Here is a 53580-nt window from a genome sequence, read left to right as displayed (position 1 = left end):
TCCTGCGCCCAGGCCAGGCCCGGACCCAGAAGCGCCCCGGCCGCCACCGCCATCACCCTCGTCCTCATCGCTCTCCGCTCCTCCCGTTCCGGAGTGGAGGTTCCCCTCCGGTTTCCACGAGGTTAGCGTCTCGGTCTGGCCCGTCCAGAGGTGAGGATCGAGTGCGGATCGACGGGGCGACAGGCCATCCGGGGAATCCCGCCGAAGGCTAGAAAATTCGTGGAATGACCCGGAACCCTGATCCTGCCTTCACGTTGAACCAGCACACCGGCGCTGATTCCGATGCCTGTCCCAAGCAAAGCGCCGTGTTTCCCCGACCGCGAGGTCCCTGTCGCGGTCTATCCCCGCCGGAGAGTGCTCCCCTCACTCTCCGGCGGATGTCATTTCGGGTTGGGCCCGGGACCTCGTTCGTGAAGCGTGGCATCGCCAAGATCCTGGTCAGGGCCGAGGCATGGTTCGAGGCCATCCTGGGCCGCCTGCGTCCGATGCGGAGGGAGCCGCCTGTCATCGAGGCCTACCTTGGATATTCCACCCCAGAGCACTGGGTGGCCCGGGGCCGCGTGCTCAGCCGTTTGATCCGTCCCTCTGTGCGCGAAGGGCAGCGGCGGGGACGCAACGCGCTTCAGATGCTGTCCCTGTTCCTGACCGACGAGGTGGCCGAGGTGACCGTCCGGGCACGCGCCCACGACCTATCCGCCGTGACGGACGAGGAGGGCTACTTCACGCTCCTCGTGCCCTGGCAGGACGCGCAGGGCTGGGCGGAGGTCGCCGTGGAGGCCGAGGGCGCCGAGGCGGTCCTGCCGGTCCAGGTCACCCCGTCCGGAGCGGCGTTCGCCGTCGTTTCGGACATCGACGACACGGTGATCCTGACCGGCGCCTGGAGCCTGTGGCGCAATCTCTGGACGACGCTGACCGGCAACCTGGGCAGCCGGACCGTGTTCCCGGACGCGGTCGAGCTGCTGGCCCGGCTGTCGCAGGGCGGGCGCAATCCCGTGTTCTTCGTGTCGTCCTCGCCCTGGAACATGCACGCGTTCCTGGAAGAGCTGCTGGCCCAGGCCGGGGTCGTCCGGGCGCCGCTCTTTCTCCGGGATCTGGGGATCAGCGAGATGCAACCGCTTGCCGCCACCCATGGCGAGCACAAGGGCAGCGTCATCGACCGTCTGATGGCGGCCAACCCCGGCCTGCGCTTCTGGCTGGTCGGGGACACCGGCCAGCACGACGCGGCCATCTATGCCGCCGCCGCCGCCCGGCATCCGGGGCGGGTGATTCGCGTCACCCTGCGCCGCGCCGGGCGCGTGGCCCTCGAGCCGCCCGTGGCAGCCCTCCGCGCCGCCGGCATTCCCGTGGACCTCCTCGACGACTACGGTCCGCTGCTGCGGGACCTTGCGCAGAGGGGTGATTTTCCCGCCGGATCGGGCTAGATTGGGGCTCCCGAGATCGGAGATTGTCTCATGACACGTCATATCGCCGACCACCCCGCCCCCGAGAACGCCGCCCTGCGGCTCAGGCACTTCCTGCGGCTCGCGCGCGAGGAGATGCCGCATCCGGCCGTCCGCACGCTCCATATGCGCCGGCCCGCGACTCCGGCCGAGGGGCGGCTGAAACCTCTCCTGAAGATGCTCCGCAACCGCGATCAATGACGGGTTGAACCCGGACGCCACCCGGGACTAGCTGGGGGGCCCGACATGCGGAGCCCCCATGCCTCCCGACCGTCCGTCCCGGCAGCCCCTGAAGGGCATTGCCCTCAAGCTGTCTGCCGTTGCCATCTTCACGGCCATGTCCTCGCTGATCAAGGCCGTCTCGGACCATGTCCCGGCGGGCGAGGTGGTGTTCTTCCGCTCCCTCTTCGCCTGCCCGGTGATCGTGGTCTGGCTGCTCTGGCAGGGCAACCTCGCGCAGGGGCTCCGGACCCACGACATGCTGGGCCATGTCTGGCGGGGCCTCGTGGGGACCACGGCCATGGGTCTGGGCTTCGCCGGTCTGGGCGTGCTGCCGCTGCCGGAGGTGACGGCCATCGGCTACGCCGCGCCGCTGCTGGTCGTGATCTTCGGGGCGATGTTCCTGGGCGAGCCGGTGCGGGCCTTCCGCGTGCTGGCCGTCGCCCTGGGGCTGGCGGGGGTCATGGTCGTGCTGTCCCCCCGCATGACGGTCGGCGCCGATGTCTCCCCCCGCGAGACGCTGGGCGCCGTCGTGACGCTGGGCGGGGCCGTCTTCGCGGCGCTGGCGCAGGTCTTCGTGCGGCGGCTCACCATGACCGAGGGGACGGCGGCCATCGTCTTCTGGTTCTCGGTCACGGCAACCCTGCTGTCGCTGCTCACGCTGCCCTTCGGCTGGGTCGTCCCCACCGCGCGCGAGACGGTGTTCCTGATCCTGGCAGGGCTTCTGGGCGGAGTGGCGCAGATCGGCCTGACCTCGGCCTACCGCTATGCCGAGGCAGGGCTGGTGGCGCCCTTCGACTATGCCTCCATGCTGCTCGCCATCGTCATCGGCTATGCCGTCTTCTCGGAGGTGCCGGCCCGCACCACCCTCTTGGGGGCGGCGATCATCATCCTGGCCGGCATCCTCATCATCTGGCGCGAGCGCCAGCTCGGCCTCGAGCGCGCGCGGGAGCGCGAGGTGGGGCGGGGCGACGGATGATCCCCTCCGCCCCGCCCGGCCCGTGCGATCAGGCCCGCACCAGCTTCTCGTAGGCGGTCGCGATGTCGCGGGTCATCTGGCCCACCTCGAAGCTGTAGTCGCCGATCTGTCCGACGGGCGTCACCTCGGCAGCCGTCCCCGTGAGCCAGCACTGCTCGAAGCCCTCGAGCTCCGACGGCATGATGTGGCGCTGATGGACCTTGATCTGCTTGTCCTCCAGCATTCCGATCACGGTCTGGCGCGTCAGGCCGTTGAGGAAGCAGTCCGCCAGCGGCGTGTGAACCTCTCCGTCCTTGACGAAGAAGATGTTGGCGCCCGTCGCCTCGGCCACGTAGCCCCGGTAGTCCATCATCATCGCGTCCGAGCAGCCCTTGGCTTCGGCCTGGTGCTTGGACATCGTGCAGATCATGTAAAGGCCGGCCGCCTTGGCCTCTGAGGGGATCGTCTCGGGCGAGGGACGCTTCCACTTGGAGATGTCGAGCTTGGCGCCCTTCATCTTGGCGTCGCCGTAGTAGGCGCCCCATTCCCAGCCCGCCACCGCCAGGCGGACGGGGTTGCGGCGGGCCGACACGCCCATGTCCTCGCCCGACCCGCGCCAGGCGATCGCGCGCACATAGGCATCGGTCCAGCCGTTGGCCTTCAGCATCGCGTCCTTGGCGGCGTCGATCTCCTCGGCCGAGAAGGGGATCTCCATGTCGAGAAGGTCCGCCGACTTCCGCAGGCGCAGGGAATGCTCGTGGCCCTTGAAGATCTTGCCGTTGTAGCAGCGCTCGCCCTCGAACACGGCCGAAGCGTAATGGAGGGCATGGGTCAGCACGTGCACGGTCGCGTCGCGCCACGGCACGAGCTTGCCATCCATCCAGATCCACCCGTCGCGGTCGTCGTAAGCCCCGGCCATGCCGAACTCCCTTGTCAATCCTGTCGCGATTTGGTCCAAATCGGACATAAAGTTGCGCGTTCCGGGGCAGGGGCTATCAGTGGGTCCTTGGAATGTCAACGTCGCTGACGTATTTTCGGTGGGCAAGCACAGGGGGACGCATGGCCGAGCGACCGGGACCGCAGGGGGGGCATGGGCTCCTCTACCTGACCGACGAGCAGTTGCGGAAAGGGATCGAGGCGATGTTCTTCGCCTATCGCGGCTTCACCGCCGCCCCGGACCGCATCCTCGAGGAGCAGGACTACGGCCGGGCGCATCACCGCGCGCTCCATTTCATCGCGCGCAGCCCGGGGACCACGGTGGGCAACCTTCTCGACATCCTGGGCGTCACCAAGCAGTCGCTGAACCGCGTCCTGCGCCGTCTCATGGAGGACGGGCTGGTCGAGGCCAGGGTCGGCCGCGAGGATCGCCGCGAGCGTCACCTGCATCTAACCGAGACCGGCAGGACCCTGGAGAAGGCGCTGGCCGACGCCCAGCGCGACCGGATGCGCGCGGCCTATCGCGCCGCGGGGCCGCAGGCGGTGGCGGGGTTCCGGCAGGTGCTCGAGGCGATGATGGACCCCGAAATGCGCCGTCATTTCGAAGCCGCCGACAAGTCCGGGGGCCGCTGAGTGGAGCCGCCCCATCTTCTGATCGTCGACGACGACGAACGTATCCGCGGGCTCCTGACCCGGTTCCTTCGCAAGAACGGCCTGCTTGTGACCGCCGCCCCGGACGCCGCGCGGGCGCGCCGGCTCCTGGCCGGGCTCGCCTTCGACCTGATCGTGCTCGATGTCATGATGCCGGGCGAAGACGGCCTGTCCTTCTGCCGCGAGATCCGGTCACGCCTGCGCGTGCCGGTCCTGCTGCTCACGGCACGGGGCGAAACGATGGATCGCATCCTGGGGCTCGAGGCCGGGGCGGACGACTACCTGGCCAAGCCCTTCGACCCCAAGGAGCTGCTGCTGCGGATCGGCGCCATCCTGCGTCGCGCCACGCCCGAGGCCGACCCTCCGCCCGCGCCGCTGCCCAAGGTGCTGCGGCTGGGCGCGATGACCTACGACGTCGAACGCGGGGAATTGTCGCGCGACGAGGGCGAGCCCCTGCGGCTCACCGCCACCGAGGCCGGGCTGATGCGGATCCTCGCGGCGGACCCTGGCGCAACGGTCACCCGCACCCGCCTGATCGAGGAAGCCGGACCGCGGGGCGTGCCAAGCCCTGCGCAGGAGCGGGCGGTGGATGTCCAGATCACCCGTCTGCGCCGCAAGATCGAGCCTGATCCCCGTCAGCCCCGCTATCTCCAGACGGTGCGGGGGGCCGGCTACCGGCTCGCCCCGGACTAGCCGAAGCACTCCGCGGGCAGGCGCTGGGGCAGGTCCGCTTCGCGCCATTCCCAGAGACGGGGGGCCGGAAAGGGAACGACGATCCCCTGTTCGCCCCCCGGACCCGTCACCGTGCCGCGCCCGGTCAGCAGGTTCAGGTCGCAGCCGCCCCAGCCGGTCTGGGGCCCGAGCGTGTCGCGCCAGCCATAGGTGATGCCCGCGACCCGGAGGTCGCCCTCGCGGTAGGCCAGCGTCAGGGTCAGTGTCCAGCGGTCCCGGCCCACCGAGTCGTTGCGCGAGGTGAGCAGAACCGACCCCGAGGGACTGAGCGAAAGGCCCGGCTCCTGCCCGGGCATCCCGCCGGTCCAGGCCACGTCTCCCGCCGTGCGGCGGCCCGCCCGGCCGTCGACCACGAGATCGACCGTGCCTCTGCCGTTCTCGATCAGGGCATAGGTTTCAGGGCTGCCGTCCCGGTCCAGGTCGGCGGTGACCTCCCGCATCGGCTCCTGGGCCGCGACCGGGAGGGCGAAAAGCAGCAGAACAGTCAGCGGAAGGAAACGCATGGGGACCTCCGGCGCTTGCGTCCGCGCCGGTCTGCCGCTCTTGTGGTGGCTATGTCCATTCCGGTTCTCCTGACCCACTCCGATTGCGCGCGCCACCAGCCCCCGCCCGGGCATCCCGAGCGGCCGGAGCGGTACGCCGCCGTTCTGGCGGGTCTGGCGGGCCTGACCCTTGCGCGGCATGAAGCCGCCGAAGCCACGGACGAGGAGCTCACGGTCCTCCACCCTCCAGGCTATCTGGAGGCGCTGGCCCGGCGTGAGCCGGCCCGGGGCCAGGTGCCGCTCGACCCCGACACCTACCTGTCGGCCGGCTCGGTCCGCGCCGCGCGGCTGGGGGCAGGGGCGGCGCTTCGGGCGGTGGACCTGGTCATGGAGGGCGCCCACCCTGCGGCCTTTGCGGCGGTGCGGCCACCGGGGCATCACGCTTTGGCCCGCACGCCCATGGGCTTCTGCCTGTTCGGGAACGTGGCGCTCGCGGCGCGGCGGGCCATCGACGTCCATGGCGCGGAACGCGTGGCCATCGTGGACTTCGACGTCCACCACGGGAACGGCACCCAGGCCTTGGTCGAGGAGGACCCGCGCATCCTGTTCGTGTCCACGCACCAGTCGCCCCTGTTCCCCGGGACCGGCGACGCTGCCGACGAAGGGCCGCATGGCACGGTCCTGAACCTGCCCCTGGCGGCCGGCATCGGCAGCGCCGGGTACCGTCAGGTCGTGGCCGACCACGTCCTGCCCCGCCTCAGGGCCCATGCGCCGGACCTCCTGCTGATCTCGGCAGGCTTCGACGCGCACAGGGACGATCCCCTGGGCGGCCTCCTGCTGGAGACAGCGGATTTCGGCTGGACGACCTCAAGGCTCTGCGAGGTGGCGCAGCAAAGTTGCGCGGGGCGCGTGGTATCCGTCCTCGAAGGAGGCTATGACCTCGGCGCCCTGCGCGACGGCGTGGCGGCGCATGTGGCGGCCCTGGGAGGACAAGCGTGAGCGAGAAACCCATCAACGAGATGACCTTCGAGGAGGCGCTTGCGGAACTCGAGGGCGTGGTCACGCGCCTGGAGCGTGGCGACGTCGCGCTCGATGACTCGATCAGGCTCTATGAGCGTGGCGCGGCCCTGCGCGCCCGCTGCCAGCAGAAGCTCGCCGAGGCTGAGGAGAAGGTGTCGAAGATCACGCTGGGCGACGGCGGCCAGCCGGCCGGGCTCCAGCCCTTCGACGCCGGCTGAATCCGGAATGTCCGACAGCGCCCTGCGGGTAGCCCGGCCGGGTGCCGGGCCCCTGTCCTTCGATGCGGCCCTCGCTCGGGCCCGCGCCGCCGCCGAGGCCGAGCTGCGCCGCGCCCTTTCGGGGGAACCCGGTCCCGTGGCCGCTGCGATGCTCTACGCCTGCGAGGGGGGCAAGGGCCTGCGGGGTTTCCTGGTCATGGAGGGCGCGCGCCTTCACGGGCTGACCGACGCGCAGGCCGCGCCCGCCGCCGCCGCCATCGAGGCGCTTCACGCCTATTCGCTGATCCATGACGACCTGCCCTGCATGGACGACGACGACCTGCGTCGCGGGCGGCCGACGGTTCACAGGGCCTGGGACGAAGCCACGGCGGTCCTTGCGGGGGACGCGCTCCAGTCGCTGGCCTTCGAGCTGGTGTGCGGGGCCGGATGCCCGCCCGAGGCTCGGCTCGCGCTCGCCCTCACGCTGGCCCGGGCGGCCGGAGTGGCGGGAATGGTGGGCGGGCAGGCGCTCGACATCGCCGCCGAAACGGCCGCCGCGCCGCTTGGCCTTACGGACATCACCGCCCTCCAGGCCCGCAAGACGGGCGCGCTGATCAGCTGGTCGGCCGCGGCAGGGCCCCGCATGGCGGGGGCGGACGCGTCGGCCCTCCTGGCCTATGGGGATGCGCTGGGCCTCGCCTTCCAGATCGCGGACGACATCCTCGACGTGGAGGGTAGCGCGGAAGAGGTGGGCAAGGCCATCGGCAAGGATGCCGGACGGGGCAAGGCGACCTTCGTTTCCCTCCTGGGCCTCGACGGGGCCAAGGACCGCGCCAGATCGCTTGTCGAGGAGGCCTGCGCGGCGCTCGACCCCTATGGCGAGGCGGCCGCCCCCCTGCGCGAGGCCGCCCGCTTCGTCACGACCCGCCGGAAGTGAATGCCATGACCGAACCGAACCGTCCCCGCACGCCCCTGCTCGACCGGGTGCGCGATCCTCGCGACCTCAAGGGCCTGACCGATAGCCAGCTTCGGCAGGTCGCCGACGAGCTTCGGGCCGAAACCATCTCGGCCGTGTCGGTCACCGGCGGACACCTCGGCGCGGGCCTGGGCGTGGTGGAGCTGACCGTGGCGCTTCATGCGGTCTTCGACACGCCGCGCGACCGGGTCGTCTGGGATGTCGGCCATCAGGCCTACCCGCACAAGATCCTCACGGGGCGCCGGGACCGCATCCGCACCCTGCGGCAGAAGGATGGCCTGTCCGGCTTCACCAAGCGGAGCGAGTCCCCCTACGACCCCTTCGGCGCGGCGCATTCCTCCACGTCGATCTCGGCGGCGCTGGGCCTGGCCGTGGCGCGCGACCTCGGGGCCGAGCCTCCGGATCATTGCGGCCTCGGCGACTGCATCGCCGTGATCGGCGACGGGTCCATCAGCGCCGGCATGGCCTATGAGGCCATGAACAACGCGGGCCACCTCGGCACGCGGATGTTCGTGATCCTCAACGACAACGAGATGTCGATCGCTCCGCCTGTCGGGGCGATGTCGGCCTACCTCACCCGGCTTTACGCCGGCGCGCCGTTCCAGGATCTCCGCGCCGCCGTCAAGGCCGCCGCCGGCTTCCTGCCCGAACCGCTCCGCGAAGGGGCCAAGCGGGCCAAGGACGCCCTCAAGCATCTGGCCGTGGGTCATGGCACGCTGTTCGACGAGCTCGGCTTCTCCTATGTGGGCCCGGTGGACGGGCACGACATGGAGCAGCTCCTCTCGGTGCTGCGCACCGTCAAGGCGCGGGCGACAGGGCCGGTCCTGATCCACGCCATCACCCGCAAGGGCAAGGGCTATGCTCCGGCCGAGGCTGCCGCCGACCGCGGCCACGCCACCAACAAGTTCGACGTGGTGACCGGCACGCAAGCCAAGGCGCCGTCCAACGCGCCCAGCTACACGAGCGTCTTCGCCGATGCGCTGGTCCGGTGCGCCGCCCGCGACCGCGCCATCGTCGCCGTCACCGCCGCCATGCCGGACGGCACCGGCCTTTCGAAGTTCATGGACCGCTTTTCGGGCCGCTGCTTCGACGTCGGCATCGCCGAACAGCACGCCGTCACCTTTGCCGCCGGGATGGCCGCCGGGGGGCTGAAGCCCTTCTGCGCGATCTACTCGACCTTCCTGCAGCGCGGTTACGATCAGGTCGTCCACGACGTGGCGATCCAGCGCCTGCCCGTCCGCTTTGCCATCGACCGCGCGGGGCTGGTGGGCGCCGACGGCGCCACGCATGCGGGCAGCTTCGACGTGGCCTTCCTGGCCAATCTTCCCGGCTTCGTGGTCATGGCCGCCGCCGACGAGGCCGAACTCGCACGGATGGTCGTCACCGCCGCCGCGCACGACCAGGGCCCGATCGCCTTCCGGTTCCCACGGGGCGAGGGCGTGGGCGTGGAGATCGACTGGGACGCCCCGCCGCTGGAGATCGGCAGGGGCCGGATCATCCGCGACGGCTCGGGCGTCGCCCTCCTGTCCCTTGGCACCCGCCTGCAGGAGGCCCTGAAGGCCGCCGAGGCGCTGGAGGCCCGGGGCATCCGCCCGACGGTTGCCGACGCCCGCTTCGCCAAGCCGCTCGATCGCGACATGATCCTGGACCTCGCCCGCCGGCATGAGGTGCTCATCACCATCGAGGAAGGGGCGGTGGGCGGCTTCGGCTCCCATGTCGCCCAGCTCCTGGCGGAGGAGGGCGTCTTTGACGGGGGCCTGAAGTTCCGCTCCATGTGCCTGCCCGACACCTTCATCGACCAGGCAAGCCCGCGCGACATGTACGCCGAGGCCCGCCTCAACGCCGAGGACATCGAGGCCAGGGTCCTTGAGGTGCTGGGCGTGGCGGTGGTCGGCAAGCGGGCCTGATGGGGAACGCCCGGGCGCGGGACCCGGGCGTCATCGTTGCCGTCATTCGGCCGTGACGGCCTTCCGGTCATGGTGGTCATGCTCCACCTCGCCCCGCGTCTTCCAGAGCGAGAACGCCACGCCGGCCGCAAGGATGGCGAAGGTGATCCCCAGCGACCAGCCCGCGGGGAACTTCTCCCAGCCCATCAGGTCGGCGACGAAGATCTTCGATCCGATGAACACCAGGAGCAGCGACAGCGCGTATTTCAGGTAGTGGAAGCGGTGCAGGATCGCCGCCAGCGCGAAGTAGAGCGCCCGCAGGCCCAGGATCGCGAAGATGTTGGACGTGTAGACGATGAACGGGTCCGTCGTGATCGCGAACACGGCGGGAACCGAGTCCACCGCAAAGACCAGGTCCGCGATCTCGATCAGCACCAGAGCCAGGAAGAGCGGCGTGGCAAAGCGCACCATCCGGCCCGAGGCGTCGGGCTTCTTCACGAAGAAGTCGTGCCCATGCAGCTCGTCCGTGACGTTCATCCGGCGCTTGAGGAAGCGCAGCACCGGATTGGAGGAGATGTCGTGCTCCTTCTCGCCACCGAACATCATCTTGACGCCGGTGAAGATCAGGAAGGTCGCAAAGATGTAGAGCACCCAGTGGTACTGGGCGACCAGCGTCGCACCGAGCCCGATCATGATCCCGCGCAGCAGGATCACGCCCAGGATGCCCCAGAACAGCACGCGGTGCTGGTACAGGCGCGGGATCGCGAAGAAGCTGAAGATCAGGGCGATGACGAACACGTTGTCCATCGCCAGCGTCTTTTCGACCACGAAGGCGGTCAGGTAGTACTGCGCCTCCTGTCCGCCGATCTGCCACCAGACGAATCCTGCGAAGGCCAGCCCCAGGGCGATGTAGAGGGAAGACAGCTTGAGGCTCTCGGCCACGCCGATCTCGTGGTCGTCCTTGTGCAGGACCCCCAGGTCGAAGGCCAGGAGCGCGATGACGATCCCGATGAAGAGCAGCCACATCCAGAGCGGCGTGCCCAGGAAAGATAACAGAAGAAGTTCCATGACGACCTCACGTCCACGTTTCAGGGAACGCGCATCGGAGGTCGGGCGAAAAGGGCCAGGACACCGAGCACGCTCGATGCGGTCCGACATCACGACGCGAGGTCGTCAGAGGGGCCCGGTCCGCTACAGCCGCATATGGACAGCGGCTGTGGGCGTTCAACCCCGCGCCGGAAGAAAAAGTCACAAGGACGTGACCCTAGTCCCCCGCGGCCAGCAGCGCCCGCAGCCCGGTCCGGTAGTCGGGATAAAGAAGCCGGACTCCGAGTTCGTCCTTGATGCGGTCGTTCCGCACCCGCTTGCTTTCCGCATAGAAGCTGCGCGCCATCGGAGTCATCTCGGCGGTCGCAAAATCCTGTGCGGGCGGGATCGGCAGGCCCAGGAGCTCGGCCGCGTGGGCGATCACGTCCTCGGGCGGGGCCGGATCGTCGTCGCAGACGTTGTAGATCGCGCCGGGTTCGGGACGGGCGATCGACGCCGCCAGAACCTGCGCGATGTCATCCACATGGATCCGCGAGAACATCTGGTTGGGCTTGATGATCCGCCGCGCCGTGCCGTTCCGCACCTTTTCGAAGGGTCCGCGCCCCGGGCCATAGATCCCCGCGAGCCGGAAGATGTGGAGCGGCAGCCCCGGGATGGCCCGCCAGGCCGCCTCCGCCTCGACGCGCAGCCGACCGCGCCGGGTCGCCGGCGTCAGGGCGCTGGATTCGTCCACCCAGTCGCCCTGCCGGTCGCCATAGACTCCGGTCGTCGAAAGATAGCCGACCCAGGCGAGCCGGGTGGCCCGAGCCGCGATCTCCGGGCCCAGGGCGCGCAGGACCGGATCCCCGGCTTCGTCGGGGGCGACCGAGCTGAGCAGGTGGGTGGCCTGGTCGAGCAGTGGTCCCATGTCCGCGCCCGGCCAGATCACGCCATCGACGCCGTCCGCCTCGAGGTCCCGCAGCCGCTCCGGGCTCCGGACCGTGCCGATGACCCGCCACCCCTGTGGACGCAGGAGATGACCGAGCGCGCGGGCCGAGAAGCCGTGACCGAAAGAGAGCAGCGTAGGCATGCCCGGCAGGATGGGACCGGCGACCACGGACTGCAAGGCCGGTCGGCCCTGGTCAGGGGGCGTTCAGCGCCTGCTGGGTCAATGGATCAGGCTGGCCATCGTAGAAACTCTCAAGGAGGGCGCGGAACTCGGGAGGCGCGTCCGGCAGGCTGGCAAAGAGCGTCGCGCAGGACCGCAGCTTCAGCGCGTCGATGCCACCCAGGATCGACTCGGGCGAGCGGTCCGGGTGCAGAAGCATCGCGCGCGCCGCCTCGACCAGGCGGGACCCGAGCACGGGATGCGCGAGGTAGGCCCGGGCCTCCTCCAGGTCCGTGATGCCGTAGGCCTTAGCGGTGGGCGATCGGCCCAGCGCGGCGAGTTGCGGAAAGATCCACCACATCCAGTGGCTTTCCTTTCGGCCGTGGCGAAGCTCGGCCATGGCGCTGGCGTAGGTGTTGTCCTGCGGGGGCAGGAAGCGGTCGAGATCGGGCATTGATGGGCTCGGGTCCGTGAGATCCAGAGAAGAACGCGCGTGACGGGGAATCGGCCCGGCCCGAGCGCGCGTGACGCTTCGTCATGGTCTGGTGCGGCCCTCTGCAGGCACGGAGTAGGCCGGCGTCGCGGCCTTCTGGGTCCAGGCCAGGGCTTGCGCGGGCGCGCGCCTTGCGCCCAAATGGGCCATGCAAGACCCCGTCCTGACCTCCTGGGCCGATTGCGCCCCCCGCCTTGTCGCCGTGGCCGCGGGCCGCGCCCCTGCCGACCTCGTCATCCAGGGCGGCCTCCTCGTCAACGTCCAGAGCCGTGAGATCCTTCCCGGCTGGCAGGTCGCCATCGCGGCAGGCCGCTTCGCCTATGTCGGCCCCGACGCGAGCCACTGCATCGGCGAAGGGACCCAGGTCGTGGACGCCAAGGGCCGCTACCTGATCCCCGGCCTTTGCGACGGCCACATGCACATCGAATCCGGGATGCTGACCCCCGCCGAGTTCGCCGCCGCCGTGATCCCGCACGGCACGACGACCATGTTCACCGACCCGCACGAGATCGCCAACGTCCTGGGCCTGTCAGGCGTCCGCATGATGCACGACGAGGCGCTGCTGCAGCCCATCAGCATCTTCACCCAGATGCCCAGTTGCGCGCCGAGCGCCCCGGGGCTGGAGACCACCGGCTTCGAGATCACCGCCGAGGACGTCGAGGAGGCCATGTCCTGGCCCGGCATCGTCGGTTTGGGCGAGATGATGAACTACCCCGGCGTCGTGGCCGGCGACCCGCAGATGCTGGCCGAGATGGCCGCGACCATGCGCGCCGGCAAGACGGTGGGCGGCCACTACGCGAGCCCCGACCGGGGTGTTCCGTTCCACGCCTATGTCGCAGGCGGGGCGGCGGACGACCATGAGGGGACCCGGGAGTCCGACGCGATCGACCGCGTCCGCCAAGGGATGCGCTCCATGCTGCGGCTGGGCTCCGCGTGGTACGACGTGGAAAGCCAGATTACCGCGATCACCGAAAAGGGCCTTGATCCCCGCAACTTCGTCCTGTGCACGGATGACTGCCATTCGGGCACGCTGGTCAACGACGGCCACATGGACCGCGTCGTGCGCCACGCCATCGCCTGCGGCTGCGACCCGCTGGTCGCGCTCCAGATGGCCACGATCAATACCGCCACGCATTTCGGCCTCGAACGCGAGCTGGGCTCCATCGCCCCGGGCCGCCGCGCCGACGTGATCCTGACCTCGGACCTGCGCGCCCTGCCGATCGAGGCGGTCTATGCGCGCGGACGCCTCGTGGCCGAGGACGGTCGCCTGCGTGTCACATGCCCGCACTACGACTGGCCCGAGGCGGCGCGGCAAACGGTGCGCCTGGGCAAGTGGCTGGAGGCCCGGGACTTTGCCGTCCCCGCGCCCGACGACCGGGAGAAGGTGCGCGTGAAGGTCATCGGCGTCATCGAGAACCAGGCCCCGACCAAGGCCCTGGCCGCCGACCTGCCCGTGCGGGACGGCCTTGTCGAACCCGAGGGCGCCGTCGCGCACATCGCGCTGGTCGAGCGGCACCGCGCAACGGGTGGGGTGACCAACGCCTTCGTGTCGGGCTTCGGCTACGGGCCGGGGATGGCGGTCGCTTCGACCGTGGCCCATGACAGCCACCACATGATCGTGGTCGGCACCGACCGCGCCATGATGGCGGCCGCCGCCAACCGGCTGGCCGAGGTCGGAGGGGGCGTCACCGTCTGGAAGGACGGGCAGGAGACCGCCCTCGTGCCGCTGCCCATCGCGGGGCTGATGTCCGACGCCCCGGCCATCGACGTCGCCGCCCGTGCCCAGCGCCTGGTCGAGGCCATGGCCGAATGTGGCTGCCGCCTCAACAATGCCTACATGCAGCATTCACTGCTGGCGCTGGTAGTCATCCCCGAGCTGCGCCTCTCCGACAAGGGCCTCGTGGATGTGCGCCGGTTCGAGGTCACCAGTCTGTTCGAGGGGAACGCATGAACGCCCAGAATCCTGAACTCGGCCCCTTTGAGACCCCGCAGCTGCCCGCCCCCGAAGCCTTCGACGATGCGGCCGCGGCCGTGGCGCGGCTGATCGAGATCTACGAGGCATCGACCGACTTCCTGAGCGACCGTTTTGCCGCCTCGCTTCGGCATGGACGCCCCGAACGGCGCATCCGTGCGTTCTATCCCGAGCTGCGGCTCTCCACGTCCAGCTTCGCGCTGGCGGATTCGCGGCTTTCGTTCGGCCATGTGGCCGGGCCTGGAACCTATTCGACCACCATCACCCGGCCGCGCCTGTTCGCGAGCTACCTGGAGCAGCAGATCGGCCTGCTGATCCGGAACCATGCCGTCCGCGTGGTGGTGGGGCCTTCGCGCACGCCGATCCCCGTCCACTTCGCCGTGACCAACGACGCGCGTCTGTCGGTCCCGCAGGAAGGCGTGATGGAGTTCCCCCTCCGCGACGTGTTCGACGTGCCGGACCTCGCCACGATGAACGACGACATCGTGAACGGCGACGGGTTCCTCTACCCCGATGGCTCCATTCCGCTTGCCCCCTTCACGGCGCAGCGGGTGGACTACAGCCTCGCCCGCCTGTCGCACTACACCGCGACCGATCCGGACCATTTCCAGAACCACGTCCTTTTCACGAACTACCAGTTCTACGTCGAGGAGTTCGAGGCCTACGCCCGGCAGCAGATCGCCAGCCCGGACTCGGGCTACACGGCCTTCGTGGGTCCCGGAAACGCCGTGATCACCGAGGCCGAGGCGCATCTTCCCGTGCCCGGCAAGCTGCCCCAGATGCCGACCTACCACCTCAAGCGCGCGGACGGGCAGGGAATCACGCTGGTCAACATCGGGGTCGGCCCCTCGAACGCCAAGACGGCCACGGACCACATCGCGGTGTTGCGCCCGCACGCCTGGCTCATGGTCGGCCATTGCGCGGGGCTTCGGAACAGCCAGCGGCTGGGCGACTTTGTCCTGGCCCACGCCTACCTGCGTGAGGATCACGTCCTGGACGACGACCTGCCCATCTGGGTGCCGATCCCCGCGCTGGCCGAGATCCAGATCGCGCTCGAGCGGGCGGTGGCCGAGGTGACCGAGCTGGACGGATACGAGCTCAAGCGCATCATGCGCACCGGCACCGTCGCCACGATCGACAACCGCAACTGGGAGCTTCGCGACCAGTCCGGCCCCGTGGCCCGCCTGTCGCAGAGCCGCGCCGTCGCGCTCGACATGGAATCGGCCACCATCGCCGCCAACGGCTTCCGCTTCCGCGTGCCTTACGGAACGCTTCTTTGCGTCTCGGACAAGCCGCTGCACGGAGAGCTGAAGCTGCCCGGCATGGCCTCGGACTTCTACCGGACCCAGGTCGCGCGGCATCTCATGATCGGCATCCGCGCCATGGAGCGCCTGCGCGAAGAGCCGCTCGAACGCATCCATAGCCGCAAATTGCGTAGCTTCATGGAGACGGCTTTCCTCTGAATTGCACGGTTTCCTGAGCAAACGGCGGTTTCTGCTGGACAAGCGAAGCGAATGGTTGTGCAGCATGGGCCCGATATGCCCCAACGGGGCGCGCCAACCAGGAGACCACCCATGGCCAACCAGATGACGAAGGCCCAGCTCGTTGCCGCGATCGCGGACGAAACCAACACCGACAAGAAGGCGGCGAGCGCCATGCTGGACGCGCTGACCGGCATCATCACCAAGACGGTCTCCGAAGGCGGCGCCGTGACCCTGCCGGGCGTCGGCAAGATCTACTGCCGCGAACGGCCCGAGCGCATGGTCCGCAACCCCTCCACGGGCGAGCAGATCAAGAAAGAGGCCGACAAGGTGGTCAAGGTCACCGTGGCCAAGGCGCTCAAGGACAGCATCAACGCCTGATTCCAAGTCCCGCGCCCCCTTGGGGGCGCGGGGAACGATCGCCCCTTCCGTTCGTTTCGCTGCGAGGCCAACGAACAGGAGGGGGCCATGCCTGACATCGATTATTCATCGAGCAGCGTCATCTCGTCCGACCGGGTGAACGGCACCGCCGTCTTCGGTGCGGGCGGCGAGCATATCGGGACCATCGACCATCTCGTGATCGACAAGATCTCGGGCAAGATCGTCTACGCCGTGATGTCCTTCGGCGGATTCCTGGGCATGGGACAGGATCACCATCCCATCCCCTGGGCCGCGCTGAAGTACGACACATCCCTCGGCGGCTACATCACCGGTATCACCGAGGACCAGTTGCGCGAAGCCCCGGCGCAGAGTGACGACTGGTATCGTGACCGCCAGTGGGAGGAGCGGATCTACACCCATTACGGGCTGCCCTATTACTGGGTCTGATCCTGGGATGGAGGGCCGCGCCGGTCCGGGGCGCGGCCCCGGCCATCAGGCGGCCAGCGCCGTGCCGTCCATCTGCATGGCCGTGGCCCGCGCGGGATGGGCCGCGCAGCGGGCGACCCAGTCGCGGATCCGGTCGCAGCCGGGATCCAGGTCCTTGAACCAAAGATACGGCGAGGAGACGAGCAGGTCCGCGGCCGTGTAGCGTCCCCCCACGAGCCAGTCACTGGTGGACAGGGCCGAGGAAAGCCGGTCGCGGATCTCGGCCGGACCCCGGAAGGTGGCGGACAGGAAGGGATGCGACAGGCCGGCCGCATCGTGGATCAGGGCGGGCTCCATGACGCCGGCATACCAGGCCAGCCAGGACAGGTAACGCCCCCGCTGGGGGTCGCCGACCGGAACCCCCAGGCCGGACTCGGGGAACAGGTCGGTGAGATGCAGCAGGATCGCCGCGCTTTCCCAGATCATCTCTCCGTCCTGCACAAGAAGCGGCACCTTGCCCTCGGGATGCGGGTTCGACGGATCGCGCCGGCCCGTGCCGTCGAAGCGCATGACCGTCACGTCGCGCACCTCCACGGCATCCAGGGCGCCTATGGCCACGAGCAGCGTCAGCACGCGGGTCGAGCGGGTCATCGGGGCATGGTAGAAGGTCAACATCGAACGGCTCCTTTCGGGGATTGCCAACCGGGATGTCCTTGGTATCGTCCAAGGCTGCTGACAGAAGCTGTCAGGAGGAGCCATGTCCCGCAGCGATCGCCTGTTCCGGCTCCTTCATACCCTGCGCAGCTTGCCGGCCCCGGTCACCGCCGCGCGACTGGCCGAGGCGACGGAGGTGTCGGTCAGGTCGGTCTATCGCGACATCGCGGCCCTTCGCGCGGCGGGGGCCCGGATCGATGGCGAGGCCGGCTATGGCTATGCCCTCGAGGAGGATCCCGCGCTGCCTCCCCAGAGCTTCACGCGCCTGGAGATCGAGGCCCTTCTCCTTGGTCTGGGGGAGGTGCGGCAATCGGGTGACGCGGAGCTGGCGCAGGCTGCCGAATCGGTGGCCGCCAAGGTCATCGCCCGGCTTCCCGAGCGGCAGGCCCGGGAGGCCGCCCATGCCGTGCTCCGCGTTTACCGGCATGGGCCGCGCAAGGTGCCCCAGCGCGCGCTGTCGGTCCTGCGCGATGCGGCCTGGGAGGAGCGGGCCGTGGACATCGCCTATCGCGACGAGGCGGGCCGCGTGACCCGCCGCCGGGTCTGGCCTCTCGCCGTGGCCTTCCTCGACGAGGTGCTCCTGATGGTGGCCTGGTGTTGCCTGCGCCAGGATTTCCGGCGGTTCCGCCTCGACCGGATCGAGGTGGCCGATCCGACCGACGAAAGCTTCCGTCCCCGCCGGGTGGGCCTCCTGCGCGATTACGTGGCGACGCTGCGCTAGCCGATCCGGCCCCGAACGCCGCCGGTCTGGGCGCGATCAAGGAGCAGGTGGTCGGCCAGCACGAGCGCCATCATCGCCTCGCCCACCGGAACCGCACGGATGCCGACGCAGGGATCGTGGCGGCCCTTGGTGACGACCTCGGCCGCCGTGCCGTCGAGGCGGATGGAGCGGCGCGGCGACAGGATCGAGGAGGTCGGCTTGACGGCGAAGCGCAGGGTGATGGCCTGGCCCGTCGAGATGCCGCCCAGGATGCCGCCGGCGTGGTTCGAGCCGAAGCGGAGGGCGCCATCCTCCCAGAAGATCTCGTCCGCGTTGTCGCGTCCGGTGAGGGCGGCCGAGGCCATCCCCTCTCCGATCTCGACGCCCTTCACGGCGTTGATGGACATCATCGCCGCAGCGAGATCCGAATCCAGCTTGCCGTAGATCGGCGCGCCCAGGCCCGGGGGCACGCCCTCGGCCACCACCTCGATCATCGCGCCGACCGAGTTGTGGTCGTCCTTGCGCAACCAGGCGAGGTACTCTTCCCATTCCTGCGCGGCGACGGGATCGGGGCACCAGAAGTCGTTGCGCCCGATCTCGGCCCGGTCGAACCGGGACCGGTCGATGACCTTCTCGCCCATCTGCACCATGTAGCCGGTGATCCGGACCGCCGGGGCCAGCGTTTCCAGCACCTGCCGCGCCACCCCGGCCGCCGCGACCCGCGCCGCCGTTTCGCGGGCGGAGCTGCGCCCGCCGCCGCGGTAGTCGCGCACCCCGTATTTCAGGTGATAGGTCAGGTCGGCGTGACCGGGCCGGAAGGTTTGGGCGATGTCGCCGTAGTCCTTGGATCGCTGATCGGTGTTCTCGATCAGGAGGCTGATCGAGGTGCCCGTCGTCATCCCTTCGAAGACGCCCGACAGGATGCGGACGGCGTCGGGCTCCTGCCGCTGGGTGGTGTTTCGGTTCTGGCCGGGCCGGCGCTTGTCGAGCCAGGGCTGGATCAAGGCCTCGCTCAGCGGAACGCCCGGCGGGCAGCCGTCCACGACCGCGCCCAGGGCGGGCCCATGGCTTTCGCCCCAGGTCGTGAAGCGGAACAGGTGGCCGAAGGTGTTGACGCTCATGGGACGGGCTCCGTGGTTCCCGTGCCCTTACCGCATGGTCCCGCCGCCCGGAACCCCCGGCTCAGACCGGCAGGGGCATGGCGGGCAGGTCGTACTCGATCTCCTCCCAAGGGCGCAGCCCCATCTCCCGCATCAGGGTCCAGGCGCCCCGGCTGGCGTCGAAGCCGTGCTCGACACGCTCCCGGGCCGCGACGGCAAGGGCCAGCGCCCGCTCGGGCGTGCGGACGAGCCCCTCCAGCGCGCTTGCCAGGGCCTGCGGGTCGCGGGGCCGCACCAAGAGGCCGTCGACGCCATGGGTCACGAGTTCGCGCACGCCCCCCACGGCGGTGCCCACCACCGGAAGGCCGCAGGCCATCGCCTCCATGAGAGCCACGCCCAGCGGCTCATGATGGCTGGGCAGCACGAAGGCATGGGCGTGCCGCAACTCCTCGAGGATGCGCGCCTCACCGACCAGTCCAAGCAGGACCACGCGCCCCACGAGCCGCAGGTCGCGCAGCCGCGCCTCGAGCTCGCGCCGGAAGCCCTGCCCAGCCTCCTCGTCCTCGCCCGCGATGCGGAGACTGGCGGGCACGTTCCGGTCGAGCAGGCGGCGGAGCGCGACCAGGAGGTCCTGGAACCCCCGCGCAGGTTCCAGCCGTCCGCAGGCGAACAGGCGCAACGGCTCTCCGGGGGCCGGGGGCATGTAAGGATGCTCGCGGGAAAGGCGCGCGACGTCCACGCCCATCGGCTGCACGACGACGCGCGCCGGCCGATCCTCGCGGAGGACGGTCTTGACCTCGGCCAGCAGCCGCCGCGTGACCACCGTGGCAAAGCGGGCCCCGCGCCATTTGAAGTTCTGCCCCGGCCCATCCTCGGACAAGGGACCGTGCAGGGTGAGGCTGTAGGAAGGGCCGCCCATCCGCTCGGACAGGGCGGCGATCAGCGCGACGCGGCCCGTCGAATGGACGTGCACATGCCGCAGGCCATGGCGCGCCGCGCTTTGCGTCAGGGCGAGCGCCGGGCCAAGCGACAGCAGCAGATCGCGCCTGAAGCCCTGTTCGGCGCCGCGCAGTTCGCCCCAGGGAAGAGCCGGCAGCGCCCTCAGGCCCGACAGCCCGCCTTGGCCAAGATACTCGGTCCGCGCGACGGCCCCCGGCGCCCAGCCGTGGACCTGCTGGGCGGGCGGAGGCGGCTTGGTGGAGTAGAGCACGACCTCGACCCCCTGCGCCTCGAGGGCCAGGATCTCGCGCCAGAAGGCGGAGTGCGTCGGGCCAGGAAAGCCCGGCACGAGGTAGCCGATCCTCGGTCGTATCGCCATGTCGCTGTGCCCCCGTCCCGATCCCTCGGGACAAGGCAAGCCTGCCGCAGGATCGGTCATTCCGTCAAAGACAAAGCGAATGGAGCCCAGGCTGCCTTGGGGTTCGCTCCAGGCTCCGGAGCCGTCGCCGCTGCCCCTTGCCCACGCCATCAGACGTCCCGAGCGGCGGGTCCGGAGGGGGCCTGCGGGGCCTGGCTGCGTCCGAGGGGCGAGCGTTCCTCCTTCGGAGGCCAGGACAGGGGACCTTCGCAGGGACGGGCCGCGCGGTCGGTCCGCCGCACCGGACGCCCCTGATCCGGAATGCCCCGAACGTGCGCTGCAACACGATCCTTGGTGACATTCCGCGCAGAAACGGGCGGGGATTCGGCTTGGCCCAGGCTCCCGACCACGTTACCACAGCGACGCAACCGGCCCGGAGGAGGGGTCATGGCACCGATCCTCAGCATCCGAGACCTGCGGAAAAGCTACGACAACGGATTCGAGGCGCTGAAAGGTGTCTCGCTCGACATCCAGGCGGGCGAGATCCTCGCGCTGCTTGGCCCGAACGGGGCGGGCAAGACGACCCTCATCTCGGCCGTCTGCGGGATCGCGCGCATCACCGGCGGAACCGCCAGCGTGGCGGGCCACGACATCCAGCAGGACTGGCGCGCGGCGCGAACGCTGATCGGCCTCGTCCCGCAAGAGATCAACCTCGAGCCCTTCGAGAAGGTGTTCAACACCGTGAGCTTCTCGCGCGGGCTGTTCGGCAAGCCCCGCGACGACGCGCGGGTGGAGCGGATCCTGCGCCTGCTGTCGCTCTGGGACAAGAAGGACAGCAAGATCAACGAACTCTCCGGGGGCATGAAGCGCCGCGTCCTGATCGCCAAGGCGCTGAGCCACGACCCCCGCGTCCTGTTCCTCGACGAGCCCACGGCGGGCGTCGACGTGGAGCTGCGCCGCGACATGTGGCGCGTCGTCGACGAGTTGCGTCGCGAGGGCGTCACCATCATCCTGACCACCCACTACATCGAGGAGGCCGAGGCCATCGCCGACCGCGTGGCGGTGATCTCCAAGGGCCGCATCCTCCTGGTGGAGGACAAGGAAAGCCTGATGCGCCGCATGGGGCAGAAGGTGCTGCACGTCGCGCTCCAGCAGCCGCTGGTCGCCGTGCCGCAGGGTCTGGCCCGGTTCGACCTGACGCTCGACCAGGGGGGGCAGCGCCTGACCTACACTTACGACACCAAGGCCGAGCGGACGGGCATCGCCACGCTGCTCTCGGCCCTATCCGAGGCCGGGATCGCCGTCGCCGACCTCGACACCGAGGCGTCCTCGCTCGAGGACATCTTCGTGGGGCTCGTGCACGGCGACGAACGGGAGGCCGCGGAATGAACCTTTATGCCGTGCGCGCCATCTACACGCAGGAGATGGGGCGCTTCTTCCGCACGGTGACGCAGTCGCTGATCGCGCCGGTCCTGTCGACCTCGCTCTACTTCGTGGTCTTCGGCGCGGCCATCGGCGGGCGCATCCAGGAGGTCGAAGGCATCTCCTACGGCGCCTTCATCGTGCCGGGGCTCATCATGCTGTCGGTCATCACGCAGGGCATCTCGAACGCCTCGTTCGGGATCTATTTCCCCAAGTTCATCGGCACGATCTTCGAGGTGCTCTCCGCGCCTGTCAGCTTCTTCGAGGCGGTGATGGGCTATGTGGGCGCGGCAGCGTCCAAGTCCTTCATCATCGGGATCATCATCCTGATCACGAGCTGGTTCTTCGTCGACATCCGCATCGCGCATCCGGTCGCGATGCTGGCCTTCCTGGTGCTGACCTGCCTCAGCTTCGCGCTCATGGGCTTCATCATCGGCATCTGGGCCGGCAACTTCGAGCAGTTGCAGCTGATCCCGCTCCTGGTCATCACGCCGCTCGTGTTCCTGGGGGGCAGCTTCTACTCGGTGTCCATGCTGCCGGGGATCTGGCGGACGGTCGCGCTGTTCAACCCGGTGGTCTACCTGATCTCGGGCTTCCGCTGGTCGTTCTTCGGGATGGCGGACGTGCCCGTGGGGATCTCGCTCCTCGCCATCGCGGCCTTCACGGCGATTTGCCTGGGGATCGTCTGGTGGATCTTCCGAACCGGCTGGCGGCTGCGGCGCTGAGCCTTGCGGGACAGGGGGCGGGGGCATAGGTGCGGACCATGACCAGCCTCCCCGACCTTTTCCGCTTCGGCGCCCGTCGACCCACCGTCTCGGTGATCCGCCTCCAGGGGCCGATCGGCATGGGCGCGCGGTCGCTGACCGACGCGGGCCTGGCCCCTGCCATCGAGGCCGCCTTCGCCAGGAAGCCCGCCGCCGTGGCGCTGCAGATCAACAGCCCCGGCGGCTCGGCGGTGCAGTCCTCCCTGATCGCCGCGCGCATCCGGCGGCTGGCCGACGAGAAGAAGGTTCCGGTCCTTGCCTTCGTGGAGGACGTGGCGGCCTCGGGCGGCTACTGGCTCGCCACCGCCGCCGACGAGATCTGGTGCGACCAGGGGTCCATGCTCGGATCGATCGGCGTCATCAGCGCGGGCTTCGGGTTCCAGGACCTGATCGCGCGGCTGGGGGTGGAGCGGCGCGTCCACACGGCCGGCCGGTCCAAGTCCCTGCTGGACCCGTTCCGTCCGGAAAAGCCCGAGGACGTGGAGCGGCTGAGCCGCTGGCTGTCCCAGTTGCACGACGTGTTCATCGCGCATGTGCGCGGCCGGCGCGGCGCCAGGCTGGCCGACAACCCGGATCTGTTCACCGGTGAGGTCTGGATCGGACAGCAGGCCGTGACGCAGGGCCTTGCCGATGGGGTCGGGCATATCGCGCCGGTTCTCAAGGCGCGCTTCGGCGACAAGGTCAGGTTCCGCCGCTATGGCGTGCGCCGGTCCCTGCTGTCCCGCTTCGGCCTGGCCCTCGCGCAGGACGCGGTCGAGCTCATGGAGGAGCGGGCGGCCTTTGCCCGCTTTGGCCTGTGATCCTTATCAAGGCGGCGTTCCTGTTCCTGGCCTTCATGATCGGCATCGCGATCTGGGGACGGTTCCGCAAGCCGCCACGCCGCCTGACCCAGCGCGACAAGTTCTGCCCCTCCTGCGGCCGGCCCCGCATCGGCAAGGGGCCGTGCCCCTGCGGACGCCGCGCATGAGGGCGCTTGTCACCGGCGGGGCCGCCCGGCTGGGGCGGGCCATGGCGCTCAGGCTTGCCGAGCGTGGGCATGACGTCGCGATCCACTACAACTCCTCCGAGGAGGAGGCGCAGGCCGTCGTTCGCGAGGTCGAGGTCCTGGGCCGTCGTGCCGTGGCGCTGAAGGCCGACCTTCTGGACGAGGCGCAGGTGATATCGCTCCTGCCGCAGGCGGCGCAGGCGCTGGGCGGGCCGGTGACGGTCCTCGTCAACAACGCGTCGATCTTCGACTACGACAACATCACGACCGCGACGCGCGAAAGCTGGGACCGCCATTTCGGCAGCAATCTGCGCGCGCCCTTCCTGCTGATCCAGGCCTTGGCGGCCCAGGTTCCCGACCCGGTCCCGGACGCGAGGGGGGAGCCGGTCGCGCAGGGCCTCGTGGTCAACATGGTGGACCAGCGGGTGCGGAAGCTCACGCCCGAGTTCATGACCTACACCCTGGCCAAGGCGGGCCTCTGGACGCTGACCCAGACGGCGGCGCAGGCGCTGGCGCCCCGGGTCCGCGTCAACGCCATCGGACCGGGGCCGACCATCCGGGGGCACCGTCAGACCGAGGATCACTTTGCCCGCCAGCGGGCCGGGACGGTGCTGACGCGCGGCTCCAACCCCGAGGACATCACCGCCGCGCTGACCTTTTTCCTGGACGCCAAGGCAGTGACCGGCGAGCTGCTCTGCGTGGACGGTGGGCAGCATCTCGGGTGGAGAACCCCCGACATCATCGGTCGTGGCTAAGGTTATCCACAGTTATCCACAGATTCTCCACTGGGGGCTGTGCAGGACTCCCATCAGTCTCCACATGCGGCGTTGCAGCGGAGAAATCCGAACCACATCAAACCAATAGGCTGCGGATCGATCTTCATGCCGCGCCGCGGAGCAGGGGAGGGCCCTTTTCACCTCCGTGCGATCCATCCCCGGACTTATCCACAGGCCCTGTTGTTTCATCCCCTTCGCCCGCGCTAGATTGCCCTCCCAAAGCCGCGACATGAACATGCCCGACGACCTTCAGCCCCAGACCCCCGACACGCCCGCCCTGACCGGGCACGAGCGCATCGCGGCCTATCTTCGCCAGCTCGACTCGAGCCCGGGGGTGTACCGGATGCTCGATGCCGAGGCGCGCGTCCTGTATGTCGGCAAGGCCAAGAACCTGAAGGCGCGGGTGTCGAACTACGCCCGGCCCTCGGGCCATTCGGCACGCATCGCCCGGATGATCCGGGAAACCGTGTCGATGATGTTCCTGACGACCAAGACGGAGACCGAAGCGCTCCTTCTGGAACAGAACCTCATCAAGCAGCTCAAGCCGCGCTACAACGTGCTTCTGCGCGACGACAAGTCGTTCCCGAACATCATCATCAGCGCCCACAAATACCCCCAGATCCGCAAGCATCGGGGCGCGCGGACCGACAAGGGCGACTACTTCGGGCCCTTCGCCAGCGCGGGCGCGGTGAACCGGACGCTGAACCAGCTCCAGAAGGCGTTCCTGCTGCGGTCCTGCACGGACGCGGTGTTCTCGTCGCGCACGCGGCCCTGCCTGCTTCACCAGATCAAGCGGTGCTCGGCGCCCTGCGTGGGCCTGATCTCCGAGGACGACTACGCGGATTCGGTCTTCGACGCCGCGCGGTTCCTGTCGGGCAAGACGACCAAGGTGCAGGAAACGCTCGCCCGCCAGATGTCCGAGGCCGCCGAGGCCATGGAGTTCGAGCGCGCGGCGGCCCTGCGCGACCGGATCAAGGCGCTGACCCAGGTTCAGACCGCGCAGGGCATCAACCCCCGCACGGTGGCCGAGGCCGATATCGTGGCGCTGCACATGGAGGGGGGGCAGGCCTGCGTGCAGGTCTTCTTCATCCGCGCCAACCAGAACTGGGGCAACCACGACTTCTACCCGCGCCTTGCGGGCGACGACGACCCGGGCGAGGTCATGCAGGCTTTCCTGGGGCAGTTCTATTCGGACCGCGACCCGCCGCCGCTGGTCCTGTGCTCCAACGGCGTGGACGAGCCCGAGGTGCTGATGGCAGCGCTGAGCGAGAAGGCCCGCCGCCGCGTGGACATCACCGTCCCCCAGCGCGGCGAGAAGGCCGAGCTGGTCGAGGGCGCCCTGCGCAACGCCCGCGAATCGCTGGCCCGCCGGATGAGCGAGTCCGCCACCCAGGCCAAGCTTCTGGACGGCCTGACCGAAAAGTTCGAGCTGCCCACGCGCCCCCGCCGGATCGAGGTCTACGACAACTCCCACATCATGGGGACGAACGCGATCGGGGCCTTCATCGTCTCGGGCCCGGAAGGCTTCGAGAAGGGGCAGTACCGCAAGTTCAACATCGAGACGGCCAAGCCCGGCGACGATTTCGGCATGATGAAGGAGGTGCTGACCCGCCGCTTCACCCGCCTGCTCAAGGAGGACCCGGACCGCGAGAGCGCCGCCTGGCCGGACCTCCTGCTGATCGACGGCGGGCAGGGGCAAGTCTCGGCGGTCTACGAGGTGATGGCCGAGCTGGGCGTCCATGACATTCCGATGATCGGCGTCGCCAAGGGCATCGATCGCGACCTCGGCAAGGAGGAGTTCCACCGCGTGGGCCGGCGCCCGATGGCGCTGCCGCACAACGACCCGGTGCTCTACTTCGTGCAGCGCCTGCGGGACGAGGCGCACCGATTTGCCATTGGCACGCACCGGGCCAAACGGGCCAAGAGCCTGCTCGCCAACCCGCTGGACGAGATCCCGGGCGTGGGGGCGACCCGCAAGAGGGCGCTGCTGCAGCACTTCGGTTCGGCCAAGGCGGTCAGCCGGGCGGCGCTCGTGGACCTCAAGGCGGTGCCAGGGGTATCGGACCAGCTGGCCGAGACCATCTATGGCTACTTCCACGAGAAGGGCTGACCGTCAGGCCGCCCAGGATCATCCCGCCAGCCAGACTCCCAGGGCGATCAGGCCGATCGCAACGGCCAGAAGCCTGAGGCCCCGGCGCGGGCCTGCCCCGCCTCGACCGAGCCGTCGGCTGTAGGACAGCCCTGACCCGGGGAGGCCGACCGTGCCTTGGACGCCCTGGCGCCCGACGTTCACCGAAATGCCGCGGCCCCCGAGGGTCGCGCTGACGCCCGTCCGGCCCAAATTGAGCCGCAGGCTGGGCGCCAGCCTGATCGACCTGCGGAACCGAAACCCCATGTCTGCCTCCGGAACAAGGAATTGCCTCCGGCCTAGCAGCCCCTGCCGTCCTTGCGAAGCCGTGTCCCCCGAGCGGGCGCGTTCCGGCATCGAGCATGGGGGAGGCTGCATGGACCGGGGCGCGAGGCGGCGGGGGCAATCAGCATGATCGCACGCGGAGGAATGGAAAGCCGCGTCGCGCCACAGTGGGGAATTCAGTTGCGACCTGAGGCAGAACGCCCGTGGGCGGGCGTGGGGCGCATCCCGAACTGAACCTCGACCACGATCCCGCCCGCACTGGGGCAAGGAGCCCGATCCGCCCAAGCCCCATGGCTGCGCCGCCCCCGGTTCAGGGCCTGGGCGCAACGGATGGCAGGCGCAGGCCAACTGGTGAATCGATGCCGGTCACAGCACATGGAGATGTGGGGCCGGATTCTGTCCAGGCCCTCTCCCGCTGAGCGGTCATCGCGCGACCTGCTCTGTCGCTTGGCGTCCTTATGGTCCGTGTCCGCGGGCATCGGGCCACCGCGGGACCGTCGAGCCGGGCTGCGCCGGTCCAGTGATGACAGCCTCCACCGGCCCGTGCCTTCCCCTGCGGTGCTGCAAACGCTACATCGGGTCCATGATCGTCTGGACGCTCCCCAATACGCTGACCGTGCTGCGCCTTCTTGCGGCGCCCGGGGTCGCCATCATGTTCCTTTACTTCACCCGGCCCTGGGCGGATTTCCTGGCGTTGACCCTTTTTATCGGGGCGGCGATCACGGACTACTTCGACGGCTACCTCGCGCGGCTCTGGAAGCAAGAATCGCGCTTCGGCGCGATGCTCGACCCGATCGCGGACAAGGCCATGGTGGTCATCGCGATCATGGTCATCACCGGCTACAACGGCATGAATCCCTGGCTGATCCTCCCAGCCACCGTGATCCTCTTCCGCGAGGTCTTCGTCAGCGGCCTGCGGGAGTATCTCGGCTCCAAGGCGGGGCTCCTGAAGGTGACGAAGCTCGCCAAATGGAAAACCACGGCTCAGATGGTCGCCATCGCGGTGCTGTTCCTGGGCACGGGGCTTGCCGTCATGGACGTGCCGCCGCCCCGCGTGGGGCGGGTAGGGCTGCCGCCGGGCACCACCTGGGCGGGGCTCGCCACCTGGGCGGGCCTGTTCCTCATCTGGGTGGCGGCCATCCTGACGGCCATCACAGGCTGGGACTACTTCCGCAAGTCCCTGCCGTTCCTCAAGGACGCGCCATGATCCACGTGCTCTACTTCGCCTGGCTGCGGGAACGGGCAGGCACTTCGCGCGAGAGCGTGGAAACCCGGGCGCCGACGGTCTCCGCGCTGGTGGAGGAGCTGCGGGCCCGCAGCGAGGGCCATGCGCTCGCCTTCTCGGACCTTCGCGCGGTGCGCGTCGCCGTGGACCAGAAGCTGGCTTCCTTCGAGGCGCCTCTGGATGGCGCGCGCGAGGTGGCCTTCTTTCCGCCGATGACCGGGGGCTGATCGTGGAGGTGCGCGTCGGCCCGGAGGCGTTCGACCCCGGCGCGGAGCTGTCGGCCTTCGTCGCCGGGGTCGCCGGCGCCGGAGCAGTGGTGAGCTTCACGGGGGTCGTGCGGGGCGACGGCGGGCTCGAGGCCATGGAGATCGAGCATTACCCCGGCATGACCGAGGCCGCCATCGCAGGGATGGTGGACCAGGCGCGCCACCGTTTCGGCCTCGTGGCCGTGCGGGTCCTGCATCGGCATGGACGGCTGGCGGCGGGAGAGCCGATCATGATGGTGCTGACCGCCGCGCCGCATCGCCGTGCCGCCTTCGATGCGGCAGACTTCCTCATGGACTATCTCAAGTCCCGCGCGCCCTTCTGGAAAAAGGAACTCGGGCCCGGGGGGAGCGCGTGGGTCGCCGCCAAGGACGAGGACGAGGAGTCTCTGGACCGCTGGGCCCCCGACCGCGCCTGACGCGCATCGCCGCTATGCGGCGCTTGCACGGCAGGGTTACGTGTCCCTATGGTAATCCCAGAGTGGAGATGCGGGGCACTGCCCGCCGGGTTCCAGGGAGAGGTTCGCCCATGACCAACGTCGTCATCGCCTCGGCCGCACGTACGGCCGTGGGCTCGTTCGCTGGCGCCTTCGCCAATACGCCCGCCCATGACCTCGGGGCCGCCGTTCTCCGCGCCGTGGTCGAACGGGCCGGGGTCGAAGCCGGCGAGGTGAGCGAGACGATCCTGGGCCAGGTGCTGACGGCCGCGCAGGGCCAGAACCCGGCCCGGCAGGCGCATATCAACGCGGGGCTGCCCAAGGAGAGCGCCGCCTGGAGCCTCAACCAGGTCTGCGGCTCGGGCCTCCGCGCCGTGGCGCTGGGCGCCCAGCATATCATGCTGGGCGATGCATCCATCATCTGTGCGGGCGGGCAGGAGAACATGACCCTGTCGCCCCATGCCGCGCCGCTGCGGGCCGGGCACAAGATGGGCGACATGAGCTTCATCGACACGATGATCAAGGACGGGCTCTGGGACGCCTTCAACGGCTACCACATGGGCCAGACCGCCGAGAACGTCGCCCAGCAATGGCAGATCTCGCGCGAAGAGCAGGACCAGTTCGCCGTCGCCTCGCAGAACAAGGCCGAGGCGGCGCAGCAGGCGGGGAGGTTCGCGGACGAGATCGTGCCCTTCGTCATCAAGGGCCGGAAGGGCGACACCACCGTCGACCAGGACGAATACATCCGCCACGGCGCGACCATCGACGCGGTGGCCAAGCTGCGGCCGGCGTTCACCAAGGACGGCTCCGTGACGGCGGGGAACGCCTCCGGCCTGAATGATGGCGCAGCGGCGGTGCTGCTGATGTCCGAGGACGAGGCGCAGCGGCGCGGGATCGAGCCGCTGGCGCGGATCGCCTCCTATGCGACCGCGGGCCTTGACCCGTCGATCATGGGCGTGGGGCCGATCTACGCCTCGCGCAAGGCGCTGGAGAAGGCGGGGTGGAAGGTCGGCGACCTCGACCTCGTGGAGGCCAACGAGGCCTTCGCCGCCCAAGCCTGCGCGGTGAACAAGGACATGGGCTGGGACCCGTCCATCGTGAATGTCAACGGCGGCGCCATCGCCATCGGGCACCCGATCGGCGCCTCGGGCGCGCGGGTGCTGAACACGCTCCTTTACGAAATGAAGCGGCGGGACGCCAGGAAGGGTCTCGCCACGCTCTGCATCGGCGGCGGCATGGGCGTCGCGCTCTGCGTCGAGCGATAAGGGTTTCGCGGCCCTTCGGGGCGGCGAGAGGGTGGCCCCGCGAGGGAGGAGAGCGGGGCCGCCCTTCCAATCGGACATCTTGAAGGGGGGGAGTTTGTCATGGCGAGAGTCGTTCTTGTCACCGGGGGCTCGCGCGGGATCGGCGCGGCCATTTCCAGGGCGCTGATGGCCGAGGGCTACCAGGTCGCCGCGACCTACGCCGGCAATGATGACGCCGCCCGTGCCTTCACGGACGCGACGGGCATCAGGACCTTCAAGTGGAACGTGGCCGATTATGAGGCCTGCAAGGCAGGTGTGGCCGAGGTCGAGGCGGCCCTGGGGCCTGTCGAGATCCTGGTGAACAACGCCGGCATCACCCGGGATGCCCCCTTCCACCGGATGACGCCGCAGCAATGGCGCGAGGTCATCGACACGAACCTGACCGGCCTGTTCAACATGACCCATGTGGTCTGGGGCGGGATGCGGGACCGCAAGTTCGGGAGGGTCATCAACATCTCGTCGATCAATGGCCAGAAGGGGCAATTCGCCCAGGCCAACTATGCCGCTGCCAAGGCGGGCGACATCGGCTTCACCAAGGCCCTGGCGCAGGAAGGGGCGCGGGCGGGGATCACCGTCAACGTCATCGCGCCGGGCTACATCAACACCGAGATGATGGCAGGCATCAAACCCGAGGTGATGCAGGACGTGATCCTGCCGGCGATTCCGGTCGGGCGGTTGGGCGAGCCCGAAGAGATCGCTCGCTGCGTGGCATTCCTGGCCTCGGACGCGGCAGGGTTCATCACCGGCTCCACGCTGTCGGCGAACGGCGGTCAATACATGAGCTGAGCCCGCGGGCGGGCGCCACGGCCGGACCGGCTCCGCCAATGGCGGGGCGGTCCGAAGTGTCGGATCCAACCAGAGGCTCTGTCCGTCTCCCTTGTCCGGGCCAAGGACGCGCCCGTTGACCGGCGGCGCCCCGATTCGGCTGTCGCTCTCCGACGAAGTTATCGGGCACCGTCCTTCAGCGGAGCCGGGCTTGGCTCGAAGTGGAGTTCGAGCCCGCGCCACGGGGCCGCTGCCACGGCAGGTGTTGGCCGAGGGCGATCGACGGTCCGCCAGTGCGTGACAGGTGTCCAGGGGGGCGAGCGTGGGGTCAGCCGGCGCCTGAATGACAAGGAGCGAACGGCGACGCATGATCGTTCAGCGCCTTGGGGATACAGGCGTATCCAGAGGCTGGATGCTCTGGCGCGTCAGGTCGGCATGGGCCGGCGAGGACCACTCTTGGACTCCGCGGGACCGGGCGGCCGACCGGGGTTGCGCCGTCGCGAATCAGGGCGTTTCAGGTCCAGGCCCAGCCGACGCAGCCAGCCCGACTGCTGCTCCAACCTAGCCGGAGACCCCAAGCCTGCGAGGCCATTCTCGGATGAACTGGCCGTTTCGGCACCTGAGGAGCCGCTGTCCTGTCGAAGGGACAATCAGAGCACGGACGGCGCGCACCGCGACGGGCGCGCGCCAGGCCGCAAGGTCCTGACTTGGGCCGCTTAGGGGGCGTCAGTGCGCCGTCAGGCGGGTGATCTCTTCCTTGATCATGAGTTTCTGCTTCTTCATGCGCGCGATCTCGAGATCGTCGATCCCGGGGCTGCGCTGGGCCGCTTCTACGGCCTCCGACAACGTCTGGTGCTTCCGGCGAAGTTCTTCCAGATGGCCGTTCAGACTCATGAGTCGTCCTCCATGGTGGTGAAGCCTGCCATCCTGAAGTCGATCACAGATCCAGAGTTCTGTCATGCGGCTGGATGGCACGGCCCGCTGTCGGCGGATCTTCGCTCGTTCTGGTTGAGTAATGGTTAACGCCAGGGCAGAACTGCACCGTTTCGCAGCACGTCACGGGCCCAGGGTGAGAGATCCTCGCCGTCGCGCTCGTGCCGGGACGCCGCGTGAACGCACAGCGGTGCCAGCAGGCGGAACGGGGCGCGGCCTCCCTTGCGGGCCCGGAGCAGGAACGTGGCGGCCGGGCGTCCTTCGCGCGGGACGAGGGGGATCAACTCGGGTGAGCCGATGGTGGCCGGAAGGGCTGCCAGGACCTCGGGGAGGCGGGCGGTGCGCTGGATCAGGGTCAGCGTGCCGCCGGGACGTAGGCGGCGGGCGGCCAGACCCAGCCAATAGGGCAGGGGGGCCGGGCCGCCATGCGCGAGGTCGCGTCCCGGATCCGCCGCCGGCGTGGTCGTCGTCCGGTCGTAATAGGGCGGGTTCAGCAGAACGTGGTCGAAGACCCGGGCCAGGAGCGACGCGGGCGGGGACACCACATCGCCGTTCACCACCGTTAGCGGAAGGGCATTCAGGCTGGCGTTCTCCCGGGCCAGGGCCGCATAGGCGGGCTGCAGCTCCAGTCCGCAGAGCGCCAGTCCGGGCACCCGGGTCCCAAGCGCCAGGATCGCCGCGCCTGCGCCGCATCCGAGCTCCAGGGCCGACTCCCCGGAGCGCGCCGGAACGGCCGCCGCCAGAAGGATCGCGTCCATGCCCGAGCGGAATCCCCGCGCCGGTTGCCGCAGCCTGAGCCGTCCCCCCAGGAAGGCATCGAGCGTGAGGTCAGAGTCCGCGGTCGATGCCGTTGTCTCGGATGACCACGATGGCATCGTCAAGATCCTCGTCGCGCACCATGAGGCGGCGGGGCAGCACCCCGATGGAGCCTTCGAGGACGCTCATGTTGTGATCGAGCGGGAAGCAATCTATACCCTCCCCCCGCAGGAGCGCGGTGGCGAAGGCGATCACGGTGGGATCGGTGGTGCGCAGCAGTTCCCGCATCGTCCGGACAGGCTAACCGCCCGCCCTCCCCGATGTCGAGCCCGTGGAAAGACCTTGATGAGCCTCGATCACGCCCGCGCGAAACCCCATGACCGTCTCGCGGCCGCGCTGGAGGGAGATCTGGCGCGGGTGGGGACACTGATCCGCGAGCGGATGGCCTCGGAGGCCGCGCCGCGCATTCCCCAGGTCACGGCGCACCTGATCGACGCCGGCGGCAAGCGGCTGAGGCCGATGCTGGTGCTTGCCGCGGCGCGGATGATGGGCTTCGAAGGGTCCTATCACATCCACCTGGCCGTGGCGGTGGAGTTCATCCATACGGCGACGCTGCTCCATGACGACGTGGTGGACGACTCCAAGCAGCGCCGTGGCCGTCCGACCGCCAACCTCCTGTGGGACAACATGAGCTCGGTGCTGGTGGGGGATTACCTCTTCGCCCGGGCCTTCCAGCTCATGGTCGAGCCGGGGAGCCTCCGGGTCCTCGATATCCTGGCCAACGCCTCGGCCACCATCTCCGAAGGCGAGGTGCTGCAACTGGTCGTGGCGCGCGACCTGTCGGCCACCGAGGAGACCTATCTCAGGGTGATCCGGGGCAAGACCGCCGCGCTCTTTTCCGCCGCCACGCAGGCCGGTGGGGTCATCGCGGGGGCCAGCGCCGACCAGGAGGAGGCCCTTCGCGAATACGGGGATGCCTTGGGAATCGCGTTCCAGATCGTGGATGACCTGCTCGACATCGAGGGCACGGATGCGATCGGCAAGAACCGGGGGGACGACCTGCGGGAAGGCAAGCTGACCCTTCCGGTGATCCGGGCCATCGCCCGGGCCGACGAGGAGGAGCGTGCCTTCTGGACCCGCACCGTGGGACGCGGGCAGGTCGAGGCCGAGGACGTGGAGCGCGCGCGCGCCATCATGGAGGCGCATGGGGCGCTGGACTCCACCCGGGCCGAGGCCGGGATGTGGGTGGCCCGTGCCAAGGCCGCTCTGGAACGGTTGCCCGCCCATCCGCTGCGCGAGATGCTGGCCGACCTCGCCGATTACGTCGTCGCCCGCGAGGTCTGACCACCGGCCTGGGCGTCATAGGCAGCCTGCGCCGCCATGACCGCCTCGATGTTCGTTTCGGCCCAGCGTGCGAGCGCCTGGGCCGTTTCGGACAAGGTCCGGCCCAGCGGGGTGATGGCGTATTCCACTGTCACGGGCACGGTGGGGAAGGCTTGGCGGGTGACCAGGCCGTCGCGCTCGAGCCTCTTGAGCGTCTGGGACAGGACCTTCTGCGACACGCCCTCGATCTCGCGCCGCAGGTGGTTGAAGCGCATTGGCCCCTCGGTCAGGCGCCCCAGCACCAGCAGCACCCACTTGTCCGCGAGCCGGTCGAGCACGAGGCGCGTGGGACAGGCTTCCGAATAAACGTCGTAGATCATGATACGGCCCTTGGCGGTTTCCCTGCAGTAACCTGGTGTCGAAAGGGTGCCTTCTTCCGCACCGCTTCGAATCATGCCATCTGCTGGCGCATGGAAACCAGGTTTCAATTTGAAACCATGTAGACGATGGAGATGGCGATGTCAGGACGGATTCTCGTGCTCGGTGCGACGGGGACGGTAGGGGCGCATGTGGTGGCCGGGCTCGTGGCCCGGGGCGAGAACGTGAAGGCCGCCTCCCGCGGCGCGACCCCGGTCGCCGGCGCCGAGGCGGTGCGCTTCGACCACATGGATCCCTCCACCCATGAGGCGGCCTTCGACGGCGTGGACCGGGCGTATGTCCTGGTTCCCTCGGGCTACCTGAACACGCTGGAGATCCTGAGCCCCATCATCGAGCGTGCGGCCGGGGCGGGCACCAAGGTGGTGTTCCAGAGCGTCATCGGCGTGGACGCGGATGATTCGATCCCCTACCGGCAAGCCGAACTGCAGCTGGAGCGGAGCGGCACGCGCTGGGTCACGCTGCGGCCGAACTGGTTCATGGACAACTTCCACACCTACTGGCGCGACGGGATCGTGCGGCACGGCGTCATCACCGTCCCGGCGGCGGACGGCAAGACGAGCTTCATCGACGCCCGCGACATCGCCGCCTCGGCCGTGGCGGCGCTGACCACCGATCGCTTCGACAACCGGGCCTTCAACCTGACGGGTCCCGAGGCCCTGAGCTACCATGAGGCTGCCGCGTCTCTGTCGAACCTGCTTGGCCGCAGCGTCACCTATCGTCCGGTCGACGACGAGACGTTCGTCGGCATCGTGACCGCCGCAGGCGTGCCCGAGGATTACGCGCGCTTCCTCGCGGCCATCTTCCACCCGGTTCGGGAAGGCTGGGCCTCTGTCGTGACCCCGGACGTCGAGACGCTGACCGGGCGGGCGCCCCGCGACCTGGGAACCTACGCCCGGGATAACGCGGCCCGCTTCTCCGCCTAGGCCAGCATCGGGGCCGGGGCGACCCACCAGGCCTGGCGCGCCACCTGGATGATTCGGGCGGCCGTCCGGGCCGACCCGGCGTCCTTGGTGATGCCGACGCAGGTGGCCCCGGAGCCCGACATGACGGCCGCCAGCACCCCGGGTGTCCGCCGGAGCAGGTCCAGCGCGTCCTTGACCGGGGGCGCCAGCGTCTCGGCCGGGGCTTGCAGGTCGTTCCGCACCATCCGGAGCCAGGCCGCGAAGTCCTCGGCCTTGCCCACCTTGGGCAGGTCGGGCAGCGGCGGGTTCTCCTTGGTGGCGAGGGCCTGGAACACGTCCCTGGTCGGCAGCGAGGTCCCGGGATTGACGAGGATGAGCCCCAGGCTGGGCAGCGGGGGAAGCGTTTCGATCACCTCCCCGCGTCCACGCATCCGGGCCGGCGCCGGCGCGCGCAGGCACACCGGGACGTCCGAGCCCAGCGAGAGCACCTCCGGGGCGTCGGCCGCCAAGGGCTCCACGTTCCAGAGCTTGGCCAGGAGCTTGAGCGTCGCGGCCGCATCCGATGACCCCGAGCCGATCCCGGCCCCATGGGGCAGGTTCTTGGTCAGGCGGATGACGGCTCCCTTCTCCACGCCCCGCGCGTCGCGCAGGATGCGGGCGGCCCGGAGCACTAGGTTCGTTTCATCGGTCGGCACGCCGGGGGCGAAGGGACCGCCCACCGTGAGCGAGAGCTCCCGCGAGGGGGTCGCCGTGATCTGGTCGCCGGTCCCCGCGAAGACCACGAGGCTGTCGAGCTGGTGATATCCGTCCGCGCCCAGGCCGGTGACATGGAGGGCGAGGTTCACCTTGGCGGGGGCGAAGCCTTTATCCACCGGGGCTGACGGCAGGCACTCCGGCCGTTTCCTTGCTCGGGTCGGCGGGCGATGCGCCAAGGCCGTCGGCCAGCTTGGCGCGGATGCGCTCGGCCTCGTCGGGGGACGGGTCGAAGGACAAGGCGCGGGTCCACTGGAAGCGGGCCTCGCGGGTGCGTCCCACCATCCAGTAGGCGTCGCCCAGGTGATCGTTCACCACCGGATCCGTCGCGGCAAGGCTTGCGGCCTTTTCCAGCTCGACCACAGCCTCGGGATACCGCGAGAGCTTGAAGTAGGCCCACCCGAGCGAGTCGACGATCGCGCCGCTGTCGGGCCGCAGGTCCACCGCGCGGCGGATCATGTCCAGCGCTTCGTCCAGCTTCTCCCCCCGGTCCACCAGAGAATAGCCCAGGTGATTGAGGAGCTGGGGCTGGTCGGGCCGGAGCGCCAGAGCCGCCCGCAGGTCCTCCTCGGTGCCTGGCCAGTTCGCCTGACCCTCGCGGGCCAGCGCCCTCATGAAGCGCATGTACCAGAGGCGCCCGGAACCGTCCGGGGAAAGATCGATCGCACGGGTGTAGGCGGCCTCCGCCTCCGCGAAGCGGTCCATCCCGCGAAGAAGGTCGCCGAGCTCCGCCTGGACCTCGGGCAGGTCCGGATGATCCTGGGCCAACTGGCTGAGGACCTCCAGCGCGGCCGCGTCCTCGCCTTGCGCCTTGAGGACGCCGGCGCGTCCCAGCTCGGCCGAAACGGCCAGCGGGTCCTCGGCGGGAACGAGCGCATAGGCGTCGCGGGCGAGCGTTGGCTGCCCCAGCTTCTCGAGGAGCTGCCCGGCCAGAAGAGCCGCCTCGGCATGGCGGGGGTCCAGCGCCAGGGCGGCGCGGGCATAAAGAAGGGCCGCTTCGGCGTCCTCGGGCGCGAGGGCGGCCGAAACGCTGTGATACACCTCGGCCAAGCCCTCGGCCGGGGTGGTGACAAGGTCGAAGGACACGGGCGTCCCGGCGGCCAGACGGGCGCGCAGGTCGGCCAGCGGCGCGTCGAGATCGGAGCCGAAGCCTTGGTCGATCAGGGCCAGCCCGTCCTGCGGGCGACCAAGGGCGGCCAGGATTTCCGCATGGGCGAGGACGGCCCGGCGGGTGTGCTGCATTCCTTCGGATTCAGGCAGCGCCAGCACTGCATCGGCCCCGGCAAGATCGCCGGCCAGCGCAAGGGCCAGCGCCTTGTGATAGAGCGCAAAGGCCCGCAAGGCCGGGGTCGTCGCGATCTCGTCGAAGGCGGACACCGCGGCCCCGGTATCGCCCAGCCCGACCCAGGCCCAGCCGCGCGACAGCCCGTCCACCAGCGAGTTGACGCTGTGCCCTGCCTCGAGTTCCCCTAGGAGGCCGCGCCAGTCGCCCGTCCCGGCATGGGACAGGGCCAGGGTCAGGCTGGCGTAGGGGCTCGCAAGCCCGGCCTCGACGATGCGGGTGGCCAGATCCTCTGCCGCCTCGATGCGGCCCAGGCCCAGGTTGGCCGACAGCGCATTGCCCAGAAGCCACGGGTTGGTCGGATCCGCCGCAAGGGCCTCGGCGAACAGGTCGGCCGCAACCGGCAGGTCCGCCGCCCCGCGGGCCGCCCGGGCCGCGAGATAGGTGCCCGCGGGGGCTGTGCTGGCCTCCGTTGCGGACGATTGGGCCCCGGCCGGCGTCCAGGCGATCAGTGCCAAAGCGGTGGCCAGGCCCCCAAGAAGGGCAGACCCTCGTCCCGATGCGTGCAAGGTCCTGTTCCTTGTCGTCCTGTCCCGTCCGCCAAGTTAGGGACGGGTGTGAGCGGGTGCAATCAAGGGTGGAACGATCCGGGATGCAACCGGCGATTTCCCGCCCCCGTGCGCGGTCGCCGCGTCCGGGGGCGTTCGACCCCGTCACATGTTGGGGTAGTTGGGTCCGTCGCCCCCCTGCGGGACGGTCCAGACGATGTTCTGGCTGGGATCCTTGATGTCACAGGTCTTGCAGTGGACGCAGTTCTGGAAGTTGATCTGGAACCGCGGTCCCGTGGGCTCCTCGACCACCTCGTAGACGCCGGCCGGGCAGTAGCGTTGCGCGGGCTCGGCAAAGAGGGGCAGGTTCCGCGCGATCGGGATGCTCGGGTCCTTGAGCTTCAGGTGCGCGGGCTGGTCGGGGTCGTGGTTGGTGCCCGAATAGGCCACGTTGGTCACCCGGTCGAAGCTGAGCTTCCCGTCGGGCTTGGGGTAGGCGATGGGCTTGTGCTTCGCCGCGGGCTCGGTCGATTCGGCGTCGGTCTTGCCGTGGCGGATCTCGCCGAAGACCGAACGGTTCAGGAGCGTGCGCGTCCACATGTCGAGGCCGCCCAGGCCCATGGAGGCCATGACGCCGTAGCGGGACCAGAGCGGCTTCACGTTCGCCACCGCACGCAGGTCGCGGCCCACCGCGCCGGTCCGCACGACGTTGTCGTAGTCCTCGAGCACGTCGCCCTCGCGCCCCGCGGCGATGGCGGCCTGCGCCACCTCGGCCGCGTGGATGCCCGAGAGCATCGCGTTGTGGTTGCCCTTGATGCGGGGGACGTTGACCATGCCCGCCGCGCAGCCCAGGAGCGCGCCGCCCGGGAAGGCGAGCTTCGGCAGCGACTGCCAGCCGCCTTCGTTGATGGCCCGCGCGCCGTAGGCCGTGCGCTTGCCGCCCGTCAGGATCTCGGCCACGAGCGGGTGGTGCTTGAAGCGCTGGAACTCGCCGTAGGGGTACAGGTAGGGGTTGCGGTAGTTCAGGTGGACGACGAAGCCCACATAGACCTCGGTGTCGGACAGGCCGTAGATGAACCCGCCGCCGCCCGCGCTGCGGTCCAGCGGCCAGCCCATCGTGTGGAACACCCGGCCCGCGCCGAAGCGGCCTGGCTCCACGGTCCAGAGCTCCTTCATCCCCAGGCCGTACTTCTGGGGCTCGCGTCCCTCGGCCAGCTTGAACTGCGCGATCACCTGCTGGGACAGGGAGCCGCGCACGCCTTCGGCCAGGAACACGTACTTGCCCCGGATCTCCATGCCCGGCTCGTAGTTCGGGCCGGGCGTGCCCTCGAAGGTGCCGTCCGCGACCTTGCCGAACTCGCCCGCGACGACCCCCGCAAGGCGGCCGTTCTCGCCCCAGACCAGCTCGGAGCAGGACATGCCGGTGAACAGCTCGACGCCCAGATCCTCGGCCTGCCGGGCCAGCCAGCGGCAGACGTTGCCCATGGACACGATGTAGTTGCCATGGTTGTCCATCAGGGGCGGCATGATCCGGTTGGGGATCTTCACCCGCCCGCCTTCGCCCAGGACATAGAAGGCGTCCTCGGTGACCGGCGTGTCGAGCGGCGCGCCCTTGGCCTTCCAGTCGGGGATGAGGGCGTTGAGGCCCACCGGGTCGAGCACCGCGCCCGAGAGGATATGGGCGCCGACCTCGGAGCCCTTCTCGAGCAGGACCACCGACAGGTCGGGATCGAGCTGCTTCAGACGGATCGCCGCCGACAGGCCGGCCGGACCGCCGCCGACGATCACCACGTCGTAGTCCATGGATTCGCGTTCGACTTCGGCCATCGCCCTGCCCCTCTGCATTTCAGGCTCCGGAGGTAGACATTTGTGCGGGAAAGCGCAAATGCGACATGGCGTTGCATCACCCCTGGCGCGGCCAGGGGTGCGCGGCACTTGACTTGGGACCCTCCCGCCGGGTTATGAACCTGTCCCTGAACCACCCAGCGTGCGTAAGAAGGCTGCAAATGGAAAAGATCCCGCTGACCCGCGCCGGGTACGACAAGCTCGACGCCGAGCTCAAGCGCCTCAAGACTGTGGAGCGGCCCGAGATCATCGCGGCCATCGCCGAGGCGCGCGCCCACGGCGACCTGTCGGAAAACGCCGAGTATCATTCCGCCAAGGAGAAGCAGAGCTTCATCGAGGGCCGGATCAAGGAGCTCGAAAGCGTCATCTCTCTGGCCGAGGTGATCGACACCGCCAAGCTGTCGGGGCCGATCAAGTTCGGCGCGACCGTGCAGCTTGTCGACGAGGACACCGACGAGGAGAAGACCTACCAGATTGTCGGCGAGTACGAAGCCGACATCGAGAAGGGACGCCTCAACATCAAGTCGCCCCTGGCCCGCGCGCTGATCGGCAAGGGGGTCGGCGACAGCGTCGAGGTCCGCACCCCGGGCGGCGAGAAGAGCTACGAAGTCCTCAGCATCTCCTACTCCTGAGGAGAGCCGGGCCCGGCCCGCGGTGTGGACCTCAGCCGAGGTCCAGCACCATGGTCGTGGCCGCCCGGAAGCGGAAGACGTAGCGCAGCAGGCCCGTGGAATGCCGGGCCACCGCCCTGTAGCCGACCCGCTCATAGAGCGCGCGGGCCCGCGTGTTGTCCTCCACCACGTCGAGCCGGACCTCGTGGTAGCCCCGCGCGCGCGCTTCGGCCGCGATCGCGTCCAGAAGGCGGGTCCCGACCCCCTGTCCACGGGCCTCGGGCGCGACGAAGATGCCATCCATCAGGAAGCGGACGTTTTCGGTCTCGCGCGACAGGAGCGCCAGGACGGCCAGGCGCCACATGGCGCCGATCCGGCCATAGACGCGCGCCATGTCCGCGAAGTCGCCCCCCACCAGCGCGCCCTCGAGGGTCTTGAACCCGGCCACCCCGAGCAGCCGCCCGTCCTCGTCGAAGGCGCAGAAGGCGTGGTCGGGGGAGAGCACGGTCTCGATGAAGCGAAGGGCACGGTCCCTCGGGCCCAAGGCCCGGCCCAGCTTCTGGCCGAAGGCTTCCCAATACAGGGCGGCGATGGCCGGCCGGTCGACGGGTGTGAAGCCACGAACGATGCGCATGACAGGGATGTTGGGCGGTTCGCTTCGGAAATCCAGCCCCGACTCCCTGATCGGCGGAAAGCCCGTCCCGCGCCCCCGCCCCGCGATGCGGCGCAGGGCTCCTCGGCATCCATCTCGGGCGCGTTCGACCCCTAGAGCCAGCTTGCGGCCTTGGTCAGGTCCTCGGGCGTGTTGATGTTCAGGAACGGATCGGGACCGCCGGCTCCTAAGTCGAAGACGACCCGTCGCGCGCCCTGCCGGTCGGCGAAGTCGAGGACCCGTCGCAGGCCCCCGGACAGGTCGTCGCGGAGCTGGGCGCCCAGGGCGCTCGGCCAGAGCCCGGCCACCGGATGATCGCGCCCGCCCGAGCTGGCGATGGCCGGCGCGCCAGCCTGCCGCAGGCGCGGCAGGAGATCGGGTGGCAGGAAGGGCGCGTCGCCCGGCACGCTGAGGACCTCACGGGCGCCCAGGCGTTCCGCCCATTCCATCGCGGCGAGAAGCCCCGCGAGCGGCCCCGGCCGACCTTCGACCGGATCCGGCAGGACGATCAGGCCGAAGGCCGCAAAGCGGGCCGGATCGCCGTTGGCGTTGATCGCGACAGGGCTGGCCTGCGGACCCAGCCGCCGCAGGATCTCCGACAGGATCGTGCCCGTCCCCAAGGGTCGGAGCATCTTGTCGCCGCCGCCCATCCTGCGCGCGAGGCCGCCCGCGACGATGACGGCTGGGATCGGGACAAGGCTCACGGCAGGCTCCTTCTTCGGCCGGACCCCAGGATAGGCGTGCGGCGCGACCCGGGCCAGCTGGACTTGACCCCGGGCCCGTGGGGGCGACCTTTCCGGAAGGATGGGAGGTCCTCATCCGGGGACGGAGAGCGCGCATGACCGACGCCGAACTGGCCGAACTGCTCGACGATCATCCCGTTCTCTTCCACATGGCCGAGGAAGGAAGCTGGCCGCAGATCCGCGACAGGGGCTTGCTGAGCACCTCGGCGCTCCTGGACCTTTACGGGGCTTCGGGGTCCGCTCGGCAGGCCATCGAGGCGCAGCGCCGGCCCGAGGCGGTCACCCTCGAACGGCCCGACCTGGGCCGCGCGGTGATCCGGGACAACCGGCCCCTGAACGTCGCAAGGCTGGCCCGGGTGCTTCCCCCCGACCTGCCCGTCGAGACGTGGCTCCGGATGCTGAACGGCCGCGTGTTCTTCTGGCTCCGGCGCGAACGGCTGACCCGGCTGCTCGGCGCGCAGCTTTACCGGGACAAGGTCCATGACGTGCTGGAGGTGGAGGCCGCTCCGCTTGTTGCGGCGCATCGTGACCGGATCGAGCTGTCCCCCATCAACAGCGGCGTCACGGACCCCTTCCCCGCCGCACGGGGATGGGACACCTTCCGGCCGATCGGCGATTACCCTTATGCGGACTGGCGGCGAAAGCGGGGCCGGCGCGGAGAGCCGGTCGTCGAACTCGCGGTCCTGGGCGGCGTGCCCGACATCGCCCGCTTCGTTCGCCGCGTGGTGCGGATGCGCGGCGACTGCGAGGAGGCCGTGACCTGGGAGCGTCGCTGATCGGTCGGGCGCGGTTCGGGCCGGTCCAAGGCTCCTGCGGGCCCGCTGGTTCAGGCTCCTTCGGCGGGGAGCCGAGGGCCGTGCCGTTCGATCGTGGTGACCCCGGGCAGGCGCCCGAATCGGCCCGACAGCATCTCGGGGATGAAGGTCAGGCGGACCGACTCGAAGCCGGGCAGCTGGCGCAGGATGTCCGAGGTCGCGCGCGTGCATTGCGCCATCCCGACCGCGCCGTAGTTCTTGGCCAGCACCAGGGCCTGCTCGGCCACCTCGGGCGGGACCTGGATTTCCTGCCGGACATAGTAGTAGCCGTCCTTGGCCTGGTAATCGAGGTAGCGCGCCTCGACGCCGGGCGAGAAGCCGAAGAGAACGTCGTTCCGCTCCGGCACCAGGGGGTCGGTCCAGCCGCCATAGGGGTCGAACAGGACCCGCTCGCTCGCGTTGATGAGGAGGGCGGTGTGCGCGCCCTGTCCGTCCCCTTCGTTCCGCACCGTCACGAGGGCCAGGTAGGTGGGGCCGGGCGCACGATAGCGCGCGTGCTCGACCGCATCGTCCGGAGCCCAGACCGAGGTGCCGGCGCAACCCGCCAGCGCCAGCGGGAGGCCGAGCAGGACCGTGCGGCGAAGCATCAGCCGTTGAACAGCGCGAGCAGGAGCAGCAGCACGACGATGACCACGGCCATGCGCGTGGTGAAGCGCAGGAAGGTGACGAAGGTCTCTTGCTGGCGGGTGATGTCCATGGTGCCGGGCTCGTGATGGGGGGTGACGTGGGCCTTGGTGGTGTGCGCCAGGGTCTCGCGGGCGAGGGCGCCCTCATGCTCCGGGCTGTGGCTGTGCTGGGCCATGGCGGTGTCCTCTGCGGTGGGTCCGGGCGGGGATAGACGATCCCCCGCCGACTGTCACGCCCCCCCGCCAGATCCGAGGTCGTGGGGCGTCACGGCCATGACCGCGCGGGCCCCGTCCCGCACCTGCGCCATGAGGCCGCCATGCGATGGGAGGAGGCGATGGACATAGAAGGCGGCCAGGCGTTCGCGCGCGCCGTCGCCCGCCATGGCGGCCAGGAGGTGGGCGCGGGCGCCCAGGACCCGGGCGAAGGCGCGCAGGTAGGGCGTGGCGCCCGCGGCCCGGTCCCCGGGATGGGTCAGCAGCCACTCCGTCCCCTCGCGGAGGGTTTCGGCGGCCTGCCAGACAGGCTCCGCAAGGTCGGGGTGCGACGCCCGGGCAAGGGCGGCGATCTCCACGGTCTCGTCGATGAGCCGGCCCGCCGCCTCCCCCCCGTCCGCGAGCTTGCGGCCCACGAGGTCGAGCGCCTGGATCCCGTTCGTCCCTTCGTAGATCTGGGTGACGCGGACGTCGCGGGCGTACTGGGCGGCGCCTGTTTCCTCGATGAACCCCATGCCGCCATGGACCTGGATGCCAAGCTGCGCGACCTCGTGGCCCACATCGGTGCCGAACCCCTTGGCGATCGGGGTGAGGAACGCGGCGCGCGCCGTCCAGAGCGGGTCGCCAGTCGCGGTGGCCATGTCGAGCGCCACCGCGCAATCGAGCGCGATGGCCCGGGCGGCGAACAGGTCGGCCTTCATGGTGGCGAGCATCCGGCGCACGTCCGCGTGCTCGACGATGGCGCCGGACCCCTCCGCACGGCCCTGCCGGCGTGTCCTCGCCCAGTCGAGCGCCTGCTGGAAGGCGGCCTCGGCCACCCCGATCCCCTGCACGCCCACGCCCAGGCGGGCGTTGTTCATCATGGTGAACATCGCCGCCATGCCGCCATGGGGCGGGCCCACCAGCCAGCCCCTGGCGCCTTCATAGGACATGACCGCGGTGGGCGATCCGTGCAGGCCCAGCTTGTGCTCGAGCTTCAGGGGGCGCAGCGCGTTGCGCTCGCCGGGACGGCCGCCGCCGTCAGGGATCAGCTTGGGCACCAGGAAGAGCGAGATGCCCTTGGTGCCGGACGGCCCGTCGGGCAGCCGCGCCAGGACCATGTGGACGACGTTCGCGGTAAAGTCGTTGTCGGCCCAGGTGATGTAGATCTTCTCGCCGGTGATGGCGTAGGTGCCGTCGCCCAGAGGCTCGGCTCGGGTGCGGAGCGCGCCCACATCCGAGCCGGCCTGCGCCTCGGTCAGGTTCATGGTCCCGGACCATTCGCCGGACACGAGCTTGGGCAGGTAAAGCGCCTGGATCTCGGGCGAGGCGTGGTGGCCCAGCGCCTCGATCTGGCCCTGGGTCATCAGCGGGTTGAGCTGGAGCGCGAGGCAGGCCCCCGACATCATGTCGTTCACGCAGGTGGCAAGCGCGAGCGGCAGCCCCGCGCCGCCCCAGTCCGGCGAAGCGGCAAGGCCGATCCAGCCGCCCTCGGCAATGGCCCGGTAGCCGTCCGCGAAACCGGGCGAGGTGCGGATCACGCCGTTCTCCAGCCGGGCGGGGTGCAGGTCGCCCTGTCGGTTCAGGGGCACCAGCACCTCGTCGCACAGCCGGGCGGCCTCGGTCAGGACGGCGTCGACCATGTCCGGCGTGGCCTCGGCAAAGCGGTCGGTCGCGGCCACCCGCGCGAAGCCCGCAACGTGATCGAGGTGGAAGCGCAGTTCGGCGAGCGGCGAACGGTAGGGCATGGACGGACTTCCGGCCGGGGCTAGGCAAGGCGCAGCGCGGAGCCTAGAGGGGGTTGCCCTGTCCTCAAACCGGAACGCCACGTCATGACCGACCTGCTCCCGGACGACCTCGCGACGCGTCGGCTCCGGCCCGACGCCGGGGGGCTGCGCGTGGCGGCCGACCTCCTGCGGGATGGTGGGCTCGTGGCCTTTCCGACCGAGACGGTCTACGGACTCGGTGCGGACGCCGGGAACGGACGGGCGGTGGCGGGGATCTATGCCGCCAAGGGGCGGCCGAGCTTCAACCCCCTGATCGTCCATGTTCTGGGCTCCGAGGCCGCCGCGCGCCTGGCTGAGGTGTCCAGCGTCGCCGGGGACCTCATGGCGGCCTTCTGGCCGGGACCCCTCACGCTTGTGCTAACGGCTCGTGAAGGGGCGGGGCTGTCGCCGCTGGTCATGGCGGGCCTGCCCACCGTGGCTCTGCGCGCGCCGGCCCATCCCGTCGCCCGGGCCTTGCTGGAGGAGGTCGGGCGACCGCTCGCGGCGCCCTCGGCCAATCCCTCGGGGCGGGTGTCGCCCACGACGGCCGAGCATGTGCTCGGGGGGCTGTCGGGCCGGATCGACGCGGTGCTGGACGGGGGGGCCTGCGCCGTGGGGCTCGAGTCCACGATCCTCGCGCTCGATCCAGCTCCGCGGCTGCTGCGGGCGGGCGGCTTGCCGGTCGAGGCCATCCAGGAGGCGCTGGGACAGGAGATCGCCGCCGACACCGATCCGGCCCGCATCGCCGCGCCTGGGCAGATGGCATCGCACTACGCGCCCCGGGGCCGCCTCCGCCTTGGGGCCGCCAGGCCCGAGGCCGGCGAGGTGATGCTGGGCTTTGGTCCGGTGCCGGGGGACCTGACCCTATCGGCCGCGGGCGACCTCGCCGAAGCGGCGGCGAACCTTTTCGGCTGTCTGCATCGGCTTGACGCGATGGGGGCCGAGCGCATCGCCGTCGCCCCGATCCCCGACCGGGGCCTGGGCCGCGCCATCAACGACCGACTCCGCCGCGCGGCGGCCCCGCGCCCTTGATCCTGCGGCCCCGCCCGGGTGGTGCGCTCGTGCCCTCAGCGTCGGTGATTGCGCTCGATCCAGTCGCGAAGGCCCTCGGATTCCTGCCGTGCGTCGCGCAGGCCGTCCATGGTGGCCCGCAGCTCGGCCTGAACCTGGGCGAGCTGGTTCTCCAGTTCCGCTTCCCGGGTCGCGAGGTAGGCCAGGGCCTGGTCGCGGGTCTCCTCGGCGTCGTGCAGCGCCTGGGCCATGCGGTCGAGCTCGCCGATCTCGGCGCGCGTGACGCGGGTGAATCGGTTGACAAGCCAGCCCGCGAACCAGCCCAAGGCGAAGGCCGCGAAAAGGATGACCGCCGTCGCGATGATGAACTCGGTCCTGTTCACGTCCCCTGTCCCTGTCCCGCGCGGGCTCAGTCGAGCGCCGCGCCGTTCTCGCCATTCTGGCCTGCCCCTGGCGCGTCCGCCGGACCGGGCTGGTCGCCGGCCGGAGACGCCTCCTCGGGCGCAGCCTCACCGGCTTCGCTGTCCGGCGGCTGGGGCAAGGTCGTAGCCTCTGCGGCCGGTGCCGTCGAGTCGGCCCGGGCCTCGCCGCCGGTTTCCGACGGAGCGTTGCCGGGTGGGCTGGCCGGACCCTGCGGAGCCGCGGCCGGCTCCGGGGTGGCCGCAGGCAGCGGCCCGAGGATCACGGTGGCCTGCGGCAGCTCATCCAGGCGGCTTCGGGCCGGCGTGGTTCCTTCTGCTGTCGGGGCACCATCCGGCGGGGGCTGGACCGCCTCCACCGAGGCCGTGTCGGACGCGGCTTGATCGCCCTCGGGGGCCGGGGTGTCGGTCTCGGTTCCGGGGCGCACGGGCGGAGCGTCCGGGGCGTCCGCCATGGGTTGCGCCGAATCATCGAAGGGGGCGGGCGGTCCCTGAGGCTCCAGTGCCCCCGAACCGGCCAGGGCCGCCGGTCCCTGTGCGGCGGGAAGGCCCTGCTGGATCAAGGTGAACTCGATCCGCCGATTGGCCTCCCGTCCGGCTTCCGTCCCGTTGTCGGCGATGGGCGACGCTTCGCCGTACCCGATGGCCTCGAAGCCCGAGACCGGCACCCGCTGGGCGCGGAGCGCGGCGAGCACGGCTTCGGCGCGACCTTGGCTCAGCTCGAGGTTCGAGGACTCGCGCCCCTGGCTGTCGGTATAGCCCGAGATGCGGAGCGGCAGGTCGGGGCAACTCCGCAGGACCTCGGCGATGGCCTCGATGACGGGTTCGCCTTCGCGCGAGATCGTGGCCGAGCCGGGGTCGAAGGTGATCTTGGCCGCGTCGGTCAAGGCCGTGATCTTGGCCAGGCACTCCTCGGGGGTGGGCAGCGCGGCGAGGGGATCGAGCTCCTCGACATAGGCCACCTGGATGTCCAGGTCGGCGCCGGGACCCAGCGTCTCGATGGCGCGGGCGGCGATCTCGTCGCGGGCCGCGGCGTTTCCCGTGCGTCCCACGACGGCGATGGTGTCCGGCGTGACGGTCACGGTGCCATCGGCCAGCCGCGACAGCGCCTCGATCCCCGTCAGCACGCGCATGGACCAGCCATCAGGCAGGCCGCTGCCACCGGGGCGGGTGGCCAGGGTCACGTCCTGCGCCCCGAACCGGGCCTGGGCGAAGGCGCGCGCCAGGCCGTTCATGCGGGCGTCCTCGATCCGGCCCGCCAGCTGGACCCGACCTTCCTCGCTCAGGGTGGCGCGGAACTCGGGCGGGCCCTGCGGAGCCTCGGCCACGGGGACGGGGCGCTCCGCCTCGAGGGCGAAGATGTCGGGCAGCGCGCCGTCGAGCTCGCCCGTGACCCGGTCGAAGAGGGCCCGGTCGGTCCCCGGCTCCGCGACCAGTAGGACGTCGGTGTCCGAGAAGGTGAGCGTCCCGCCCCCCACCTCGTGCAGCGCGGCGATCGCCTGGGCGACGGCGCGGCCCCAGTCGGGCGTGGGCACGCCAAGACCCAGGCGGCAATCGAGCGTCCCCGCCGCCCCCGCCGCCGTGGCGGCCGACAGGATCTCGTCGCGGGCCGCCTCGGTGTCGGCGGAGCAGGCGTCGAACGAGAACGCGCCGGCCTGGAGGCGCGCGCGCAGGGTGAAGGGGGTGATCACGGGCCGGGGCGCCGAAATGGCGAGCGCCAGCCTCAGCCCTTCGGGCTTCATCCGGGTCAGCTCGGCCTCGAGCCGACGCTTCTCTTCGGGCGAGGCGGCGATGGCCTCGATAGAGACGCGGCCGGCGGCGACCGAGATCTTGGCCTGCGACAGGGCATCGAGCGCGTTCAGGGCGTAGTCGACGGCGATGTCCCATCCTTCGGGCACCGGATAGTCGGCCACCTGGAGCAGGTCGGTCACCTCGGCCCCATCGGCCGACCGCCCGACCCCGGACATCAGGTCGTCGCGATCCATGTCGGCCGGGATCAGCCCGATCAGCGAAACGCCCGCGTCATTGCGAAGGATCTCGGCGGTGAAGTCGGGTGGGGTGAGGGGATCGGCCTCGGCCACGTGCATGTTGTCGATGACCCGGCTCGGGTCCACGATGGCCCCGGCGGCCGAGATGGCGTTGAACCGATCGGCCTCGGAGGGCGCCTCGCCTTCGAGGATCACCTGCAGCCCGTCGCCCAGGACGGAGGTCCAGCCGTGGCCTTCGGTCCGGAGCCGGTCGGCCACCGCCTCCACCGAGCGATCCTCGACGATGCGGACAAGGTTCTGAGCGGCCACCGCCGACAGTCCGCCGGCACAAAGGAACGCGACGACGCCAAGGATGGAGGGCGAAAGCTTCATGGGCGGATTTATCGGCCTGTGTGGCGGATGGGCAACCCGGGTTCTCTAGGCCCGGTCCGCTCGGCCCACAATCAACGGCTCCGCGAGGCGGCGGAAAGCCGCGCCTTCAGGCCAGCGCCGCAAGCGCGAAGGCCAGCACGGCCAGGAGCCCCGCATCGCGGTTCGACCGGAACAGGCGCAGGAGCCCGCGCCCGTCCTCGGGGTCGAAGCGCCGGAGCTGCCAGGCCATGTGCCAGCCCATCGCCCATGGGCCGGCCAGCGCCAGCACGAGAGCGAGCCCCGAACCGCGGATCCCGGCCAGCGCGGCCGCGAGCCCCATCAGCCCCACGGTCGCGACCAGGAATCGCCGGAGCCAGCGCGGCGTCGCGTCCCCGAAGAGTCGCGCCGTCGACTTCACCCCGATGATGGCGTCGTCCTCGACGTCCTGATGCGCGTAGATGGTGTCGTAGAACAGGGTCCAGGCCAGTCCGGCGAGCCAAAGGAGGATGGCCGGCGCGTCGACCCGGCCGGCATGGGCGGCATAAGCCAGCAGCGCCCCCCAGTTGAAGGCGATGCCCAGCACGGCCTGCGGCCACCAGGTCACCCGCTTGGCGAAGGGATACAGCGCGACGGGCAGCAGGCTCAGGATGCCGAGCCCGATCGCGACCGCTGGCAGGGTGAGGAGGATCAGGAAGGAGATGCCTGCCTGCGCCGCCAGCCACAGGAGCGCCTTGCGGACGGTGACCTGCCCTGACGGCAGGGGCCGCGCCCGGGTCCGCGCCACCTGCGCGTCGATCCGCCGGTCGGCGATGTCGTTCCAGGTGCAGCCGGCCCCGCGCATGAGGACGGCCCCCACGGCGCAGGCCAGCGCGATCCAGAGGTCGTGCCACCCGGGCCGCGCTCCGGTCGCCACCAGGGCCAGGCCAAGTCCCCACCAGCAGGGCAGCAGCAGGAGCCAGGTCCCGATGGGCCGGTCGAGACGGCTCAGCCGGAGATAGGGCCGCCACGCCGCCGGAGCGCGGAGATCCACCCAATTGGCGGCGGCTGCGTCAGGAACGGCCCCGGCCTCTGGCGTCTCAAGCGTCCCGCTCATAGTCTTGTCCCATGCCGTCCAAGGTCCGCCTGTTCCTAGACCATCCTCTTGCCGAAGGGCAGCCCGTGGTGCTCGACGCCGATCAGGCCCACTATCTCTTTGGCGTGATGCGCCTGGCGCCAGGGGCGCGGCTGTCCGTGTTCAACGGCAGGGACGGCGAATGGGAAGCCGAGGTGGCCGAGGCCGGCAAGCGTGGCGGCCGGCTGACCGCCCGTGCGCAGACGCGGCCCATGCGGATGCCGCCCGACCTTTGGCTGCTCTTCGCGCCCATCAAGAAGGCTCGGACCGACTTCATCGTCGAAAAGGCTGCGGAGATGGGCTGCCGCCGCATCCTTCCCGTGCAGACCGAGTTCACCAACAGCGAACGCATCAGGGCCGACCGCCTGCGCGCCCATGCCGTCGAGGCGGCCGAACAGTGCGGCAACGTCTTCGTTCCCGAGGTCGAGGAGATGGCGCGCCTGAGCGAGGTGCTGGCGGGCTGGGACACGGCCCGGACGCTCTGGTTCTGCGACGAGACGCTGGCGGACGGGACGGCTCCGGTCCCGGAACGGACCGGCGGGCCCGGCGCGGTCCTGATCGGCCCGGAGGGGGGCTTTTCGGACAGCGAGCGTGCCCGGCTGCGGGCACTCCCCTTCGCGCGAAGCATCCGGCTTGGCCCTCGGATCCTGCGGGCCGATACGGCGGCCGTGGCGGCCCTGACGCTCTGGCAGGGCGTCGAAGGGGATTGGCGGTGAGGATCGGGACCGCCCGGCCCCGGGCTCCGGCCGTCCCGCGACAGCGAGTCCCGGATTCAACGTCCCCCGCCCTGGCTTTGTGCGGGATGGAGTTCGCCCCCGACCGGAAGATCCGGCGCCGGCGCTCGGCGATGTCCCGCTCTGCCGCGCCGGGCGTGACCGGACATCGCGCGAAGGTCGGGGCGAGGATCGCCCTGGCCCCTCCGTTTCCGCAGGAGGTGCGCCCTGCCTGAGTCCCCCCTCCGTCCCGAGGTCCGCGAGGCGCTCTGGCGGGCGCGCGAGTTGCTGGTGGGGCTGGCGATCCTGGCGATCGCGTTGTGGATCGGGCTGGGCAGCTACGGTCTCACCCGCTGGCTTGCCGTCGCCTTGGGACTTCTGGGGGCTGGCTTGGCCTGGACCGGGGCGCAGCGATGGCGCTTCGCGCGAGGGGCGGGCGGGCCGGGGCTCGTGCAGGTGGACGAGCGGCGGCTCATCTACTGGGGGCCGCTGACAGGCGGGGTCATCGATCTGGATAACCTGGCCCGGCTCGACCTCGATCCCGGGGGCCGTCCCGCGCATTGGCAGCTGACGTCCCTGTCCGGTCAGCTCCTGGCCGTTCCGGTGAACGCCCAGGGCGCCGAGGCGCTGTTCGACCTGTTCGCTGCCCTGCCCGGGCTGAGGACGGAGGCCATGCTGGCCGCCCTCGCACGCCAAGGCGGCCCGCCGGTGACCTTGTGGCGGGCGTCGAACGTGGTCGCCTTGCCCCGGCCCGGAGCCCGGCGGCCTCACTAGCTTCCGATCCGCCGGCGAAAGGCCGCCTGCGCAGGGACCGACAGATTGCGGTAGACCGCTTCGAGCAGGTCCACGAGCTGCTTCTCCTGCTCCTTTTCGCCGCCGCCCTCGACCACGGCCACCTCGAGGAATCGGGTGCGGGCGTTCGGGGCCTGACCCTGGGCGTGGCGCAGGAACATCTCGCGCAGGCGGCGCATGTGCTTGTCGTGCCGCCGTGGATCGGCGACGGGGGCGAACCAGGCCGACAGCACCGCATCGGAGCGCCTTCCGTCGAGCTGCTCGCTCACCGACAGATAGGTCGCGGCGTCGAGCCCCCGGAACCCGGCCCAACGGGCGAAGGCGTAGCGCCATTCCCCTTCGGACTTGAGGGCGATCCACGCCCGCGAATAGGCCAGCCGGGAGGCCAGGTCCGGGGAGCGGCGCACCTCGCGCTCGAACGCCAGGACGGCGTCCCGCGCTTCGGCGAGGGAGGTGACCAAGGGCGGAAGCGACGTCATCCAGGAACCTCGCGCAGGTGTCGGCCGCGGCAGTGTGGACTGGATCTGCTGTCCTGCAAACACTTTCCCCTGCGGATGGAGAGAGTTTGCCCCAAGGGGATCGGATTGACTTCGCCCGTGCCGCGCGTCACCTCTCTGCCCGCACTGAGAGCGAGGGCCTACATGTCCATTCCCCAGTCCGGCGGCGGCCCCATCGAGCGGCCGGAACAGCTGGCCGAGTACCTGGAGAAGGGGTGCAAGCCCGCCGACGCCTGGCGCATCGGCACCGAGCACGAGAAGTTCGGATTCCTGACCGATACCCTGGAGCCCTTGCCCTACGACGGCCCGCGGTCCGTGCGCGCGGTGCTGGACGGCCTGGCGGCCAAGGGGTGGGAGCCTGTCCGGGAAGGGGCTGCGGTGATCGGCCTCAAGAAGGGAGGCGCCAACGTCTCGCTTGAGCCCGGAGGGCAGCTCGAGCTGTCGGGCGCGCCGCTTGTGCATGTGCACGACACCGCGGCCGAGCTCGACGCCCACCTCGAGGAGGTCCGGGACGTCGCGGAGCCTCTGGGCGTGGCCTTCATGGGAATCGGCGCGGCGCCGGTCTGGACGCACGGGCAGATGCCGGTGATGCCCAAGGGCCGCTACAAGCTGATGACGGACTACATGGGCCGCGTGGGCACCCATGGGACCCAGATGATGTACCGCACCTGCACCGTGCAGGCGAACCTCGACTTCGGGTCCGAGGCGGACATGGTCAAGAAGCTTCGGGTGGCGCTCGCGCTCCAGCCTGTCGCGACGGCGCTCTTCGCCTCCTCGCCCTTCTTCGAGGGGCGGCCGAACGGCCACCGGAGCTGGCGCGCGCGCATCTGGCGCGGCCTGGACGACGCCCGGACGGGGATGCTGCCCTTTGCCTTCGAGGACGGGATGGGCTTCGAGAGGTATGTCGACTGGGTGCTCGATGTGCCGATGTACTTCGTCTATCGGGACGGCGCCTACATCGACGCGCTGGGGCAGTCCTTCCGCGACTTCGTCAGGGGCGAGCTGCCGGCCTTGCCGGGCGAGGTCCCGACCCTGTCGGACTGGGCCGATCACCTGACCACGGTCTTTCCCGAGGCGCGCGTCAAGCAGTTCATCGAGATGCGGGGCGCCGATGTCGGCGACCGCGCGCATATGCTGGCCCTCCCGGCCTTCTGGGCCGGGCTGATCTATGACGGCGGGGCGCTGGACGCGGCCTGGGATCTGGTGAAGGACCTGGACGCGGAGACCCGCGAGGGCCTGCGCGTCGCCGCCTCCGAACGCGCCCTGCAGGGCGAGGCTGGCGGCCTGCGTCTCCTGGACCTTTCGCGCGCGGCGCTGGGGATCGCGGACGAAGGGCTGAAAGCCCGCGCGGCCCAGGGCCTCCCTGACGAGAGGGTGTTCCTTGCGCCCCTCTGGGACTCGGTCGGGTCCGGCCGCGTCGTGGCGGATGACCTCCTGGCCGCCTACGAGGGGCCCTGGGCGGGCGACCTGTCCCGGGTCTACGAGGCCTGCCGCCTCTAGCGCTGGCCCGACCCGTCCTCTGGCTAGGGCCAGGGCCGGGACACGCGGTCTGACCCGGGGCGCACCCAGGGCAGAGGCTCGGGAGGCGCCCGAGGTGGCGTCACCATGGCCGGCTTCTGTACCTTGGCCCGGTCATCCACCATAACATCGAACGTGCCGCAGGGGCACTGGAGCGGGCAGGAGGGCGGCTCTGACCATGGCCGACGAGGAAAAGCGCGAAAAGCGACCCCAGCGGGTCTTTACCCTTCTCGTGGAGGTCGGCCGTAAGGAGGACGACGGCCTTCCCGACGGGGCCACCGGCGGGGCGCTGCTCTGCTATGCCTCGGGAATCGACGAGGCCGAGGCGGTTCGTGAAACCGTGGCCGTGCTCAAGGAGGCCGGGCTCGCGCCGCTTGACGTGTCGGGCTACGGGACGCTGGAGGAGCGGCTGGCCGAGGGGCACGACATCGACGCCGAGGAGCGCGA

General features: G+C 70.1%; 59 protein-coding genes (1 of these 59 running past the window's edge). 34 read left to right on the top strand and 25 right to left on the bottom strand.

Annotated features, from left to right (window positions below):
- Positions 1–410: 410 nt before the first annotated feature.
- The 3 genes from J3P31_RS21685 to J3P31_RS19030 are packed head-to-tail and all read left to right on the top strand — an operon-like array spanning position 411 to position 2637.
- Positions 411–1421, top strand: a complete 1011-nt coding sequence (locus tag J3P31_RS21685) for a phosphatase domain-containing protein (RefSeq protein ID WP_210530100.1) — start codon at positions 411–413, stop codon at positions 1419–1421.
- A 30-nt stretch (positions 1422–1451) separates the two neighbouring features.
- Positions 1452–1640 (top strand): hypothetical protein, encoded by a 189-nt coding sequence (locus J3P31_RS19035; protein ID WP_210530099.1) that lies wholly within the window; start codon positions 1452–1454, stop codon positions 1638–1640.
- A gap of 58 nt (positions 1641–1698) precedes the next feature.
- The gene (locus tag J3P31_RS19030; RefSeq protein ID WP_210530098.1) at positions 1699–2637 is read left to right on the top strand and encodes a DMT family transporter; all 939 of its coding nucleotides are present in this window, start codon (positions 1699–1701) and stop codon (positions 2635–2637) included.
- A gap of 28 nt (positions 2638–2665) precedes the next feature.
- Here J3P31_RS19030 and J3P31_RS19025 read toward each other — a convergent pair whose 3' ends face one another.
- A complete protein-coding gene (locus J3P31_RS19025) occupies positions 2666–3535 on the bottom strand; it encodes a branched-chain amino acid aminotransferase (protein WP_210530097.1) in 870 nt (289 codons plus the stop codon).
- A gap of 140 nt (positions 3536–3675) precedes the next feature.
- On the opposite strand from J3P31_RS19025, the gene J3P31_RS19020 reads away from it, so the two are divergent.
- Positions 3676–4185, top strand: coding sequence for a MarR family winged helix-turn-helix transcriptional regulator (locus J3P31_RS19020; protein ID WP_210530096.1), 510 nt, complete (start codon positions 3676–3678; stop codon positions 4183–4185).
- Positions 4186–4896 (top strand): response regulator, encoded by a 711-nt coding sequence (locus J3P31_RS19015; RefSeq protein WP_210530095.1) that lies wholly within the window; start codon positions 4186–4188, stop codon positions 4894–4896.
- Here the strand turns inward: J3P31_RS19015 and J3P31_RS19010 are convergent.
- Entirely contained in the window at positions 4893–5438 is a 546-nt protein-coding gene (locus J3P31_RS19010; RefSeq protein ID WP_210530094.1) for a hypothetical protein, read from the bottom strand. The genes J3P31_RS19015 and J3P31_RS19010 overlap by 4 nt on opposite strands.
- A gap of 51 nt (positions 5439–5489) precedes the next feature.
- On the opposite strand from J3P31_RS19010, the gene J3P31_RS19005 reads away from it, so the two are divergent.
- The 4 genes from J3P31_RS19005 to dxs are packed head-to-tail and all read left to right on the top strand — an operon-like array spanning position 5490 to position 9517.
- Positions 5490–6416, top strand: coding sequence for a histone deacetylase family protein (locus tag J3P31_RS19005; protein WP_210530093.1), 927 nt, complete (start codon positions 5490–5492; stop codon positions 6414–6416).
- Positions 6413–6655, top strand: coding sequence for an exodeoxyribonuclease VII small subunit (locus J3P31_RS19000; protein ID WP_210530092.1), 243 nt, complete (start codon positions 6413–6415; stop codon positions 6653–6655). Before J3P31_RS19005 ends, J3P31_RS19000 begins: the two co-directional genes overlap by 4 nt.
- A 7-nt stretch (positions 6656–6662) precedes the next feature.
- Entirely contained in the window at positions 6663–7571 is a 909-nt protein-coding gene (locus J3P31_RS18995) for a polyprenyl synthetase family protein (RefSeq protein WP_210530091.1), read from the top strand.
- Between the two features lie 5 nt (positions 7572–7576).
- Positions 7577–9517 (top strand): 1-deoxy-D-xylulose-5-phosphate synthase, encoded by a 1941-nt coding sequence (gene dxs, locus J3P31_RS18990; RefSeq protein WP_210530090.1) that lies wholly within the window; start codon positions 7577–7579, stop codon positions 9515–9517.
- A gap of 42 nt (positions 9518–9559) precedes the next feature.
- On the opposite strand, the gene J3P31_RS18985 is transcribed toward dxs, so the two are convergent.
- The 3 genes from J3P31_RS18985 to J3P31_RS18975 form a co-directional block, all read right to left on the bottom strand.
- On the bottom strand, positions 9560–10564 hold the full coding sequence (locus J3P31_RS18985) for a TerC family protein (RefSeq protein ID WP_210530089.1): 1005 nt from the start codon (positions 10562–10564) through the stop codon (positions 9560–9562).
- A 196-nt stretch (positions 10565–10760) separates the two neighbouring features.
- Entirely contained in the window at positions 10761–11612 is an 852-nt protein-coding gene (locus J3P31_RS18980) for an SDR family oxidoreductase (protein ID WP_210530108.1), read from the bottom strand.
- Positions 11613–11664: 52 nt separating this feature from the next.
- A complete protein-coding gene (locus J3P31_RS18975; RefSeq protein ID WP_210530088.1) occupies positions 11665–12084 on the bottom strand; it encodes a DUF1810 domain-containing protein in 420 nt (139 codons plus the stop codon).
- A 187-nt stretch (positions 12085–12271) separates the two neighbouring features.
- On the opposite strand from J3P31_RS18975, the gene ade reads away from it, so the two are divergent.
- The 4 genes from ade to J3P31_RS18955 all read left to right on the top strand — a co-directional run bounded on the left by ade (position 12272) and on the right by J3P31_RS18955 (position 16404).
- Positions 12272–14074: an adenine deaminase gene (gene ade, locus J3P31_RS18970; protein ID WP_210530087.1), complete on the top strand. Its 1803-nt coding sequence runs from the start codon at positions 12272–12274 to the stop codon at positions 14072–14074.
- Positions 14071–15558 (top strand): AMP nucleosidase, encoded by a 1488-nt coding sequence (locus J3P31_RS18965; RefSeq protein ID WP_210530086.1) that lies wholly within the window; start codon positions 14071–14073, stop codon positions 15556–15558. Before ade ends, J3P31_RS18965 begins: the two co-directional genes overlap by 4 nt.
- A 111-nt stretch (positions 15559–15669) precedes the next feature.
- Positions 15670–15957 carry an HU family DNA-binding protein gene (locus J3P31_RS18960; protein WP_210530085.1) on the top strand — a complete coding sequence of 96 codons (288 nt, stop codon included), beginning with the start codon at positions 15670–15672 and terminating at the stop codon, positions 15955–15957.
- 87 nt (positions 15958–16044) lie between these two features.
- Positions 16045–16404 (top strand): PRC-barrel domain-containing protein, encoded by a 360-nt coding sequence (locus J3P31_RS18955; RefSeq protein ID WP_210530084.1) that lies wholly within the window; start codon positions 16045–16047, stop codon positions 16402–16404.
- A 45-nt stretch (positions 16405–16449) separates the two neighbouring features.
- Here the strand turns inward: J3P31_RS18955 and J3P31_RS18950 are convergent, their stop codons facing one another.
- Positions 16450–17058: a glutathione S-transferase family protein gene (locus J3P31_RS18950; RefSeq protein ID WP_210530083.1), complete on the bottom strand. Its 609-nt coding sequence runs from the start codon at positions 17056–17058 to the stop codon at positions 16450–16452.
- Between the two features lie 82 nt (positions 17059–17140).
- On the opposite strand from J3P31_RS18950, the gene J3P31_RS18945 reads away from it, so the two are divergent.
- Complete coding sequence (locus tag J3P31_RS18945; RefSeq protein ID WP_210530082.1) at positions 17141–17818, top strand: helix-turn-helix transcriptional regulator; 678 nt, start codon at positions 17141–17143, stop codon at positions 17816–17818.
- Here the strand turns inward: J3P31_RS18945 and aroC are convergent.
- Positions 17815–18918 carry a chorismate synthase gene (aroC, locus tag J3P31_RS18940; protein WP_210530081.1) on the bottom strand — a complete coding sequence of 368 codons (1104 nt, stop codon included), beginning with the start codon at positions 18916–18918 and terminating at the stop codon, positions 17815–17817. The two genes, J3P31_RS18945 and aroC, sit on opposite strands and share 4 nt — an antisense overlap.
- A 61-nt stretch (positions 18919–18979) precedes the next feature.
- Positions 18980–20215: an exopolysaccharide biosynthesis GT4 family glycosyltransferase EpsE gene (gene epsE / locus J3P31_RS18935; RefSeq protein WP_210530080.1), complete on the bottom strand. Its 1236-nt coding sequence runs from the start codon at positions 20213–20215 to the stop codon at positions 18980–18982.
- Positions 20216–20641: 426 nt separating this feature from the next.
- Between epsE and J3P31_RS18930 the strand changes: the two genes are divergently transcribed.
- The 6 genes from J3P31_RS18930 (at position 20642) to uvrC (ending at position 26251) form a co-directional block, all read left to right on the top strand.
- Positions 20642–21583, top strand: coding sequence for an ABC transporter ATP-binding protein (locus J3P31_RS18930; RefSeq protein ID WP_210530079.1), 942 nt, complete (start codon positions 20642–20644; stop codon positions 21581–21583).
- Positions 21580–22341: an ABC transporter permease gene (locus J3P31_RS18925; RefSeq protein ID WP_210530078.1), complete on the top strand. Its 762-nt coding sequence runs from the start codon at positions 21580–21582 to the stop codon at positions 22339–22341. The genes J3P31_RS18930 and J3P31_RS18925 overlap by 4 nt, the downstream gene beginning before the upstream one ends.
- 38 nt (positions 22342–22379) lie before the next feature.
- The gene (locus tag J3P31_RS18920) at positions 22380–23180 is read left to right on the top strand and encodes a S49 family peptidase (RefSeq protein WP_210530077.1); all 801 of its coding nucleotides are present in this window, start codon (positions 22380–22382) and stop codon (positions 23178–23180) included.
- Positions 23177–23347 (top strand): hypothetical protein, encoded by a 171-nt coding sequence (locus J3P31_RS18915; RefSeq protein WP_210530109.1) that lies wholly within the window; start codon positions 23177–23179, stop codon positions 23345–23347. The genes J3P31_RS18920 and J3P31_RS18915 overlap by 4 nt, the downstream gene beginning before the upstream one ends.
- The gene (locus tag J3P31_RS18910; protein ID WP_210530076.1) at positions 23344–24120 is read left to right on the top strand and encodes an SDR family oxidoreductase; all 777 of its coding nucleotides are present in this window, start codon (positions 23344–23346) and stop codon (positions 24118–24120) included. Before J3P31_RS18915 ends, J3P31_RS18910 begins: the two co-directional genes overlap by 4 nt.
- A 256-nt stretch (positions 24121–24376) precedes the next feature.
- Complete coding sequence (uvrC, locus tag J3P31_RS18905) at positions 24377–26251, top strand: excinuclease ABC subunit UvrC (protein WP_210530075.1); 1875 nt, start codon at positions 24377–24379, stop codon at positions 26249–26251.
- 18 nt (positions 26252–26269) lie between these two features.
- Here the strand turns inward: uvrC and J3P31_RS18900 are convergent, their stop codons facing one another.
- The gene (locus J3P31_RS18900) at positions 26270–26536 is read right to left on the bottom strand and encodes a DUF4236 domain-containing protein (RefSeq protein ID WP_210530074.1); all 267 of its coding nucleotides are present in this window, start codon (positions 26534–26536) and stop codon (positions 26270–26272) included.
- A 604-nt stretch (positions 26537–27140) separates the two neighbouring features.
- On the opposite strand from J3P31_RS18900, the gene pgsA reads away from it, so the two are divergent.
- The 5 genes from pgsA to phbB all read left to right on the top strand — a co-directional run bounded on the left by pgsA (position 27141) and on the right by phbB (position 30569).
- A complete protein-coding gene (gene pgsA, locus J3P31_RS18895) occupies positions 27141–27761 on the top strand; it encodes a CDP-diacylglycerol--glycerol-3-phosphate 3-phosphatidyltransferase (protein WP_210530107.1) in 621 nt (206 codons plus the stop codon).
- A complete protein-coding gene (moaD, locus tag J3P31_RS18890) occupies positions 27758–28006 on the top strand; it encodes a molybdopterin converting factor subunit 1 (protein WP_210530073.1) in 249 nt (82 codons plus the stop codon). The genes pgsA and moaD overlap by 4 nt, the downstream gene beginning before the upstream one ends.
- A gap of 2 nt (positions 28007–28008) precedes the next feature.
- On the top strand, positions 28009–28461 hold the full coding sequence (locus tag J3P31_RS18885; protein ID WP_210530072.1) for a molybdenum cofactor biosynthesis protein MoaE: 453 nt from the start codon (positions 28009–28011) through the stop codon (positions 28459–28461).
- A 110-nt stretch (positions 28462–28571) separates the two neighbouring features.
- Positions 28572–29744, top strand: coding sequence for an acetyl-CoA C-acetyltransferase (locus tag J3P31_RS18880; protein ID WP_210530071.1), 1173 nt, complete (start codon positions 28572–28574; stop codon positions 29742–29744).
- Between the two features lie 99 nt (positions 29745–29843).
- A complete protein-coding gene (phbB, locus tag J3P31_RS18875) occupies positions 29844–30569 on the top strand; it encodes an acetoacetyl-CoA reductase (protein ID WP_210530070.1) in 726 nt (241 codons plus the stop codon).
- A gap of 705 nt (positions 30570–31274) precedes the next feature.
- On the opposite strand, the gene J3P31_RS18870 is transcribed toward phbB, so the two are convergent.
- From J3P31_RS18870 to J3P31_RS18860, 3 genes are all read right to left on the bottom strand, one after another.
- Complete coding sequence (locus J3P31_RS18870; RefSeq protein WP_210530069.1) at positions 31275–31442, bottom strand: YdcH family protein; 168 nt, start codon at positions 31440–31442, stop codon at positions 31275–31277.
- Between the two features lie 125 nt (positions 31443–31567).
- Positions 31568–32356: a tRNA1(Val) (adenine(37)-N6)-methyltransferase gene (locus J3P31_RS18865; protein ID WP_210530068.1), complete on the bottom strand. Its 789-nt coding sequence runs from the start codon at positions 32354–32356 to the stop codon at positions 31568–31570.
- The gene (locus J3P31_RS18860; RefSeq protein ID WP_210530067.1) at positions 32310–32525 is read right to left on the bottom strand and encodes a putative signal transducing protein; all 216 of its coding nucleotides are present in this window, start codon (positions 32523–32525) and stop codon (positions 32310–32312) included. Before J3P31_RS18860 ends, J3P31_RS18865 begins: the two co-directional genes overlap by 47 nt.
- Positions 32526–32582: 57 nt before the next feature.
- Here J3P31_RS18860 and J3P31_RS18855 point away from each other — a divergent pair, with 57 nt between their 5' ends.
- Complete coding sequence (locus J3P31_RS18855; RefSeq protein ID WP_210530066.1) at positions 32583–33581, top strand: polyprenyl synthetase family protein; 999 nt, start codon at positions 32583–32585, stop codon at positions 33579–33581.
- Here the strand turns inward: J3P31_RS18855 and J3P31_RS18850 are convergent.
- Entirely contained in the window at positions 33557–33940 is a 384-nt protein-coding gene (locus J3P31_RS18850) for a winged helix-turn-helix transcriptional regulator (protein ID WP_210530065.1), read from the bottom strand. The two genes, J3P31_RS18855 and J3P31_RS18850, sit on opposite strands and share 25 nt — an antisense overlap.
- Positions 33941–34078: 138 nt before the next feature.
- Here J3P31_RS18850 and J3P31_RS18845 point away from each other — a divergent pair, with 138 nt between their 5' ends.
- Positions 34079–34921, top strand: a complete 843-nt coding sequence (locus J3P31_RS18845; RefSeq protein ID WP_210530064.1) for an SDR family oxidoreductase — start codon at positions 34079–34081, stop codon at positions 34919–34921.
- Here J3P31_RS18845 and J3P31_RS18840 read toward each other — a convergent pair.
- The 3 genes from J3P31_RS18840 to J3P31_RS18830 all read right to left on the bottom strand — a co-directional run bounded on the left by J3P31_RS18840 (position 34918) and on the right by J3P31_RS18830 (position 39310).
- Positions 34918–35772 (bottom strand): 4-(cytidine 5'-diphospho)-2-C-methyl-D-erythritol kinase, encoded by an 855-nt coding sequence (locus J3P31_RS18840; protein WP_210530063.1) that lies wholly within the window; start codon positions 35770–35772, stop codon positions 34918–34920. The two genes, J3P31_RS18845 and J3P31_RS18840, sit on opposite strands and share 4 nt — an antisense overlap.
- Complete coding sequence (locus J3P31_RS18835) at positions 35765–37453, bottom strand: tetratricopeptide repeat protein (RefSeq protein ID WP_246849669.1); 1689 nt, start codon at positions 37451–37453, stop codon at positions 35765–35767. Before J3P31_RS18835 ends, J3P31_RS18840 begins: the two co-directional genes overlap by 8 nt.
- Before the next feature lie 195 nt (positions 37454–37648).
- Complete coding sequence (locus tag J3P31_RS18830; RefSeq protein WP_210530062.1) at positions 37649–39310, bottom strand: electron transfer flavoprotein-ubiquinone oxidoreductase; 1662 nt, start codon at positions 39308–39310, stop codon at positions 37649–37651.
- A gap of 179 nt (positions 39311–39489) precedes the next feature.
- Between J3P31_RS18830 and greA the strand changes: the two genes are divergently transcribed.
- Positions 39490–39960: a transcription elongation factor GreA gene (greA, locus tag J3P31_RS18825; protein WP_210530061.1), complete on the top strand. Its 471-nt coding sequence runs from the start codon at positions 39490–39492 to the stop codon at positions 39958–39960.
- 31 nt (positions 39961–39991) lie between these two features.
- Here the strand turns inward: greA and J3P31_RS18820 are convergent, their stop codons facing one another.
- Together J3P31_RS18820 and mobA are read right to left on the bottom strand one after the other, a co-directional pair.
- Positions 39992–40573: a GNAT family N-acetyltransferase gene (locus J3P31_RS18820; RefSeq protein WP_210530060.1), complete on the bottom strand. Its 582-nt coding sequence runs from the start codon at positions 40571–40573 to the stop codon at positions 39992–39994.
- A 131-nt stretch (positions 40574–40704) separates the two neighbouring features.
- Positions 40705–41295, bottom strand: coding sequence for a molybdenum cofactor guanylyltransferase MobA (gene mobA, locus J3P31_RS18815; protein WP_368373117.1), 591 nt, complete (start codon positions 41293–41295; stop codon positions 40705–40707).
- A 134-nt stretch (positions 41296–41429) separates the two neighbouring features.
- Here mobA and J3P31_RS18810 point away from each other — a divergent pair, with 134 nt between their 5' ends.
- Positions 41430–42110 (top strand): DUF7002 family protein, encoded by a 681-nt coding sequence (locus tag J3P31_RS18810; RefSeq protein ID WP_210530059.1) that lies wholly within the window; start codon positions 41430–41432, stop codon positions 42108–42110.
- A gap of 50 nt (positions 42111–42160) precedes the next feature.
- Here J3P31_RS18810 and J3P31_RS18805 read toward each other — a convergent pair whose 3' ends face one another.
- From J3P31_RS18805 to J3P31_RS18795, 3 genes are read right to left on the bottom strand one after another with little or no spacing between them, the layout of a single operon-like run.
- Complete coding sequence (locus J3P31_RS18805) at positions 42161–42736, bottom strand: hypothetical protein (protein WP_210530058.1); 576 nt, start codon at positions 42734–42736, stop codon at positions 42161–42163.
- Positions 42736–42951, bottom strand: coding sequence for an aa3-type cytochrome c oxidase subunit IV (locus J3P31_RS18800; RefSeq protein ID WP_210530057.1), 216 nt, complete (start codon positions 42949–42951; stop codon positions 42736–42738). Before J3P31_RS18800 ends, J3P31_RS18805 begins: the two co-directional genes overlap by 1 nt.
- Positions 42952–43005: 54 nt before the next feature.
- Complete coding sequence (locus J3P31_RS18795; RefSeq protein WP_210530056.1) at positions 43006–44715, bottom strand: acyl-CoA dehydrogenase; 1710 nt, start codon at positions 44713–44715, stop codon at positions 43006–43008.
- Between the two features lie 84 nt (positions 44716–44799).
- Here J3P31_RS18795 and J3P31_RS18790 point away from each other — a divergent pair, with 84 nt between their 5' ends.
- Positions 44800–45765, top strand: a complete 966-nt coding sequence (locus J3P31_RS18790) for an L-threonylcarbamoyladenylate synthase (RefSeq protein WP_210530055.1) — start codon at positions 44800–44802, stop codon at positions 45763–45765.
- Positions 45766–45800: 35 nt separating this feature from the next.
- Here the strand turns inward: J3P31_RS18790 and J3P31_RS18785 are convergent, their stop codons facing one another.
- From J3P31_RS18785 to ubiA, 3 genes are all read right to left on the bottom strand, one after another.
- Complete coding sequence (locus J3P31_RS18785; RefSeq protein ID WP_210530054.1) at positions 45801–46127, bottom strand: hypothetical protein; 327 nt, start codon at positions 46125–46127, stop codon at positions 45801–45803.
- A 26-nt stretch (positions 46128–46153) separates the two neighbouring features.
- Complete coding sequence (locus tag J3P31_RS18780) at positions 46154–48523, bottom strand: OmpA family protein (RefSeq protein ID WP_210530053.1); 2370 nt, start codon at positions 48521–48523, stop codon at positions 46154–46156.
- A gap of 106 nt (positions 48524–48629) precedes the next feature.
- Entirely contained in the window at positions 48630–49595 is a 966-nt protein-coding gene (ubiA, locus tag J3P31_RS18775) for a 4-hydroxybenzoate octaprenyltransferase (protein WP_210530052.1), read from the bottom strand.
- 11 nt (positions 49596–49606) lie between these two features.
- On the opposite strand from ubiA, the gene J3P31_RS18770 reads away from it, so the two are divergent.
- A complete protein-coding gene (locus J3P31_RS18770) occupies positions 49607–50329 on the top strand; it encodes a 16S rRNA (uracil(1498)-N(3))-methyltransferase (RefSeq protein WP_210530051.1) in 723 nt (240 codons plus the stop codon).
- A gap of 288 nt (positions 50330–50617) precedes the next feature.
- Positions 50618–51100: a hypothetical protein gene (locus J3P31_RS18765; protein WP_368373116.1), complete on the top strand. Its 483-nt coding sequence runs from the start codon at positions 50618–50620 to the stop codon at positions 51098–51100.
- On the opposite strand, the gene J3P31_RS18760 is transcribed toward J3P31_RS18765, so the two are convergent.
- Positions 51097–51597: a hypothetical protein gene (locus J3P31_RS18760; protein ID WP_210530050.1), complete on the bottom strand. Its 501-nt coding sequence runs from the start codon at positions 51595–51597 to the stop codon at positions 51097–51099. The genes J3P31_RS18765 and J3P31_RS18760 overlap by 4 nt on opposite strands.
- Positions 51598–51759: 162 nt before the next feature.
- Between J3P31_RS18760 and J3P31_RS18755 the strand changes: the two genes are divergently transcribed.
- Both J3P31_RS18755 and J3P31_RS18750 read left to right on the top strand, forming a co-directional pair.
- On the top strand, positions 51760–53115 hold the full coding sequence (locus J3P31_RS18755; RefSeq protein WP_210530049.1) for a glutamate--cysteine ligase: 1356 nt from the start codon (positions 51760–51762) through the stop codon (positions 53113–53115).
- A 196-nt stretch (positions 53116–53311) separates the two neighbouring features.
- Positions 53312–53580, top strand: the 5' portion of a protein-coding gene (locus tag J3P31_RS18750; RefSeq protein ID WP_210530048.1) for a DUF8846 family protein. The gene runs 73 nt beyond the window's last position; only the first 269 of its 342 coding nucleotides appear in the window; it begins with the start codon at positions 53312–53314; its stop codon lies off the right edge, out of view.

It is taken from the genome of Rubellimicrobium arenae, assembly GCF_017916275.1.
Taxonomy (GTDB): Bacteria; Pseudomonadota; Alphaproteobacteria; order Rhodobacterales; family Rhodobacteraceae; genus Rubellimicrobium; species Rubellimicrobium arenae.
This window is presented reverse-complemented; position numbering and strand designations above follow the sequence as displayed.

What these genes read in the sequence shown, in the direction of transcription:
- J3P31_RS19035 (WP_210530099.1), top strand. Translation starts at nt 1,452, where the DNA reads ATGACACGTCATATCGCCGACCACCCCGCCCCCGAGAACGCCGCCCTG.
- J3P31_RS19030 (WP_210530098.1), top strand. Translation starts at nt 1,699, where the DNA reads ATGCCTCCCGACCGTCCGTCCCGGCAGCCCCTGAAGGGCATTGCCCTC.
- J3P31_RS19025 (WP_210530097.1), bottom strand. Translation starts at nt 3,535, where the DNA reads ATGGCCGGGGCTTACGACGACCGCGACGGGTGGATCTGGATGGATGGC.
- J3P31_RS19020 (WP_210530096.1), top strand. Translation starts at nt 3,676, where the DNA reads ATGGCCGAGCGACCGGGACCGCAGGGGGGGCATGGGCTCCTCTACCTG.
- J3P31_RS19010 (WP_210530094.1), bottom strand. Translation starts at nt 5,438, where the DNA reads ATGCGTTTCCTTCCGCTGACTGTTCTGCTGCTTTTCGCCCTCCCGGTC.
- J3P31_RS19005 (WP_210530093.1), top strand. Translation starts at nt 5,490, where the DNA reads ATGTCCATTCCGGTTCTCCTGACCCACTCCGATTGCGCGCGCCACCAG.
- J3P31_RS18995 (WP_210530091.1), top strand. Translation starts at nt 6,663, where the DNA reads ATGTCCGACAGCGCCCTGCGGGTAGCCCGGCCGGGTGCCGGGCCCCTG.
- dxs (WP_210530090.1), top strand. Translation starts at nt 7,577, where the DNA reads ATGACCGAACCGAACCGTCCCCGCACGCCCCTGCTCGACCGGGTGCGC.
- J3P31_RS18985 (WP_210530089.1), bottom strand. Translation starts at nt 10,564, where the DNA reads ATGGAACTTCTTCTGTTATCTTTCCTGGGCACGCCGCTCTGGATGTGG.
- J3P31_RS18980 (WP_210530108.1), bottom strand. Translation starts at nt 11,612, where the DNA reads ATGCCTACGCTGCTCTCTTTCGGTCACGGCTTCTCGGCCCGCGCGCTC.
- J3P31_RS18975 (WP_210530088.1), bottom strand. Translation starts at nt 12,084, where the DNA reads ATGCCCGATCTCGACCGCTTCCTGCCCCCGCAGGACAACACCTACGCC.
- ade (WP_210530087.1), top strand. Translation starts at nt 12,272, where the DNA reads ATGCAAGACCCCGTCCTGACCTCCTGGGCCGATTGCGCCCCCCGCCTT.
- J3P31_RS18965 (WP_210530086.1), top strand. Translation starts at nt 14,071, where the DNA reads ATGAACGCCCAGAATCCTGAACTCGGCCCCTTTGAGACCCCGCAGCTG.
- J3P31_RS18960 (WP_210530085.1), top strand. Translation starts at nt 15,670, where the DNA reads ATGGCCAACCAGATGACGAAGGCCCAGCTCGTTGCCGCGATCGCGGAC.
- J3P31_RS18955 (WP_210530084.1), top strand. Translation starts at nt 16,045, where the DNA reads ATGCCTGACATCGATTATTCATCGAGCAGCGTCATCTCGTCCGACCGG.
- J3P31_RS18950 (WP_210530083.1), bottom strand. Translation starts at nt 17,058, where the DNA reads ATGTTGACCTTCTACCATGCCCCGATGACCCGCTCGACCCGCGTGCTG.
- J3P31_RS18945 (WP_210530082.1), top strand. Translation starts at nt 17,141, where the DNA reads ATGTCCCGCAGCGATCGCCTGTTCCGGCTCCTTCATACCCTGCGCAGC.
- aroC (WP_210530081.1), bottom strand. Translation starts at nt 18,918, where the DNA reads ATGAGCGTCAACACCTTCGGCCACCTGTTCCGCTTCACGACCTGGGGC.
- epsE (WP_210530080.1), bottom strand. Translation starts at nt 20,215, where the DNA reads ATGGCGATACGACCGAGGATCGGCTACCTCGTGCCGGGCTTTCCTGGC.
- J3P31_RS18930 (WP_210530079.1), top strand. Translation starts at nt 20,642, where the DNA reads ATGGCACCGATCCTCAGCATCCGAGACCTGCGGAAAAGCTACGACAAC.
- J3P31_RS18925 (WP_210530078.1), top strand. Translation starts at nt 21,580, where the DNA reads ATGAACCTTTATGCCGTGCGCGCCATCTACACGCAGGAGATGGGGCGC.
- J3P31_RS18920 (WP_210530077.1), top strand. Translation starts at nt 22,380, where the DNA reads ATGACCAGCCTCCCCGACCTTTTCCGCTTCGGCGCCCGTCGACCCACC.
- J3P31_RS18910 (WP_210530076.1), top strand. Translation starts at nt 23,344, where the DNA reads ATGAGGGCGCTTGTCACCGGCGGGGCCGCCCGGCTGGGGCGGGCCATG.
- uvrC (WP_210530075.1), top strand. Translation starts at nt 24,377, where the DNA reads ATGCCCGACGACCTTCAGCCCCAGACCCCCGACACGCCCGCCCTGACC.
- J3P31_RS18900 (WP_210530074.1), bottom strand. Translation starts at nt 26,536, where the DNA reads ATGGGGTTTCGGTTCCGCAGGTCGATCAGGCTGGCGCCCAGCCTGCGG.
- moaD (WP_210530073.1), top strand. Translation starts at nt 27,758, where the DNA reads ATGATCCACGTGCTCTACTTCGCCTGGCTGCGGGAACGGGCAGGCACT.
- J3P31_RS18880 (WP_210530071.1), top strand. Translation starts at nt 28,572, where the DNA reads ATGACCAACGTCGTCATCGCCTCGGCCGCACGTACGGCCGTGGGCTCG.
- phbB (WP_210530070.1), top strand. Translation starts at nt 29,844, where the DNA reads ATGGCGAGAGTCGTTCTTGTCACCGGGGGCTCGCGCGGGATCGGCGCG.
- J3P31_RS18870 (WP_210530069.1), bottom strand. Translation starts at nt 31,442, where the DNA reads ATGAGTCTGAACGGCCATCTGGAAGAACTTCGCCGGAAGCACCAGACG.
- J3P31_RS18865 (WP_210530068.1), bottom strand. Translation starts at nt 32,356, where the DNA reads ATGCCATCGTGGTCATCCGAGACAACGGCATCGACCGCGGACTCTGAC.
- J3P31_RS18860 (WP_210530067.1), bottom strand. Translation starts at nt 32,525, where the DNA reads ATGCGGGAACTGCTGCGCACCACCGATCCCACCGTGATCGCCTTCGCC.
- J3P31_RS18855 (WP_210530066.1), top strand. Translation starts at nt 32,583, where the DNA reads ATGAGCCTCGATCACGCCCGCGCGAAACCCCATGACCGTCTCGCGGCC.
- J3P31_RS18850 (WP_210530065.1), bottom strand. Translation starts at nt 33,940, where the DNA reads ATGATCTACGACGTTTATTCGGAAGCCTGTCCCACGCGCCTCGTGCTC.
- J3P31_RS18845 (WP_210530064.1), top strand. Translation starts at nt 34,079, where the DNA reads ATGTCAGGACGGATTCTCGTGCTCGGTGCGACGGGGACGGTAGGGGCG.
- J3P31_RS18830 (WP_210530062.1), bottom strand. Translation starts at nt 39,310, where the DNA reads ATGGCCGAAGTCGAACGCGAATCCATGGACTACGACGTGGTGATCGTC.
- greA (WP_210530061.1), top strand. Translation starts at nt 39,490, where the DNA reads ATGGAAAAGATCCCGCTGACCCGCGCCGGGTACGACAAGCTCGACGCC.
- J3P31_RS18820 (WP_210530060.1), bottom strand. Translation starts at nt 40,573, where the DNA reads ATGCGCATCGTTCGTGGCTTCACACCCGTCGACCGGCCGGCCATCGCC.
- J3P31_RS18810 (WP_210530059.1), top strand. Translation starts at nt 41,430, where the DNA reads ATGACCGACGCCGAACTGGCCGAACTGCTCGACGATCATCCCGTTCTC.
- J3P31_RS18805 (WP_210530058.1), bottom strand. Translation starts at nt 42,736, where the DNA reads ATGCTTCGCCGCACGGTCCTGCTCGGCCTCCCGCTGGCGCTGGCGGGT.
- J3P31_RS18800 (WP_210530057.1), bottom strand. Translation starts at nt 42,951, where the DNA reads ATGGCCCAGCACAGCCACAGCCCGGAGCATGAGGGCGCCCTCGCCCGC.
- J3P31_RS18795 (WP_210530056.1), bottom strand. Translation starts at nt 44,715, where the DNA reads ATGCCCTACCGTTCGCCGCTCGCCGAACTGCGCTTCCACCTCGATCAC.
- J3P31_RS18790 (WP_210530055.1), top strand. Translation starts at nt 44,800, where the DNA reads ATGACCGACCTGCTCCCGGACGACCTCGCGACGCGTCGGCTCCGGCCC.
- J3P31_RS18780 (WP_210530053.1), bottom strand. Translation starts at nt 48,523, where the DNA reads ATGAAGCTTTCGCCCTCCATCCTTGGCGTCGTCGCGTTCCTTTGTGCC.
- ubiA (WP_210530052.1), bottom strand. Translation starts at nt 49,595, where the DNA reads ATGAGCGGGACGCTTGAGACGCCAGAGGCCGGGGCCGTTCCTGACGCA.
- J3P31_RS18770 (WP_210530051.1), top strand. Translation starts at nt 49,607, where the DNA reads ATGCCGTCCAAGGTCCGCCTGTTCCTAGACCATCCTCTTGCCGAAGGG.
- J3P31_RS18760 (WP_210530050.1), bottom strand. Translation starts at nt 51,597, where the DNA reads ATGACGTCGCTTCCGCCCTTGGTCACCTCCCTCGCCGAAGCGCGGGAC.
- J3P31_RS18755 (WP_210530049.1), top strand. Translation starts at nt 51,760, where the DNA reads ATGTCCATTCCCCAGTCCGGCGGCGGCCCCATCGAGCGGCCGGAACAG.